The sequence below is a fragment of the Tatumella sp. JGM91 genome, from assembly GCF_018257575.1.
In the GTDB taxonomy this organism is placed as follows: Bacteria; Pseudomonadota; Gammaproteobacteria; order Enterobacterales; family Enterobacteriaceae; genus Tatumella; species Tatumella punctata.
The window spans coordinates 1-57,671 of sequence record NZ_JAERJP010000011.1; the positions used below are offsets into that span (position 1 = coordinate 1).

The 57,671-nt window shown below is 50.7% G+C and carries 46 protein-coding genes, 1 tRNA gene and 7 pseudogenes (1 of these 54 running past the window's edge); 27 read left to right on the forward strand and 27 right to left on the reverse strand.

The features are described 5' to 3' along the window. Positions 1–143: 143 nt before the first annotated feature. The 12 genes from pabC to JK198_RS08795 all read left to right on the forward strand — a co-directional run bounded on the left by pabC (position 144) and on the right by JK198_RS08795 (position 10,345). On the forward strand, positions 144–953 hold the full coding sequence (gene pabC, locus JK198_RS08740; RefSeq protein ID WP_212710619.1) for an aminodeoxychorismate lyase: 810 nt from the start codon (positions 144–146) through the stop codon (positions 951–953). Between the two features lie 2 nt (positions 954–955). Then, positions 956–2,020, forward strand: a complete 1,065-nt coding sequence (gene mltG, locus JK198_RS08745) for an endolytic transglycosylase MltG (RefSeq protein ID WP_212710620.1) — start codon at positions 956–958, stop codon at positions 2,018–2,020. Then, positions 2,010–2,642, forward strand: coding sequence for a dTMP kinase (tmk, locus tag JK198_RS08750; RefSeq protein WP_212708735.1), 633 nt, complete (start codon positions 2,010–2,012; stop codon positions 2,640–2,642). Before mltG ends, tmk begins: the two co-directional genes overlap by 11 nt. Continuing rightward, positions 2,642–3,622 carry a DNA polymerase III subunit delta' gene (holB, locus tag JK198_RS08755; protein ID WP_212708736.1) on the forward strand — a complete coding sequence of 327 codons (981 nt, stop codon included), beginning with the start codon at positions 2,642–2,644 and terminating at the stop codon, positions 3,620–3,622. Before tmk ends, holB begins: the two co-directional genes overlap by 1 nt. 29 nt (positions 3,623–3,651) lie before the next feature. After that, a complete protein-coding gene (locus JK198_RS08760) occupies positions 3,652–4,449 on the forward strand; it encodes a metal-dependent hydrolase (RefSeq protein ID WP_212708737.1) in 798 nt (265 codons plus the stop codon). A gap of 292 nt (positions 4,450–4,741) precedes the next feature. Next, a complete protein-coding gene (gene hinT, locus JK198_RS08765; RefSeq protein ID WP_212708738.1) occupies positions 4,742–5,092 on the forward strand; it encodes a purine nucleoside phosphoramidase in 351 nt (116 codons plus the stop codon). A gap of 17 nt (positions 5,093–5,109) precedes the next feature. Next, a complete protein-coding gene (locus JK198_RS08770) occupies positions 5,110–5,478 on the forward strand; it encodes a DUF1425 domain-containing protein (RefSeq protein ID WP_212708739.1) in 369 nt (122 codons plus the stop codon). A 10-nt stretch (positions 5,479–5,488) separates the two neighbouring features. Next, on the forward strand, positions 5,489–6,100 hold the full coding sequence (gene lpoB / locus JK198_RS08775; RefSeq protein WP_212710621.1) for a penicillin-binding protein activator LpoB: 612 nt from the start codon (positions 5,489–5,491) through the stop codon (positions 6,098–6,100). Beyond that, positions 6,081–6,902, forward strand: coding sequence for a thiamine kinase (thiK, locus tag JK198_RS08780; RefSeq protein WP_349290190.1), 822 nt, complete (start codon positions 6,081–6,083; stop codon positions 6,900–6,902). Before lpoB ends, thiK begins: the two co-directional genes overlap by 20 nt. 43 nt (positions 6,903–6,945) lie before the next feature. Then, a complete protein-coding gene (nagZ, locus tag JK198_RS08785; protein WP_212708741.1) occupies positions 6,946–7,989 on the forward strand; it encodes a beta-N-acetylhexosaminidase in 1,044 nt (347 codons plus the stop codon). A gap of 286 nt (positions 7,990–8,275) precedes the next feature. After that, the gene (locus tag JK198_RS08790) at positions 8,276–9,580 is read left to right on the forward strand and encodes an NAD(P)/FAD-dependent oxidoreductase (RefSeq protein ID WP_212708742.1); all 1,305 of its coding nucleotides are present in this window, start codon (positions 8,276–8,278) and stop codon (positions 9,578–9,580) included. A gap of 222 nt (positions 9,581–9,802) precedes the next feature. After that, positions 9,803–10,345, forward strand: coding sequence for a glycine zipper 2TM domain-containing protein (locus JK198_RS08795; RefSeq protein WP_212708743.1), 543 nt, complete (start codon positions 9,803–9,805; stop codon positions 10,343–10,345). A gap of 41 nt (positions 10,346–10,386) precedes the next feature. On the opposite strand, the gene mfd is transcribed toward JK198_RS08795, so the two are convergent. Continuing rightward, positions 10,387–13,830, reverse strand: coding sequence for a transcription-repair coupling factor (gene mfd, locus JK198_RS08800; protein ID WP_212710622.1), 3,444 nt, complete (start codon positions 13,828–13,830; stop codon positions 10,387–10,389). Between the two features lie 298 nt (positions 13,831–14,128). Between mfd and lolC the strand changes: the two genes are divergently transcribed. From lolC to cobB, 4 genes are all read left to right on the forward strand, one after another. Further along, on the forward strand, positions 14,129–15,328 hold the full coding sequence (lolC, locus tag JK198_RS08805; protein ID WP_212710623.1) for a lipoprotein-releasing ABC transporter permease subunit LolC: 1,200 nt from the start codon (positions 14,129–14,131) through the stop codon (positions 15,326–15,328). Then, positions 15,321–16,025: a lipoprotein-releasing ABC transporter ATP-binding protein LolD gene (gene lolD, locus JK198_RS08810; protein WP_212708746.1), complete on the forward strand. Its 705-nt coding sequence runs from the start codon at positions 15,321–15,323 to the stop codon at positions 16,023–16,025. Before lolC ends, lolD begins: the two co-directional genes overlap by 8 nt. Further along, positions 16,025–17,269 (forward strand): lipoprotein-releasing ABC transporter permease subunit LolE, encoded by a 1,245-nt coding sequence (gene lolE, locus JK198_RS08815; protein WP_212708747.1) that lies wholly within the window; start codon positions 16,025–16,027, stop codon positions 17,267–17,269. The genes lolD and lolE overlap by 1 nt, the downstream gene beginning before the upstream one ends. A 374-nt stretch (positions 17,270–17,643) precedes the next feature. Beyond that, the gene (gene cobB / locus JK198_RS08820; RefSeq protein ID WP_212708748.1) at positions 17,644–18,480 is read left to right on the forward strand and encodes a Sir2 family NAD+-dependent deacetylase; all 837 of its coding nucleotides are present in this window, start codon (positions 17,644–17,646) and stop codon (positions 18,478–18,480) included. Between the two features lie 32 nt (positions 18,481–18,512). On the opposite strand, the gene potD is transcribed toward cobB, so the two are convergent. From potD to potA, 5 genes are all read right to left on the reverse strand, one after another. Then, complete coding sequence (gene potD, locus JK198_RS08825) at positions 18,513–19,556, reverse strand: spermidine/putrescine ABC transporter substrate-binding protein PotD (protein WP_212708749.1); 1,044 nt, start codon at positions 19,554–19,556, stop codon at positions 18,513–18,515. An 18-nt stretch (positions 19,557–19,574) separates the two neighbouring features. Beyond that, the gene (gene potC / locus JK198_RS08830) at positions 19,575–20,345 is read right to left on the reverse strand and encodes a spermidine/putrescine ABC transporter permease PotC (RefSeq protein ID WP_212708750.1); all 771 of its coding nucleotides are present in this window, start codon (positions 20,343–20,345) and stop codon (positions 19,575–19,577) included. A 222-nt stretch (positions 20,346–20,567) separates the two neighbouring features. Continuing rightward, a complete protein-coding gene (locus tag JK198_RS08835; RefSeq protein WP_212710624.1) occupies positions 20,568–21,242 on the reverse strand; it encodes a class I SAM-dependent methyltransferase in 675 nt (224 codons plus the stop codon). Positions 21,243–21,355: 113 nt separating this feature from the next. Then, positions 21,356–22,222: a spermidine/putrescine ABC transporter permease PotB gene (gene potB / locus JK198_RS08840; protein WP_212710625.1), complete on the reverse strand. Its 867-nt coding sequence runs from the start codon at positions 22,220–22,222 to the stop codon at positions 21,356–21,358. Then, complete coding sequence (gene potA, locus JK198_RS08845) at positions 22,206–23,321, reverse strand: spermidine/putrescine ABC transporter ATP-binding protein PotA (RefSeq protein ID WP_212710626.1); 1,116 nt, start codon at positions 23,319–23,321, stop codon at positions 22,206–22,208. The genes potB and potA overlap by 17 nt, the downstream gene beginning before the upstream one ends. Before the next feature lie 289 nt (positions 23,322–23,610). Between potA and pepT the strand changes: the two genes are divergently transcribed. After that, the gene (gene pepT, locus JK198_RS08850; RefSeq protein ID WP_212708754.1) at positions 23,611–24,849 is read left to right on the forward strand and encodes a peptidase T; all 1,239 of its coding nucleotides are present in this window, start codon (positions 23,611–23,613) and stop codon (positions 24,847–24,849) included. 77 nt (positions 24,850–24,926) lie between these two features. On the opposite strand, the gene JK198_RS08855 is transcribed toward pepT, so the two are convergent. From JK198_RS08855 to rluE, 8 genes are all read right to left on the reverse strand, one after another. After that, the gene (locus JK198_RS08855; protein WP_212710627.1) at positions 24,927–26,054 is read right to left on the reverse strand and encodes a cupin domain-containing protein; all 1,128 of its coding nucleotides are present in this window, start codon (positions 26,052–26,054) and stop codon (positions 24,927–24,929) included. A 70-nt stretch (positions 26,055–26,124) separates the two neighbouring features. Further along, the gene (phoQ, locus tag JK198_RS08860; RefSeq protein WP_283092719.1) at positions 26,125–27,585 is read right to left on the reverse strand and encodes a two-component system sensor histidine kinase PhoQ; all 1,461 of its coding nucleotides are present in this window, start codon (positions 27,583–27,585) and stop codon (positions 26,125–26,127) included. Continuing rightward, the gene (gene phoP, locus JK198_RS08865) at positions 27,572–28,243 is read right to left on the reverse strand and encodes a two-component system response regulator PhoP (protein ID WP_212708756.1); all 672 of its coding nucleotides are present in this window, start codon (positions 28,241–28,243) and stop codon (positions 27,572–27,574) included. The genes phoQ and phoP overlap by 14 nt, the downstream gene beginning before the upstream one ends. Before the next feature lie 106 nt (positions 28,244–28,349). After that, positions 28,350–29,720: an adenylosuccinate lyase gene (gene purB / locus JK198_RS08870; protein ID WP_212708757.1), complete on the reverse strand. Its 1,371-nt coding sequence runs from the start codon at positions 29,718–29,720 to the stop codon at positions 28,350–28,352. A gap of 46 nt (positions 29,721–29,766) precedes the next feature. After that, a complete protein-coding gene (gene hflD, locus JK198_RS08875; RefSeq protein ID WP_212708758.1) occupies positions 29,767–30,408 on the reverse strand; it encodes a high frequency lysogenization protein HflD in 642 nt (213 codons plus the stop codon). Between the two features lie 13 nt (positions 30,409–30,421). Next, positions 30,422–31,537: a tRNA 2-thiouridine(34) synthase MnmA gene (gene mnmA, locus JK198_RS08880; protein ID WP_212708759.1), complete on the reverse strand. Its 1,116-nt coding sequence runs from the start codon at positions 31,535–31,537 to the stop codon at positions 30,422–30,424. A 63-nt stretch (positions 31,538–31,600) separates the two neighbouring features. After that, on the reverse strand, positions 31,601–32,059 hold the full coding sequence (locus JK198_RS08885) for an NUDIX domain-containing protein (RefSeq protein WP_212708760.1): 459 nt from the start codon (positions 32,057–32,059) through the stop codon (positions 31,601–31,603). A gap of 33 nt (positions 32,060–32,092) precedes the next feature. Then, a complete protein-coding gene (gene rluE / locus JK198_RS08890) occupies positions 32,093–32,701 on the reverse strand; it encodes a 23S rRNA pseudouridine(2457) synthase RluE (RefSeq protein WP_212708761.1) in 609 nt (202 codons plus the stop codon). 332 nt (positions 32,702–33,033) lie between these two features. Here rluE and icd point away from each other — a divergent pair, with 332 nt between their 5' ends. Both icd and JK198_RS08900 read left to right on the forward strand, forming a co-directional pair. Then, entirely contained in the window at positions 33,034–34,284 is a 1,251-nt protein-coding gene (icd, locus tag JK198_RS08895) for an NADP-dependent isocitrate dehydrogenase (protein WP_212708762.1), read from the forward strand. A gap of 310 nt (positions 34,285–34,594) precedes the next feature. Next, a pseudogene (locus tag JK198_RS08900) lies at positions 34,595–34,734 on the forward strand (transposase); the annotation flags it as partial. Positions 34,735–34,787: 53 nt separating this feature from the next. Here JK198_RS08900 and tssD read toward each other — a convergent pair. The 3 genes and pseudogenes from tssD to JK198_RS08915 all read right to left on the reverse strand — a co-directional run. Further along, positions 34,788–35,283 (reverse strand): annotated as a pseudogene (gene tssD, locus JK198_RS08905) (type VI secretion system tube protein TssD). A gap of 239 nt (positions 35,284–35,522) precedes the next feature. Continuing rightward, positions 35,523–36,215: a hypothetical protein gene (locus JK198_RS08910; RefSeq protein ID WP_212710628.1), complete on the reverse strand. Its 693-nt coding sequence runs from the start codon at positions 36,213–36,215 to the stop codon at positions 35,523–35,525. 149 nt (positions 36,216–36,364) lie between these two features. Continuing rightward, positions 36,365–36,712 (reverse strand): annotated as a pseudogene (locus tag JK198_RS08915) (SAM-dependent DNA methyltransferase); the annotation flags it as partial. A 134-nt stretch (positions 36,713–36,846) separates the two neighbouring features. Here JK198_RS08915 and JK198_RS16815 point away from each other — a divergent pair. The 7 genes and pseudogenes from JK198_RS16815 to tnpA all read left to right on the forward strand — a co-directional run. After that, positions 36,847–37,085: pseudogene (locus JK198_RS16815) on the forward strand (IS3 family transposase); the annotation flags it as partial. Between the two features lie 427 nt (positions 37,086–37,512). After that, positions 37,513–38,511, forward strand: coding sequence for a hypothetical protein (locus JK198_RS08920; RefSeq protein ID WP_212710629.1), 999 nt, complete (start codon positions 37,513–37,515; stop codon positions 38,509–38,511). 128 nt (positions 38,512–38,639) lie between these two features. Continuing rightward, positions 38,640–40,040 (forward strand): hypothetical protein, encoded by a 1,401-nt coding sequence (locus tag JK198_RS08925; protein WP_212710630.1) that lies wholly within the window; start codon positions 38,640–38,642, stop codon positions 40,038–40,040. After that, complete coding sequence (locus tag JK198_RS08930) at positions 40,033–40,806, forward strand: chromosome partition protein MukE (protein WP_212710631.1); 774 nt, start codon at positions 40,033–40,035, stop codon at positions 40,804–40,806. Before JK198_RS08925 ends, JK198_RS08930 begins: the two co-directional genes overlap by 8 nt. Beyond that, positions 40,803–45,386 carry a chromosome partition protein MukB gene (gene mukB, locus JK198_RS08935; RefSeq protein ID WP_212710632.1) on the forward strand — a complete coding sequence of 1,528 codons (4,584 nt, stop codon included), beginning with the start codon at positions 40,803–40,805 and terminating at the stop codon, positions 45,384–45,386. The genes JK198_RS08930 and mukB overlap by 4 nt, the downstream gene beginning before the upstream one ends. Then, positions 45,386–46,381: a Wadjet anti-phage system protein JetD domain-containing protein gene (locus JK198_RS08940; RefSeq protein WP_212710633.1), complete on the forward strand. Its 996-nt coding sequence runs from the start codon at positions 45,386–45,388 to the stop codon at positions 46,379–46,381. Before mukB ends, JK198_RS08940 begins: the two co-directional genes overlap by 1 nt. A 105-nt stretch (positions 46,382–46,486) precedes the next feature. Next, positions 46,487–46,792: pseudogene (gene tnpA / locus JK198_RS08945) on the forward strand (IS200/IS605 family transposase); the annotation flags it as partial. A 124-nt stretch (positions 46,793–46,916) separates the two neighbouring features. Here the strand turns inward: tnpA and JK198_RS08950 are convergent. The 6 genes and pseudogenes from JK198_RS08950 to JK198_RS08975 form a co-directional block, all read right to left on the reverse strand. Continuing rightward, positions 46,917–47,567 (reverse strand): hypothetical protein, encoded by a 651-nt coding sequence (locus JK198_RS08950; protein WP_349290191.1) that lies wholly within the window; start codon positions 47,565–47,567, stop codon positions 46,917–46,919. Between the two features lie 97 nt (positions 47,568–47,664). Then, the gene (locus tag JK198_RS08955) at positions 47,665–49,545 is read right to left on the reverse strand and encodes a lipase family protein (RefSeq protein WP_249213287.1); all 1,881 of its coding nucleotides are present in this window, start codon (positions 49,543–49,545) and stop codon (positions 47,665–47,667) included. Between the two features lie 298 nt (positions 49,546–49,843). Continuing rightward, positions 49,844–50,428, reverse strand: coding sequence for a recombinase family protein (locus tag JK198_RS08960; protein ID WP_212710635.1), 585 nt, complete (start codon positions 50,426–50,428; stop codon positions 49,844–49,846). A gap of 117 nt (positions 50,429–50,545) precedes the next feature. Continuing rightward, a pseudogene (locus JK198_RS08965) lies at positions 50,546–53,502 on the reverse strand (Tn3 family transposase). 93 nt (positions 53,503–53,595) lie between these two features. Next, positions 53,596–54,369, reverse strand: a pseudogene (locus tag JK198_RS08970) (integrase arm-type DNA-binding domain-containing protein); the annotation flags it as partial. A gap of 161 nt (positions 54,370–54,530) precedes the next feature. Further along, positions 54,531–54,606: transfer RNA gene (locus JK198_RS08975), tRNA-Asn, on the reverse strand. Positions 54,607–54,612: 6 nt separating this feature from the next. Here JK198_RS08975 and JK198_RS08980 point away from each other — a divergent pair. Beyond that, entirely contained in the window at positions 54,613–54,756 is a 144-nt protein-coding gene (locus JK198_RS08980) for a hypothetical protein (protein WP_212709312.1), read from the forward strand. Between the two features lie 64 nt (positions 54,757–54,820). On the opposite strand, the gene JK198_RS08985 is transcribed toward JK198_RS08980, so the two are convergent. The 4 genes in view from JK198_RS08985 to JK198_RS09000 are tightly spaced (at most 10 nt apart) and all read right to left on the reverse strand, a layout consistent with a single transcriptional unit that may run on beyond the window. Beyond that, positions 54,821–55,627 (reverse strand): metal ABC transporter permease, encoded by an 807-nt coding sequence (locus JK198_RS08985; RefSeq protein ID WP_212710636.1) that lies wholly within the window; start codon positions 55,625–55,627, stop codon positions 54,821–54,823. After that, entirely contained in the window at positions 55,620–56,507 is an 888-nt protein-coding gene (locus tag JK198_RS08990) for a metal ABC transporter permease (protein WP_212710637.1), read from the reverse strand. Before JK198_RS08990 ends, JK198_RS08985 begins: the two co-directional genes overlap by 8 nt. Positions 56,508–56,517: 10 nt before the next feature. Further along, entirely contained in the window at positions 56,518–57,348 is an 831-nt protein-coding gene (locus tag JK198_RS08995; RefSeq protein WP_212709309.1) for a metal ABC transporter ATP-binding protein, read from the reverse strand. Between the two features lies 1 nt (position 57,349). Next, positions 57,350–57,671 carry the 3' portion of a zinc ABC transporter substrate-binding protein gene (locus tag JK198_RS09000; protein WP_249213288.1) on the reverse strand. 671 nt of this gene lie beyond the right edge of the window, so the window shows 322 of its 993 coding nt (coding positions 672–993); its start codon lies beyond the right edge, outside the window — the gene reads right to left on this strand; the stop codon is at positions 57,350–57,352.

Here is a 57,671-nt window from a genome sequence, read left to right on the forward strand (position 1 = left end):
TTTGGCGAATACAAAACTAACCACTTTTACCGCCGTTTTCTATTAATTCACGCTAAGGTGCGATGAACCTTTTTTTTACCCGTGTGGGACCAGGTAATCTGTTCAGTCATCCCCCGGCGGCCGCTAAGCATAAGGAGAGGAAGATGATGCTGATTAATGGTACGCAATCTGACAGCGTACCGGCAAATGACCGCGGGCTACAGTTCGGTGACGGCTGTTTTACTACGGCACTGATCAGCCATGGTCAGGTGCTGCGCCTCGGGGATCACCTGCAAAGACTGCGTGAAGCCTGTGAACGGCTGGCTATTCCCTGCACAGACTGGCAGCAAATGGCACAGGAAATGTCGGTGCTGGCGCGGGATAAAAAACGCGCTGTGCTGAAAGTTGTTATCAGCCGGGGGTCGGGCGGGCGGGGGTATTCTGCTGCCGGCTGTCAGCAGCCACGACGTATTATTTCTGTGACTGATTACCCGCTGCATTATGACGACTGGCGTATTAATGGCATTACGCTGGCGACTTCGCCGTTACGTTTAGGACTTAATCCGGCACTGGCTGGTATTAAACATCTTAACCGTCTGGAGCAGGTAATGATCCGCCAGTTTATTGACCGTGCCGGTGTCGATGAAGCACTGGTGCTGGATTATCAGGGAAGGATTGTTGAATGCTGTACGGCCAATATTTTCTGGCGCTGTGGCGAAGAATTATTTACCCCGCGGGTGGACGCTGCCGGTGTGGACGGTACAATGCGGCGTTATCTTATTCGTATTCTGGCAGAGCAGGGATATGCTTGTCAGACGGTAGCCGAAGATGCCAGCATATTGCAGGCTGCTGACGAAATATTTATCTGTAATTCGTTAATGCCGGTGGTTCCGGTTATCAGGATTGATGACCGTACTTATCATGCCGGGGCACTGACGCGCAGACTTTCAGACATCTGTAACACACCAGGTTAAGCATGCAGAAAAAAATAAAATTTATACTGTCTTTAGCGGTTATCAGCGCTGCTGTCATTGGCGGAGGGCTCTGGAAGACCCGGCAACTGGCAGAATCACCGCTGCTGATTTCACAGCAAACGATTTATACCCTGCCTGCGGGTACCGGACGGCTGGGGCTGGAACAGCAGTTACAGCAACAACATATTATGCGTGACAGCGTCTGGTTTAGCTGGTTACTGAAAGCCGAACCGCAGCTGGCCAGCTTTAAAGCCGGTACCTACCGGCTGGAACCGGGAATGACGGTCCGCGGATTACTCGAGCTACTGGCCAGCGGTAAGGAAGCACAATTTCCGGTTCGTTTTATTGATGGTCAGCGGCTGAGTGAATGGCTGAACGTGCTGCGCAATGCCCCTTACCTGCGCCATGAACTGACTGATGACCAGCTTTCCAGCGTGGCTGCAGCCCTGAAATTGCCGGAGAAAGATCCTGAAGGCTGGTTTTATCCGGATACTTACCTGTATACCGCCCATATGAGCGATGTTTCTTTACTGACCCGTGCTCATCAGCGGATGGTAAAACTGGTTGATCAGGTATGGGAAGGCCGTGCGACGGATCTGCCTTACAAGGACAAGAATCAGCTGCTGACGATGGCTTCAATTATCGAAAAAGAGACAGCATTAAGCGATGAGCGGGAAAAAATCGCGTCTGTGTTCGTTAACCGCCTGCGGCTGGGAATGAAATTACAGACTGACCCGACGGTGATTTATGGTATGGGTGATCTTTATCGCGGAACACTGACTCGCAAGGATCTTGAAACCCCCACGGCTTATAATACATATGTGATCCCGGCACTGCCGCCGGGGCCGATTGCTATCCCCGGTAAAGCATCATTACTGGCTGCCGCGCATCCGGTTACCAGTAACTATTTGTATTTTGTAGCCAATGGCAGTGGCGGGCATACCTTCAGTAGTACGCTGGCTGCCCATAACCGTGCAGTACAGGCGTGGCGCACCCTGCAAGATAAAGCGCCAGACAGCCGTCAGGCCAGGGAAGTACAGGAAAAGAAAACGACCAATGAAAAGTAAATTTATTGTTATTGAAGGGCTGGAAGGAGCGGGGAAAACCACCGCCCGTGAACGACTGCTGGAGGTCCTGCAACAACAGGGGATTACTGATGTCGTATTTACCCGAGAGCCGGGCGGTACGCCGCTGGCTGAAAAACTGCGGACCCTGATAAAACAGGGCGTCAGTGGTGAGCAGGTCACGGACAAAGCCGAATTACTGATGCTGTACGCCGCCAGAGTTCAGTTAGTCGACACAGTGATCAAACCGGCACTCAGCCGCGGGGCATGGGTGATAGGCGACCGGCATGATCTCTCTTCACGCGCTTATCAGGGGGGCGGGCGCGGCTTTGATGACCAGCTGATGAATACGTTACGTCAGGCGGTACTGGGTGATTTTAAACCTGATCTTACCCTGTATCTTGATGTTGCGCCGGAGACGGGTCTGGCCCGTGCCCGCAGTCGTGGCGAGCTTGATCGTATTGAACAGGAGTCACTGGATTTTTTCCATCGTACCCGTGCCCGTTATCTGCAAATTGCCGCTGAAGATTCGACAATCCTGACGATTGATGCCAACGGCACACCACAACAGGTCAGTGCGGCGCTGACGGAAACTCTCGGTCGCTGGCTGGCGGAAAACCGCTGATGGAATGGTATCCGTGGCTGAACAGCACTTATAAAAATATCATCAGTCAGCACCAGGCTGGCCGCGGACATCATGCGCTGCTGATTCAGGCCTTGCCGGGAATGGGTGACAGCGCGCTGGTATGGGGCGTTTCTCGCTGGCTGATGTGCAGCCAGCCGGCAGGTGTAAAAAGCTGTGGCCAGTGCCACGGCTGTCAGTTAATGACTGCTCATAATCACCCTGACTGGTATTCGTTAACTGCCGAGAAAGGTAAGTCTTCCCTGGGGGTGGACGCTATCCGCCAGGTGACGGATAAGCTTTATCATTTTGCTCAGCAGGGAGGCGCAAAGGTTATTTATATTCCGTATGCCGAACAACTGACCGAAGCCGCAGCCAATGCCCTGTTGAAAACACTGGAAGAGCCGCCGGCGGATTGCTGGTTTTTCCTGTGTTCCCGGCAGCCTTCAGCATTACCGGCCACGCTGCGCAGCCGATGTATGACCCTGACGCTACCGGTGCCCGCTGAACAGCACAGTCTGCAATGGCTGGCTGCGCAAACTTCACAACCGCAGGATAATTTGCTGACAGCCTTACGGTTGGCGGGGGGTGCCCCTGCGGCGGCTCTGGAGATGTTTACCGGAAATCAGTGGGAGCAACGCAGTAAATTGTGCCAGGGGCTGGGGACTTCACTGCCGGATAACTGCCTGGCATTACTGCCGCTGCTAAACCATGAGGACGTGGCGTTACGGATCCACTGGCTGATGGCACTGTTGCTGGACAGTGTGAAATATCACCAACAGAACCTGCGCTGGATAACCAATATTGATCAACAGCCACTGGTCGCCAGGCTGGCAGAAATAATCAGCTTACCGGCCTTACATCAAAGCCTTTCACGGTGGATGCAGTGCCGTCACCATCTCCTGGAAACCCCCGCCGTAAATCATGAATTGTTAGTCACCGAAGCTTTGCTCGACTGGGAACAGATGTTCCGGGCGGGCTGACTGAGTTTTGAATAAGCAGAGAGTAAATTATGTTTTTAGTCGATTCCCATTGTCACCTTGATTGTCTGGATTATGAAAATGAGCACCGTAATCTGGACGATGTTATCAATAAAGCCGCCGGGCGTGATGTCCGGTTTATGCTGGCCGTGGCAACGACTCTGCAGGGTTTTAGCGGGCTAAAAGCACTGGTCAGTGATCGCCCGGAGATAGCGCTGTCATGCGGCGTACATCCGTTAAATATGGAACAGCCTTATGAACAGGCAACGTTGCTGGAACTGGCATCTGACCCGCGTGTTGTGGCACTCGGGGAAACCGGACTGGACTATTTTTACCAGAAAGAAGCTGCACAGCAGCAGCAACAGCAGCAGTCTTTCCGGCAGCATATCCGCGTTGGCCGGCAGTTAAATAAACCGGTTATCGTTCATACCCGTGATGCGCGGGAAGATACCCTGGCGCTGTTACGTGAAGAAAAAGTCGAAGAGTGTGGCGGTGTGCTGCATTGCTTCACGGAAGACAAAGAAACTGCAGCCAGATTACTGGATATGGGCTTCTTTATTTCATTTTCCGGGATTGTGACTTTCCGCAATGCGGAACAGTTACGTGAAGCTGCGCGTTATGTGCCACTGGACCGGATTCTGGTTGAGACGGATTCGCCTTACCTTGCCCCTGTACCGCACCGCGGCAAACAAAATCAGCCGGCATTTACCCGCGATGTCGCCGATTTTATTGCGGAACTGAAAGGGGTCGATATTGAAACCCTGGCACAACAGACCACCGCTAACTTCTGTCAACTATTTCATATTCCGATGGAACAACTGGGTGCCTGATGTTTAAGCGCGGCCGGAAACCGCAGGGATGCTGTGTGCGGAAATAATCCGGCGGTTCAGGGGGGGAAATCGTCGCCCGCACAGGCCGGGCCGAAGATAACATCCCCCGTGACCCGGGATAAAGCACCAGAAAAGCCCGGGCCGGCAGTCAGGTCATCACATTTTGATGGCCTTCTGCTGAATGAATAATGTAAAGTCACACAATTACTTATCCCGGATTCTGTGGCACCTTATGGTTAAGCCGCGAACCCGCAGTCTGATACGGCACCAAAAACAATCAGGAATTTAGCGTATGGCCGAAGAAACTATTTTCAGTAAAATCATCCGTCGGGAAATCCCTGCAGATATCGTCTACCAGGACGAACTGGTCACAGCATTTCGTGATATTTCGCCACAGGCACCTGCCCATATTCTGATTATCCCTAACCAGTTAATCCCCACGGTTAACGACCTGAGTGCCGAACATGAACCGGCACTGGGCAGGATGATGACAGTGGCAGCGAAGATTGCCAAGCAGGAAGGTATTGATGAAGACGGTTATCGTTTAATCATTAACTGCAACCGGCATGGCGGGCAGGAAGTTTATCATATCCATATGCATCTGGTCGGTGGCCGTGCGCTGGGGCCGATGTTATCCCGGTAATGTTGCGGAGAGCTCAGATGCGCCTTGCTGTATTGTCTATTCCTTTGTTGTTGTTACTGTCCGCCTGTAGCAGCAGCCAGCCACAGATCAGTATTTCACAGCCTCTGGTCATGGAATCCGATGTGTTGTCTGCCGGTATTACTACCGACGGACCGGTGGTCAGAAGTGACAGTGGTCAGCAAAAAGCCACCGTTATTTTGTATAATGATCGTGACGTCCCGGTAACGCTGCACTATCGTTATTTTTGGTATGATGACAAAGGACTGGAAATTCTGCCGGAACAGACAGCTGAAACCGTGGTTGTGCCTGCACACCAGAGCCGTGAGGCAGTGTCCTGGTCAGGAAATCTGAGTGCAAGTCAGGTACGTGTGTCCCTTTATCTCTGAGGATGTTCAAGTGATTCGCAGCATAAAATTCAGTATTCCGTTGTTTTTTGCGTTTGTTTTATCGGGTTGTATGGTTAATCAGTCACAGAAACCGGCTCCGGTGGAACAGGCTCCGCAACCGGCACAACCTGCGCCGATCGGAGCTCCTCAGCAGACAACGCCGCCGCCGATGAGCCAGCCTCAGCCGGTCCCTGAACCACCGAAACTCAAAACGATTGACTGGCAGGGCAGTATTCCGCCGCTGGTAAATAAAATGATGAATACTCCCGGAATCACCCCGGGCAGTGTTTTACTGGTGGACCGCCTGAAAAACAATACCAACGGCGCTATTCAGAGCGCTAATGCCGACCTTGCTATTCATAATGCATTGCAGAGCAACAGCAAGTTTACCCTGATTACAGCCGAACAACTCAGCCAGGCCAAACAGGCACTGGGGCTGTCCCCGCAAGACAGCCTTAATTCACGGGGTAAAGCGATAGGCCTGGCGCGTAATCTGAATGCACAGTATGTGTTGTACAGTACTGCCCGCGGAGATGCCAAAGCACCACAGTTACAAATGCAACTGATGCTGGTGCAGACCGGCGAAATCGTCTGGACCGGCAGTGCCAGCGTCACTGACTGATCCCTCGCTGTTACAGCTTGTCCGACAATACCAACCGGCAGAATTTTCTGCCGGTTGTTTTTTTCCGTTGCCCGGGCTGAGTGGCCATTCAGTAAAGGTGATTCTGCCTTCGGCAACGCTGGTGGCTCGTCAGCAGCCGTTACAGCCGCTGCCTTTCGTCAATCGCCGGCGTGAATACCGGATCCTTAAAAAACTGTCAGCCTCGGGGCTGGTGGCGGCCCCGCTGGGGGGGAATTCCCGCTGGTTATTATCAGCCTGGCAGCCGGGGGAAGTGTTCAGCCCGCAGCAGTTTTCGCAGCAATACCGGCAAATCTGCCGGACGCTGTTACATCTGCACCGGCAGCCACTGACCGGCTACCCGGTATCGGTATCGGTATTACTGGAGCAGTACTGGCAGCTGTGCCGGCAGCGGACCCACCACTGGCTGAAACACTGGCAGCGTTTACAGTTGCGGGGTGAGCCGGCACCATTACGGCTGGCACCGCTGCATATGGATATCCATGCGGGTAACCTGCTTTCGGACCGTGAAGGCTGCCATTTTATTGACTGGGAATATGCTGCAGATGGCGATATAGCCATTGATCTGGCAATTATTTGTCTGAATGATCCACAATATGAAATGCGCTGGATAACCGCCTATGCACAGGCTGCGGCTGTGGATCGGCAGCTGCTGCAACGTCAGGTACAGCGCTGGAAACCATGGCTGAAGTTACTGATGGCCTGCTGGTATCAGTTGCGTGCAGAACAAACGGCCAGCCCGCAGATGAACACACTTGCCCGTCAGAGCTGGCAAGATTTATAACTTTCTAACCCCTGCTGTCGAGCAGGGATACAGGGACTGCACTATGACAACATCTCTCCCCGGCCCGCTGATGCTGGATGTGGAAGGCTATGAGCTGGACAGCGAAGAACGCGAATTACTGCACCACCCTCTGACCGGTGGTGTGATCCTGTTCAGCCGTAACTATCATGATCCTTCACAACTGGCGGAACTGGTACGCCAGATTCGGGCTGCATCTCATACGCGGCTGGTGGTGGCAGTGGATCAGGAAGGGGGCAGGGTACAGCGCTTCAGGGACGGATTTACTGAACTGCCGGCGATGCAGTCATTTGCGGCACTGGCTGACAGCCTGCAGCAAGCCGGAGAATGGGCCAGAGAAGCTGGCTGGCAGATGGCTGCTGAAATGACCGCACTGGATATTGATATCAGTTTTGCCCCGGTACTGGATATCGGACATATCAGTGCAGCTATCGGTGATCGTTCTTTTCATGATAATCCGGGAATTGCCCTGCCGGTTGCCGCGCAGTTTATTGCCGGCATGCATGAAGCAGGGATGAAAACCACCGGCAAGCACTTCCCGGGACACGGTGCGGTTCAGGCTGATTCCCATAAAGAAACACCGATAGATTTACGTGATGCTGAAACCTTACGCGAACAGGATATGGCGATTTTCAGTCAGCTGATCCGCGAACAACAGCTGGATGCGGTAATGCCTGCCCATGTGGTCTATCCGGCACTGGATCCGTTACCCGCCAGCGGCTCTCCCTACTGGCTGAAAACTGTTTTACGTCAGGAACTGGGGTTCGGCGGGGTTATTTTTTCAGATGACCTGTCGATGGAAGGTGCAGCGATCATGGGCAGCTATACTGAACGTGCACAGCAGTCGTTATCTGCCGGGTGCGATGTCATTCTGGCATGTAACAACCGTGCAGGGGTGATCAGTATTCTGGATAATCTTCCGTTGTCGCAGGCAGAACGCCTGACCCGGCTGTATCATCATGGGCAGAAGGGATATTCCCGCCTGCAACAACATCGCCGCTGGAAAGACAATCAGCGTCAGTTACCGCAATTACAACAGTCCTGGCTGGAGAAAAAACGGGCAGGTTAATCACGCTCCCCTCTGCCAGAGCGTTCCGGCAGAGGGGCAGTAAATATTTAAATATCTTATTGGTTATAGTTTTTATACCACTCCACTGCTTATGGGTATTATGCCCGTATTGTTGATCGGAAATTTTCCCCGCCTGCTGCCAGTTTGATCCGGATCATTTTAATAGGAACAGATTACCCTGACGTGTTATTCTCAAATCAGTGACTCTTTATCGAGTATAACCCTATGTTAGCAAAGGTTATATTAACCTTTTGTTAACTATCAGCTCATAAATCAGGGGGTTTGGTTGACTACTTCTGTGCAAAAAATAATCATAGTGGGTGGCGGTGCTGGCGGTCTGGAACTGGCAACTCAACTGGGCAACAAACTTGGCAAACATAAGAAAGCTGAGATTACACTGGTGGATCGTAATCAGACTCACTTATGGAAGCCATTACTGCATGAAATTGCTGCCGGTTCGATGGATGAAGGTATTGATGCACTGAGTTATCTGGCTCATGCCCGCAATCACCATTTCCGGTTCCAGCTGGGGACCCTGACGGATATCGATCGTGATACCAAAACCCTGCGGCTGGCCGAAATCCGCGATGAACAGGGTAATCTGTTAGTCCCGGAACGCAGCCTTGGCTATGATACCCTGGTGATGGCGCTGGGCAGTTCTTCTAACGATTTCGGGACGCCTGGCGTAAAAGATAACTGTATTTTCCTCGATAATCCCCATCAGGCGCGGCGTTTCCATAACGAAATGCTCAATCTGTTCCTCAAATATACTTCCGGCCAGCAGCCACAGCAGAAAGTGAATATCGCGATTGTCGGTGGTGGCGCAACCGGGGTCGAATTGTCGGCAGAGCTGTATAATGCCGTAAAAGAATTGCACAGTTATGGCTACGAATCACTGAATAATGATGCCCTGAATGTGACACTGGTGGAAGCCGGGGAACGTATCCTGCCGGCGTTACCGGCCCGTATTTCAGCGGCTGCCGAGCTGGAGCTGACCAAACTGGGTGTCAGGGTTCTGACCCGCACCATGGTGACCAGTGCTGATCCTGAAGGGTTACACACTAAATCCGGTGAACTGATCAATGCCGACCTGATGGTATGGGCTGCAGGTATCAAAGCCCCGGACTTTATCAAAGATATTGGCGGGCTGGAAACCAACCGGATTAACCAGCTGGTGGTAACCCCTGAACTGCAGACCACCCGCGATCAGGATATTTATGCGATCGGTGACTGTGCATCCTGCGCGTTACCGGAAGGCGGTTTTGTGCCTCCGCGCGCCCAGTCAGCCCATCAGATGGCTTCCTGTGTACTGCACAATATTCTGGCCCGCCGTAAAGGTAAAGCACAGCAAGCTTATATCTATAAAGATCACGGTTCTCTGGTTTCTCTGTCACGTTTTTCCACGGTCGGCAGCCTGATGGGGAACCTGATGCGTGGCTCGATGATGGTGGAAGGGCGGATTGCGCGGATGGTGTATATTTCACTGTATCGTATGCACCAGATTGCCCTGCATGGCTATTTCAAAACCTTACTGATGATGCTGTCCGGCAGTATTAATCGTGTTATCAGACCAAAACTGAAACTGCACTGAGTTTTTGTCCCCATCCCCGGCGATGATCCTGCCGGGGATTTCTAAGAAGCTTCTCAAAATACCCTTCAGGATCATGTTCAGTGTTTTTTTTCCATTTGTCTGATAGTCCCTGAAACCGGCTTTTGCGACACTGCCGCCACCAAACGAGGCACGCATGCCATCAGTCAGTCACTGGCAGGCAATGGCTGGTGCGTGGTTATCAGATCAATCAGGAGGAAACCTGTGAATAAATCATTAGTAGCAGGCGTAGGTATAGGGATTGTTGCGGCACTGGGTATTGCGTCAGTGGCAGGGGTGAATGTATTGCACCGCGGGCCGGAATACGCGCAAGTACTTTCTGCTACGCCGATCCGTGAAGTGACTAAAAATCCGCGTCAGGAGTGTCATGATGTCAGTGTGGTCCATCGCCGTGCGGTTCAGGATGAAAACCGGCTGACAGGTTCATTACTCGGCGCTGTCGCCGGTGGTGTGCTGGGGCATCAGTTTGGTGGCGGACGCGGGCGCAGCGTGGCTACGGTCGCCGGGGCGCTGGCGGGGGGCTATGCCGGCAACCAGGCACAGGAAGGGTTACAGAACCGTGATACTTACACCACCACTCATCAGCAGTGTAAAACGGTGTATGACAAACAGGAAAAAACGCTCGGTTATGATGTTACCTATAAAATAGGCGATCAACAGGGGAAAATCCGGATGGATAAAGCCCCCGGCGAACGTATTCCGCTGGATAATAATGGTCAGCTGGTTATCGGTACTGCCGGCAGCTGATATTCAGCAGACCTCCCCCGCATCTGCGAGGGAGGTCTGGTTCAGACCCGGTGCTCCTGCATCTGTTGCAGCAGCCGGGTGACCCATTCAATACGCTGTTTCCTTTCTGCCAAATCCACACTGAAGCGCAGTTTTACCGGGCCTTCCAGCTTCCAGTGCTGAGGATCACTCTGTAATAAGCCGATCAGCCACAGGGGATCGACGTGATTCTTTTCGGCAAACTCAATATAGCCGCCTTTCTCACTGGCTTCGATTTTCCGGATACCGATACTGCCGGCCTGCAGACGCAGCAGGGCGATATCCAGTAAATTTCGGGCCGGATCCGGCAACAGTCCGAAACGGTCGATTAACTCCACCCTGAGTTCCTCGATTTCGCTTTCGCTGGCAGCACTGGCGATCCTTTTATAGAAAGAGAGGCGCGTATTGACGTCCGGCATATAATCATCCGGCAGCAATGACGGCATACGTAATTCGACCTCCGTTTGCTGGCTGGTTAAATCTTCCAGAGAAGGTTCACGGCCTGCTTTTAATGCTTCGACGGCATTTTCCAGCAGTTCCATATACAGGGTAAAACCAAGGGTCTCCATCTGACCGCTCTGACCTTCACCCAGCAGCTCCCCGGCACCGCGAATTTCCAGATCATGGGTTGCCAGTGCAAATCCGGCTCCCAGATCTTCCAGAGAAGCGATGGCCTCCAGCCGCTTAGCGGCGTCGGTCGTCATGGCTTTCGGGTGCGGGGTCAGTAACCAGGCATAGGCCTGATGATGGGAGCGTCCGACACGTCCGCGTAACTGATGCAACTGTGCCAGACCAAAATGGTCAGCGCGTTCAATAATAATAGTATTGGCACTTGGGATGTCGATTCCGGTTTCAATGATGGTGGTACAGACCAGCACATTAAAACGCTGATGATGGAAATCATTCATCACCCGTTCCAGTTCCCGCTCGCGCATTTGTCCGTGGCCTATGCCGATTCTGGCCTCAGGGACCAGGGTTGCCAGACGTTCTGCGGCTTTGCTGATATTCTCGACGTCGTTATAGAGATAATAGACCTGTCCGCCCCGCAGAGTTTCCCTGAGAATGGCCTCACGAACCACCAGCTCATCATATTCGCGGACAAAGGTTTTCACCGCCAGCCGCCGGGCGGGCGGGGTGGCAATAATGGACAAATCACGCATGCCGCTCATCGCCATATTCAGCGTTCGCGGGATCGGGGTAGCGGTTAATGTCAGAATATCAACATCGGCCCGCATTGATTTGATCCGTTCTTTATGCCGTACCCCGAAGCGGTGTTCTTCATCAACGATCAGCAGCCCCAGGTCATGCCATTGCAGGTCACTCATCAGTAACTTATGGGTACCGATCAGAATATCCACTTTGCCCTCTGCGGCGTCGCGCAGGACCTGATTTTGCTCTTTGGTGGTACGGAACCGGGACAGCATTTCAATACGAACAGGCCAGTCGGCAAAGCGGTCACGGAAATTATCGAAATGCTGTTGTGCCAGCAGAGTGGTCGGCACTAGCACGGCGACTTGTTTGTGGTTTTCTACCGCCAGAAAAGCCGCACGCATTGCCACTTCAGTTTTACCGAAGCCGACATCACCACACACCAGACGATCCATGGCTAACGGCTGGCACATATCACTCAGCACAGCATTAATTGCCTGTGCCTGGTCCGGGGTCGTATCGTAGGGGAAACTCTCACAAAACTTCTGATACATATCACGGTTATGCTGAAAGGCGTAACCGTGTTTTGCCGCCCGCTGGGCATAGATATCCAGCAACTCTGCGGCGACATCACGTACTTTTTCTGCGGCTTTTTGTCGTGCCCGGTTCCAGCTGTCGCTGCCCAGACGGTGCAGCGGCGCATTTTCTTCGGCTCCGCCGGCATAACGGCTGATCAGGTGCAGAGAAGACACCGGGACATACAGGCTGGCGTCACCGGCGTAGGTGAGCATCAGATATTCGGCTTTGACACCGCCGGTTTCCAGGGTGGTCAGCCCGGCATACCGGCCAACACCGTGTTCCAGGTGCACTACCGGCTGGCCCGGGTGCAGTTCGGCAAGGTTGCGGATCAGTACGTCCGGGTTGATCGTTTTACGGTTATCCTGACGTCGACGGGCCACCCGTTCGCCGAGTAAGTCCGTTTCACAAATCAGTGCCAGCCCGCGGGCATGGTCGATAAAACCGTGTTCGGCAGGGCCGGTCATCAGAAAGTAGCCACTCTCCCCGGCCTGACTGAGTTTGGTGATTTCTGCCGGACGGATTTTAATTTTACTCAGCTGTTCCTGCAGTCGTTCGCGACGGCCCTGGCTTTCCACGGAGAAGACAATCGCCCCCTCGAATGTTTCGCAAAACTTGCGCAATGCCTCCAGCGGATTTTTCGCCTGTGACTGCAGCCGGATATCCGGTAACGGGCGGTAACTGAGATTAGTATTCGCCGCTTTTTCGGGTAATTCCGTGGCAGATAAACGGATCAGCGGCCAGTTTTTCAGTGCAGACATCAGGGGGTCCGGTGCCAGCCACAGGCTGTCCGGAGGCAGCAGGGGCCGCAAAGGGTCGACCCGCCGGTTTTGATAGCGTTGCTGTGTATCCTGCCAGAAACGATCACCGGCAGTTTTGATATCACAGCTGCTCAGCAGCAGGGTATTGACCGGAAGATAGTCGAACAGTGGCTGTAGCGGCGTCGAAAAAAACAGTGGCTGCCAGTATTCAATACCCGTCGGTAACGACCCTTTACTGACCTGCTGGTAGATATGGCCGGGGTCACGTAACACATCAAAATGTTCACGCCACTGGCTGCGGAACAGTTCAATCGACTGTTTATCGGTGGGGAATTCATGGGCCGGCAACAGACTGATGGCCGCGACAGCATCCAGTGTCCGCTGGCTGTCAACATCAAACAAACGCAGGCTGTCAATTTCGTCATCAAAAAAGTCTATCCGGTAAGGCTGCTCACTGCCCATCGGGAACAGGTCAAGTAAGGCACCGCGGATAGCATATTCCCCGTGCTCCATCACCTGATCAACATGACGGTAGCCTGCCTGGTCAAGCTGTTCACGTAACAGGTCGCGGGATACTTTCTGACCACGTTTCATTAACAACGCGTGGCCTTGCAGAAACGGATGAGGGCAGACCCGTTGCATCAGTGTATTGACCGGCAGGATCAGTATCCCGCGCTCCATTGATGGCAAGTGGTACAGGGTTGATAACCTGGCCGAAATAATATCCTGATGAGGAGAGAAACTGTCATAGGGAAGGGTTTCCCAGTCAGGCAAATGACTGACAGGCAGGGCCGTAAACTGGCGGATTTCATCCTGTAAATGCAGAGCTGACTGCATATCACTGGTAATTAAAAGTAACGGACCTGAATGGCGTTCTGCAATCTCTGCGCATCCGGCAGCCATCGCGGCACCTGTCAGCTGGCCCAGTTGGCGGTGGTCGCCGGCATTGACTGGCAGGGAGTAATTTGTCTTATCTGACATGGGGGATGATCATTCTCTCCGAATTTTCCAGACGGCTATGATTTCACATAAATACTTATGGATCATCTGCCGTGACGAATTTTCCTTTTTATTAAAGGATTAAAGCAAATTATGTTCATGGCGGCCTTTTTTCAACCCGGCGCGGCGAAAAAACAGGCACTGCCGGCTGTTTTTTCGCCATTACCTGCTGTTATCAGATAACTTTACCCGTCAATCATCTGCGCAAAGGTTTCCTTCACCGGCTGGCTCCTTTATCATCCGGTTACTGAATTTCAGGCAACCGTCCGGGACCGATTTCATGTACCAACCCGTAGCTCTGTTTATTGGTCTGCGTTATATGCGTGGCCGTGCATCTGACCGTTTTGGTCGTTTTGTTTCCTGGCTCTCTGCGATTGGCATTACGCTGGGGGTACTGGCATTAGTGACTGTACTGTCGGTAATGAATGGTTTTGAGCGGCAACTGGAGGGAAATATTCTCGGGCTTATGCCTCAGGCGCTGGTGACCAGTGACAGCGGCAGTATTAACCCGCAACAAATACCGGCAGACAGCCTTGATCTGCAAGGGGTAGCACGGATAGCCCCTCTGACCACCGCGGATGTCGTGCTGCAAAGTGCCCGCAGTGTATCGGTGGCCGTTATGCTGGGAATTAATCCTGATGAAAAAGATCCGCTGTTGCCTTATCTGATTAACGGATCCGCCAGCAAGCTTCAGCCCGGCAGTTACCGCGTTATCCTGGGCGAACAACTGGCCAGCCAGCTGGGGGTGCATACGGGGGATACCCTGCGTCTGATGGTACCCTCCGTCAGCCAGTTTACCCCGGTTGGCCGTGTGCCGAGTGAACGTATTTTCACCGTGGCCGGAACCTATGCGGCAGACAGTGAAGTGGACAGTTATCAGATTCTGGTCAACCAGCAGGATGCATCCCGCGTGATGCATTATCCGCAGGGCAATATTACCGGCTGGCGTTTATGGCTGGATCACCCGCTGGATGTTGACAGCCTCAGCCAGCAAACCCTCGCCCCGGGGTTACAGTGGAAAGACTGGCGTGAACGCAAAGGCGACTTATTCCAGGCCGTCCGGATGGAAAAAAATATGATGGGTCTGTTGCTGAGCCTGATCGTTGCCGTTGCTGCATTTAATATCGTGACGTCTCTCGGGCTGCTGATTATGGAAAAACAGGGCGAAGTCGCGATTCTGCAAACCCTGGGACTGACCCGTGGTCAGATTATGGCCGTATTTATGGTTCAGGGAGCCAGTGCCGGTATGGCCGGTGCTTTACTGGGGACTTTGGGCGGTGTAGTACTGGCCAGCCAGCTGAACCATTTGTTGCCGGTGCTGGGTCTGTTTCTGGACGGGGCCGCATTGCCGGTAGATATTAATCCGCTGCAGGTGGTGTCAATTGCGGTTATCGCAATGATTGTTGCATTACTGGCGACCCTCTATCCTTCATGGCGCGCTGCCGCCGTTCAACCCGCCGAGGCATTACGTTATGAATAATCCGTTACTTCTGCAATGTGAGCAGCTATGCAAACGCTATCAGGAAGGCAGCGTACAGACCGATGTATTGAAAAATGTCTCTTTCACCCTGCAACCCGGCGAAATGACGGCAATTGTCGGCAGTTCCGGTTCAGGAAAGAGTACTCTGCTGCATTTACTGGGCGGTCTGGACTCGCCAACTTCCGGTGATGTGCTGTTTAAAGGGCAGTCACTGAATCAGATGTCATCGGCGGCGAAAGCTGAACTGCGTAACCGTGAACTGGGTTTTATTTACCAGTTTCACCATCTGTTACCGGACTTCTCCGCCCTGGAGAATGTGGCGATGCCGTTGCTGATTGGCAAAAGAAATAGCCGTGAAGCGTTACAACAGGCCGGCGAAATGCTTGATGCTGTTGGTCTGAAGGCCAGAGCGGCCCACCGTCCTGCTGAATTATCCGGTGGTGAACGTCAGCGGGTCGCTATTGCACGGGCACTGGTTAACCGGCCCAGTCTGGTGATGGCCGATGAACCGACAGGAAATCTGGATGCACGGAATGCTGATGCGATTTTTAAACTGCTGGGAGAGCTGAATCAGATGCAGGGCACGGCGTTTCTGGTGGTCACCCACGACCTGGCACTGGCAAAACGTCTGAACCGGCAGATGGAAATGCGTGACGGACAGTTAACGGCGGAAGTGACACTGACAGGAGCGTTGTGATGATGGGTCCGTTATCCCTGCAGCTGGCGTTGCGTTTTAGCCGCGGGCGTCGTCGTGGTGGTATGGTGTCGCTGATTTCGGTGATTTCGACGGTGGGTATTGCGCTCGGGGTCGCGGTACTGATCATCGGACTGAGTGCGATGAACGGTTTTGAGCGTCAGCTGAATGAGCGGATCCTCAGTGTTGTCCCCCACGGGGAGATTGAACCGGTTAACCAGCCGTTCAGCCAGTGGCAACAGCTGATCACTCCGATAGAAAAAGTCCCCGGAGTAGCCGCCGCCGCACCTTATATCAATTTCACCGGGCTGGTGGAAAGTGCCAGCAAACTGCAGGCACTGACAGTTAAAGGGGTCGACCCGCAGCAGGAGCCCCGTCTGAGTGCACTGCCACACTTTGTACAGGATAATGCCTGGGCTGAGTTTGGTGCCGGAAAACAACAGATTATCCTCGGCGGCGGCATTGCTAAAAGCCTGTCGGTGAAAAAGGGCGACTGGATAACCATCATGATCCCGAACAATGATGGTCAGAACCGGCTGCTGCAACCGCGGCGTATTCGTCTGCAGGTTGAGGGAATCCTGCAACTCAGCGGTATGCTTGATCATAGTCTGGCGCTGGTACCGCTGGCCGATGCACAGCAGTATCTGGGTATGGGAAGCAGTGTGACAGGGATTGCGCTGAAAATGACAGACCCGTTCCGCGCCGTAAAAGTTGTCAGGGCGGCCGGGGAAGTGACCCACAGTTATGTCTATATTCGTAACTGGATCAGTACTTATGGCTATATGTATCACGATATTCAGATGATCCGTGCCATTATGTATCTGGCGATGATCCTGGTGATAGGTGTAGCCTGCTTCAATATTGTTTCAACCCTGGTGATGGCGGTGAAAGACAAGAGCAGTGATATTGCAGTGCTGCGAACCCTCGGTGCGGACGATAAACTGATCCGCACTGTTTTTGTCTGGTATGGCCTGCTGGCGGGTATGGCGGGCAGTATTCTCGGCGTGATTGCGGGGGTGCTGGGGGCTCTTAATCTGACCGCGATTATCCGCAGCATCGAAAAAATGACCGGTCATCATTTTCTGTCGGGAGATATCTATTTTATTGATTTTCTGCCGTCAGAACTGCACTGGCTGGATGTCTGGTCGGTACTGGCTACCGCAATAGTACTCACTCTGCTTGCCAGCTGGTACCCTGCCCGTCGAGCCAGCCGGATAGACCCTGCCCGGGTGCTGAGCGGACAGTAATCTGCTGACACCGGCCGGTCGGAGCTTTCCGGCCTGCCGGTTAATTTCTGCCCCAGACCGGGCGATTGATGTCCTTCTGTTTCATCCGCGATAGCCGTCATTTTCCCTGCGGGGTTATGCTTTCTGCTGCACAGGGCAGAGTTGCCGGCTGCGGATCGCGTCGCTAAAAATCATGCTATGTAAAGCTCTGTCATGGATGGGTGGTTCAGAGTCATAAAGAAAACTGTTATCCTTTCCCCGGTAAGTGAGTAGTGCCGGGCACAGGCAGATCCCGCCCGGCCGGAGTTTTGCCGGCTCATGCTGCGTCTGGTATATGAAATTACCGGCCAGACTGACGCCGTAAATTATCAGTAAAGAGTACCAGAGGGATTTTTATGCGCACACCGCGGCGTCGTGTCCGGATTGCCCGTTACAGGAAACATAAACGCAAACTGCATCAGCGTCACCGGCAGTCTATCTTTGAATGTGATCGGGAGCAGCAGAACATGGCGAAGAACCGCTTGCCTAAAGTGGTTATCCTGACCGGGGCGGGAATTTCCGCCGAGTCAGGGATCCAGACTTTCCGTGCCAGCGACGGTCTGTGGGAAAATCATAAGGTTGAAGATGTGGCGACACCCGAAGGGTTCCGTCGCGCGCCCCGCCAGGTTCAGGAATTTTATAATCAGCGAAGGCAACAATTACATGCCCCGGAAATCGCCCCGAATAATGCCCATCTGGCCCTTGCCAGACTGGAAGCTGTGCTCGGGGATAATCTGCTGCTGGTGACTCAGAACATTGATAATCTGCATGAACGAGCAGGCAGCCAGCGTATTATACATATGCATGGTGAACTGTTGAAAGTACGCTGCCAGGAGAGCGGCCAGGTGGTTACCCGTACCGGTGATATCGGCGCTGACGAACGCTGTACCTGTTGCCAGTTTCCTTCACCCCTGCGTCCGCATATTGTCTGGTTCGGTGAAATGCCTCTCGACATGGAAAGAATTTACCAGGCGATTGCCGAAGCGAATATCTTTATAGCAATAGGCACTTCCGGGCATGTGTATCCGGCGGCCGGTTTTGTCCATGAAGCGACATTACAGGGGGCGCATACGGTTGAACTCAACCTTGAGCCAAGCCAGGTAAATAACGAATTTGCGGAGTGTCATTACGGACCGGCGACCAGACTGGTTCCGGAGTATATCAATGAATTACTGAGTCATCTGCATCAGTAAACAACCCCGGCGGTGGCCGGGGTTATGGTCCGTTACTGACCGGCTTTCAGTTTCTGAAACAGGGTTTCATAAAGCCGGCTGGTATCACCGACATCATCCTGCCATTCTCCCTGTTGCAGTACACTGGCTGGCGGGTACAGGGAGGGGTCATTGGCCACTGCAGCAGGCAACAACTTACGGGCGGCGAGGTTCGGGGTCGGGTAACCGATAGTCGTTGCCACTTTAGCTGCAATATCCGGACGCAGCAGGAAATTAATCAGTTTCATTGCCGCGGCTTTATGTCTGGCATTGACAGGGATAGATAAATTATCCATCCAGAAAATACCGCCTTCTTTTGGCCAGATAACCTGCAACGGGGTACCTGCCTGGCGTGCGACATAGGCAGAACCATTCCATACCATGCCGAGATTAACCTCGCCTTCCATAAACGGGTTACCGGGATTGTCTGAATTAAATGCCAGTACATTGGGCATCAGCTGTCGCAGTTGCTGATAGGCGGCTTCAATCTGCTGCGGGTCACGGCTATTTCCTGAGTATCCCAGCTTACGCAGTGCAATCTGGAACACTTCACGGGCATCATCAGTCAGTAAAAGACTTTGCCGGTACTGAGGCTTCCATAAATCGGCCCATGAAGTCACAGTGGCAGGGTTGATAGCATCAGAATTTACACCGATCGCTGTGGCTCCCCAGATATAGGGAATCGAATACTCGTTCTGCGGGTCGAAAGGTTTATTCAGCAGCGCCGGGTCGAGGTTAACAAAGTTTGACAGCTGCGAGTGGTCTATCTTTGCCAGCATCCCTTCTTTACGCATTTTGGCGACATAATAGGAAGAGGGGACAATCAGATCATAAGCGCCGTCTTTCCAGGTTTTTAGCTTGGCGTACATACTTTCGTTAGAATCGTAGGTCGAATAGATGACTTTAATCCCGGTTTCTTTGGTGAATTGCTCCAGCAAACCCTCCGGCACATATTCGGTCCAGTTATAGAAGTACAGTGTGTTGCTGTCATCGGCGCTGGCGGCTGACAGGCTGAATACTGCGGTGACAGCGGCCAGTAAAAAGGCTGACTTTTTCATATTATTCCCGAAACTGTATTAGTGTTTTTTTCTTGTCAGCCACTGGCTGCAGGCAACCAGAAGAAATGACATTCCAAGCAACAGAGTTGCCAGCGCATTCACTTCCGGAGAGATACCGACTTTAACCATCGAATATATTTTGAGTGGCAGAATTTCGAAGGCAGGGCCGGTGACAAAGGATGAAACCACCACATCGTCCATCGACAGGGTAAAGCTCAGCAGCCAGCCTGCGGCAATCGCCGGAAGAGCGATAGGAAAGATGATGCGCCTTAAGATTGTCAGCTCACTGGCACCCAAATCTTTCGCCGCTTCAAGCATACGAATATCAAAGCCCTGTAACCGTGAAAATACCGTAATCACCACAAACGGCAGACAGAAGGTAATATGTGAGATCAGCAGAGTCCAGAAACCGAGGGAAATTCCCAGCAGCATAAATAAGATCAGCAGAGAAATCGCCATCACAATATCCGGCGACATCATCACTATAAACAGCATACCGTTAACCAGTGGTTTGCCGCGAAACCGGTACTGGTAAAGAGCAACGGCGGTCAGACTGCCGAGCAGTGTGGCACAGGTGGCGGAAATGCCCCCCAGTAATAGTGAGTGCTGTGCTGCCTGCAACAGACTGTCGTTATTCAGCAGAGTCTGATACCAGAGGGTTGTCCATCCCTGCCAGTGAATACCAAACCTGGACTGATTAAAGGAATTGATGACTAAAATGGCAATCGGGATATAAAACCAGGCATAGATCACCGACATAAAGCCGTTACGAAGCCAGCGCATCAGCATATTGCACTCCCGTAACCGGCGTTATCAGCGTGAAAATGGCGGAGGGAAAGCCCCGTTATCAGATATGTTTTAACCACTCGTGTATTGCCTCACCTGCCTTGATACAGTGCGTATATTCATCTGTGTATTTAATAAGGCCGCGAATTCTACACGATTTCAGCGTAAAGCACGATCAGTACCGGCAGATACGCCTGCAAATAAACTTTGCAGGACGTATAGGGGTCAGTGATCGGTTATCCGGGGAACAGGATAGGGAAAACGGGCGGTAAACATAATCACGGCACCTGTTTCTGTCAGAGTGACGTCACGGAACAGTTGTCTGAGCTGACCTTCAAGGACACTGGCAGAATCCTGGTAATTAGTGAAAATACCTTTACGGTTCATTATGTTCATCAGTAACCGGCCAAACAGATTATGTCGCTGGCGTTCACCGCTAATGGTGGTGCCGAACAGAATACCGTCAGCGCTGAGCGCGCGGGTGACATTTTTCAGGGCAGTAAATTTATCGTCAGCTGAGCCGTTAAGACAATGCAGCACGTAGTACAGTGCCACCGAATTAAATTTGTGCTGCAGCTTTTCCGGTAAGGGCAGGAATATATCATGTTGTACTGTCGCCGTGACACGGGCAGGGCCAATACGGCGTTCAGCCTGTTTCAGACATTCAGGGTTGAGGTCCAGCAGAGTCAGCTGACTGATGTTCATACAATGACGCGGGTAATAACCGGTGCCGGTACCGATATCGAGATGTCTGGAAGAAAGATGACGACGGTAAAACGGTAATTGTATTTCCGGGGTGGAGCAACGCCAGGCAAAGCGATTGGCGACCGACATTACCCACCAGTTATATAAGCGCAGTGATACGCTGTTATAGACTCGAATTCCGGGCTGGCTATCCATGTTAATCACTCCCTGTGATCCGGTAATAAGATAAATACTGATTTAAATTATATGAAAGGAAAAACAGGCCAGGGTTATCTCCTGACAGCCGTGGCCTGTCAACTTTAGCAGTATTAATCACCAACCCCAATCATTTTCTTGTTTATAATCCGCGCAGAACGCCGGTAAAACAGCAGCATAAGTCCCATCAGTACCGTCATAATCACACTGGTCGCTGCGCCGAATGGCCAGTCACGCAGTGACAGGAACTGGGTTTTAATAATATTACCGATCAGTAAGTTTTTTGCCCCGCCCATCAGGTCTGAAACATAGAACATCCCCATTGCCGGAATAAAAACCAGCAGACAGCCGGCAATAATTCCCGGCAGGGTCAGGGGCAGAATAATCCGCCAGAATCTTTGCCATTTGCCGGCACCCAGATCACGTGCGGCTTCGAGGCAGGGTTTATCCAGTTTCTCCAGACTGGAATACACCGGCATAACCATAAAAGGCAGTAAAATATACACCAGACCGAGGATCACCGCTTCCGGGGTATACATAATACGCAACGGCTTATCGGTGATACCCGACCAGAGCAGCGCATTGTTTAACCAGCCACGGGTACTGAGGAATATCTTCAGGCCATAAATCCTGATAAGTGAATTGGTCCAGAACGGTACAATCAACAGAAATAACATCACCGGCCGCCAGCGCTGTGGCAGAAGAGTCAGACACCAGGCAAACGGATAGCCGAGCAACAGACTGCACAGGGTTGCAATAAACGCCATATTCAGCGAATGCAGTAACACGTCCAGATATAACGGGTCTGCCAGCCGGCGATAGTTATCCAGTGTCAGTACCGCGCTGATAAAATGATTATCATCACGGGTCAGGAAACTGGCGGCGATGATCATCAGGTTAGGGGCCAGCACAAACAGTACCAGCCAGCCGCTGATCAGACCGACCACCAGCGTCTGAAAGGGATTACGCATCAGCTTCATAGGGTAATACTACCTCCCGCTGTGCTATCCAGCGGACAGATACTTTCTGGTTCAGTGCAAAGTCCGTCGTCGGGTCATTACTGTTAAAAAACTCGCTGACAGTGACCGGCTGACCATTCTCCAGTATAACCACCGACTCCAGGGTACTGCCTTTGTAATTCAGCTCACGGATAACCCCCGGCATGACGTCTGCACTGTCATTATTGCCCGGAGTACTGAGCTGCAGGTCTTCCGGACGCAGCAATACATGGACCTGATCGCCTGCTGAAACCGGAAACGGACAGTCCACAGAATAGGGATGTCCGGCGATAGTGACGGTGGTTTTACCGTCAGCCTGTACCGACTGTACATGGCCGTTAAAGATATTAATTTCGCCAATAAACTGTGCCACAAACAGGCTGGCCGGTGCTTCATAGATTTCCCGCGGAGTCCCGTCCTGCGCTATATGACCGTCTTTCAACACCACAATTCTGTCAGACATGGTCAGTGCTTCTTCCTGATCGTGAGTGACAAAAATAAACGTGATGCCCAGTTTACGCTGCAGCGCTTTCAGCTCATTCTGCATTTGTTTACGTAATTTATAGTCAAGGGCAGACAGGGGTTCATCCAGTAGCAGCACGGCAGGCCGGTTGATCACTGCCCGTGCTATGGCGACACGTTGCTGCTGACCTCCTGATAACTGTGCCGGACGACGGGCAGAAAAATCCTGCAACTGCACCATTGCCAGCGCTTCTTCTGTGCGCCGTTTAATTTCAGCGGCGGGTGTTTTTTGCATCCGCAGACCGAAGGCGACGTTATCAAACACGCTCATATGGGGGAATAATGCATAGCTCTGAAACACGGTATTGACCGGGCGTTGTTCGGCTGGCAGAGCAGTAATATTCCGGCCATCGAGGATAATATCGCCGCGGTCTGTCGTTTCGAGACCGGCAATCAGCCGCAGGATGGTCGTTTTTCCGCAGCCTGAAGGTCCCAGCAGGGTAATAAATTCGCCATGACCGAGGGTCAGGTCAAAGCCGGAAATCACCGGCTTCCCGTCAAAAGCTTTACTGATGCCAGAAAGCGTAACCAGCGCCTGTTGCGCGCATGTTTGCGTCATTTTAGTCACTCAGTTAATAAAAAGGGAGGGAAGGTCAGCCGCTGATGCAGGCCAGCCAGTTTACTAAGCGCGGGATGATACCTGAATTATCCCTGATTACCAGAGAAACAGCCGGATCAAAAGCGCTGTCAGCGGAACAACGATTTTTTGCCTGCAGCTATACCGCGCGGCAGAAAATACAGTATCGATTAATTAATTAAATAATATAAACGAATGCTTTATGACTTCGGACAAAATAATGCGCCTTTGATGCGTCAATAATACCAGACGCATGATTGAGGAGCCTGAGATGGAAATGTTACTGGATAGATTTTTAACGTATGTTCAGGTGGATACACAATCCAGGGTGCAATGCCGTAATGCCCGGGTCCCGAGCAGTGAAGGGCAATGGCAACTGGCAAAAATACTGGCGGAAGAGCTGGAAGCGCTGGGGTGTGTTGATATTAGCTTAAGTAATAATTGCTGTCTGATGGCGACGTTACCCGCGACCGTCAGTGAGCCGCTGCCGGTTATCGGTTTTGTTGCGCACCTGGATACTGCACCGGACTATAGCGGTAAAAACGTGCGCCCCCAGCTGGTAGAAAATTACCGTGGCGGGGATATTGCCCTCGGAATAGGTGATGAAATCCTTTCCCCGGTGCTGATTCCGGTACTGCATCAGTTACACGGGCATACACTGATTACCACAGAAGGTAAAACCTTACTGGGCGCAGATGATAAGGCCGGCATTGCTGAAATTATGACCGCCCTGGCAAGATTAAAACAACAGCAACGGCCACACGGTACAATCCGTGTAGCCTTTACGCCGGATGAAGAAACAGGGACGGGTTCTGCTTTGTTTGATATTGAAGCCTTTGGTGCTGACTGGGCTTATACCGTCGACGGCGGCGGCTGTGGTGAATTTGAGTATGAAAATTTTAATGCCGGGAGCGCTGTCGTAAAAATTACCGGTAACAGTGCCCATACGGGGGAGGCGAAAGGGAAACTGGTCAATGCCCTGGAGCTGGCATGGGAATTTCACCGCCAGCTGCCGGCAGATGAAAAACCGGAGAATACAGAAGGCTATCAGGGCTTCTATCATCTTGAGTCACTGAAGGGTAATGCTGCGCGCGCGGAACTGCATTATATGATCCGTGACTTTAACTGGCAGGATTTTCAGTGTCGTCAGCAACAGTTGCAGGCACTGGCAGAGCAAATCAACCAGCAATATGCAGGTAAAGCCATGCTGATGGTTTCTTTCTGCGACAGTTATCGCAATATGCGAGAAAAAATAGAAGCACAGCCACAGGTTATCAGCCTGGCATTACAGGCCATGAAACAGTGCGGTATTGAGCCGAAAATCAAGCCGGTACGCGGAGGAACCGACGGTGCCGTTCTTTCCTGGCGTGGTTTGCCTTGCCCCAATCTGTTTACCGGTGGGTTCAATTTTCATGGAAAACATGAGTTTGCTTCACTGAATATTATGGATCAGAGTGTTCAGGTGATTATGAAAATAGCGGAGCTGGCTGCCAGTGGCGGGGAAAGGTAACGTCCGCAGAATTGCCCCGCCACGGGACAACTCTGCGATTATTACTGTAACTGTAACTGTAACTGTAACTGTAACTGTTACTGCTCGTCGCTGAAATACCAGTAACCACTGTTGATTAGCCCGGCCAGCTGGCTAAGGAAAGCCGGATCCTCCAGTGCATCGGCAAAATCGCTGGCGATAAGCAATGTTTTATTTGCCAGCGCGTGCAGGGCCTGCGGGTGGGCGCAGTGCAGACTTTCACCGTTAATAAACACCCCGTCTCCCGACATCAGCACCCGCAGTCCGCCAAGGCGGCTAAGCGTATCCCCTTGCTGCAGGGCATCCAGAATTTCATCCGGCTGGTAAGGGGGTTCCGGCGGCGCTACATCCAGTTCATGACGTGACTGAGAAATAAACTCACCGAACCATTGATTAAATTGCTGCGGTTCACGGATCAGCGCCAGCATCATGTCGCGGACAGCTTCCGTTTCTGCGGGCAAGATATCCGCCGGGTTTTCACGCATCTGTAGCTGCGGGTCACTGTAACGATGGGTACCTATATCATTAGCCAGTGCATAGTCAGCAAAACTGCTCAGCAGTTCTTTACCCGAAGGAGCGCGAAAACCCACCGAATAGTTCAGGGCGTTTTCCAGCGAATAACCGTCATGGGGGAAGCCGGGCGGAATATAAATAATATCGCCCGGCGCAAGCACCTCATCAATAATGGCGTCGAAGGGTTCCACCTGTAACAGATCAGGATGCGGGCAATGTTGTTTGATATGCACATTATTACCCACCCGCCAGCGACGACGGCCACTGCCCTGGATAATAAAGACATCGTATTGATCGAGATGCGGACCGACACCACCGCCGGGGACCGAAAACGAGACCATCAAATCGTCCATCCGCCAGTCCGGCAAAGCGCGGAAAGGCTGCATCAGTGCGGCTGACGGGGAGTGCCAATGATCAACGGCCTGCACCAGTAAAGACCAGTGTGTTTCACCGAGGTGATCGAAACTTTCAAAAGGTCCGTGGCTGACGTGCCATTTATCGTTATTCTGGCTGACCAGCCGGCTGTCGGTCTCATTTTCCATCGCCAGACCGGCAAGTTCATCGGGAGTAATAGGATCGACAAAATCCGTGAATCCCTGTTTAATGACTACCGGCTTTTTCTGCCAGTAAGTTGCCAGAAATTCCGGCCAGTTGATGGAAAGTTGATAATCCATAGAAACCTTCAGTTGTACGGGGAGTATTGCCTGAGTATACCAGTCCGGCACCGCACCAGCCTGACAAAATTTACATCTGCTGCTGGCGAAATATTACCTGCATTCTGGTGCCACCCAGTGGCCCTGAATAAGCAATAATGTCTCCCTGGTACAATTCGACAATTTCGCGTGCCACCGCCAGGCCGATCCCCTGACCGGGCCTTAATGTATCCGCCCGCTGTCCGCGGAGAAAAATCAGGTCACGTTTACTCACCGGGATGCCGGGACCATCATCATCAATAAAAATATGTAATTCACTTTCTGTCTGCCGGGCAGTGACTTCAATAAACTCAAGACAGTATTTACAGGCATTATCCAGAATATTACCCATCACTTCCATAAAATCGTTCTGATCGCCACAGAAGGTAATTTCCGGCGAAATATCCAGTGACAGATCAATACCTTTCCGCTGATAGACCTTATTTAATGCCGAACAGAGGCTGTCTGACAGAGCGGATACTGAATGTAAATCACGCTGCAACGGATTATGGTCGGCCTGTAAACTGGCGCGGTGCAGATAATAACCAATCTGTTGTGAAATACGGCTGATCTGCTCCAGCATGACCGGCTCGGCCTGTTCCACGGTTAACGGATTTCCGCCACGCAGGGAGCGCAGGGTACTCTGCAATACAGCCAGTGGTGTTTTCAGGCTATGGGTTAAATCAGACAAGGTGGTGTGATAACGCATACCGCGCTGCCGCTCATTATTCAGCAACAGGTTCAGGTTACGTACCAGACTGCGCAGTTCACGGGGCGGAGTGGGATCCAGACTGTCCCGCTGGCTGGTTTCGAGCTGCTGGACCTGAGCCGCCAGATGACCGATAGGTTTCAGGCTCCAGCGTGCGGCCAGCCACAACAGAGGGATCACCAGTAACAGATTAGCGGCCAGTACATAACTGAACCACAGCCAGACCACATCAGAATGCTGTAACTCCTGGGGGATAGAGTCTACCACCACAATTGTCAGGGCCGGCAAACTGGGGGTGGCATCATAACGGTTAACCGCGACTGAATGGGTGAAAGTATCATCACTGTCCAGCTGGCTCATTTTTCGCCGCGCTTCACGGTCATCCCCGATAGCTTCAAGGCTGGTATGATTATTGGTATCTATTTCGTAAAAGTCGCTTTTCAGCAGCCAGCTGGGATGGATCTCGGAACGTATTTCCGGGACATCGCGCAGTTGCCATAACAGGCGCCCATGTTCATCATAAATAAACACCAGCGTCGGAAAGTTAAGTTTTATCCGTTCGGGTTCGGCAATCGTCAGTTTATTATCCTGCCACTGGGCAAGGGTGAAAAACAGATTACTTTCACCACGCATCACCCGGTAAGTATTATTATCAAAGCCGATAACATAACCAATAACGGCCACCACCCCGTAAGACAGGGATAAGAATAATACCAGTACCGACGCAGCCAGCAAAAAACGCACCCGTAATGATAGCGGACCCCGCGGGGAGAAAAACCGCCACAGGCGTTTAGTTGTGCTCAAAGCGATATCCCTGACTGCGTACGGTGGTGATCACATCACCGTCATGCAGCTGCAGTATTTTCTTCCTCAGACGGCCCATCAGGACATCAATGGTATGGCTTTCACGCAGTTCTGCATCCGGGTACAATTGCAGCATCAGTGATTCTTTGCTGACCACTTTTCCGGCATTACGGATCAGGGTTTCGACAATGGTATATTCGAACACTGTCAGTTTCACCGCCTGCTGGTGGATGGTTAATTCCTTGCGGGACAAGTCGACCTGAAAAGGCCCGGACTCTATGACCTGTGAGGCATGCCCGCTGTTACGGCGCATCAGGGCCTGTAGTCTGGCAGCCACTTCTTCAATATGAAAAGGTTTAGTGACATAGTCATCGGCACCGGCTTCCAGTGCTTCCACTTTTGCCTGCCAGCCTTCGCGGGCGGTCAGCACCAGAATCGGTTGCTTTACGGCGCGGGCACGCCAGCGGCGGATCAGTGTCATACCATCTTCGCCTGGCAGACCGAGATCAATCAGAGCAACATCCGGTTCATGTTCTGACAGAAAATAATCGGCTTCTTTGGCATCTTCGGCGGCATCTACCTGATGGCCCATATCACGTAACTGGACAGCCAGGTGATGACGTAACAAAGCATTATCTTCAATAACCAGCACACGCATAATTGCAACCTCAGAAATCAGCAGGAGGGACTATCAGGTGATTATACGTGATTTGAGGTAAACAGGGGATTAACGCAGGCCGGAAGATCCGGCCTGCGCTGGCAGGTTATTTCAGTTCATCAACCATAGTGACTGCACGGCCGAGATAATTAGCCGGGGTCATTGCTTTCAGGCGGGTCTTTTCTTCTTCCGGCAAGGGCAGGTTATCAATAAAGGTTTTCATTCCTTCCGCATCGACGCGTTTACCGCGGGTCAGCTCCTTCAGTTTTTCATACGGCTTTTCGATACCGTAACGACGCATAACGGTCTGCACCGGCTCAGCCAGAACTTCCCAGTTGTGATCCAGTTCATCCAGCAGACGTTCGCGGTTCACTTCCAGCTTAGAGATACCTTTCAGGGTAGACTGGTAGGCAATGACGGCATAGCCGATACCGACACCCAGGTTACGCAATACGGTGGAGTCGGTCAGATCACGCTGCCAGCGGGATACCGGCAGTTTGGCTGCCAGATGCTGTAACACGGCGTTAGCCAGTCCCAGGTTACCCTCTGAATTTTCGAAATCAATCGGGTTGACTTTATGGGGCATCGTGGAAGACCCAATCTCACCGGCGATGGTTTTCTGTTTGAAGTGATTCAGGGCAATATAACCCCAGATATCACGGTCAAAGTCGATCAGGATAGTGTTAAACCGGGCAATGCAGTCAAACAGTTCGGCAATATAATCGTGCGGTTCAATCTGCGTGGTGTACGGGTTCCAGCGGATCCCCAGTGAAGTAACAAACTCTTCGCTGATACGGTGCCAGTCGGCTTCCGGATAAGCGGCAATGTGAGCGTTATAGTTACCCACCGCGCCGTTAATTTTACCCAGGATTTCAACCTGTTCTAACTGACGGACCTGGCGTGCCATACGGTAAGCTACGTTTGCCATCTCTTTACCCAGGGTTGACGGCGTGGCCGGTTGTCCATGGGTACGGGACAACAGTGGCAGATCACGGTATTCCGTTGCCAGGGTCTGCAGTGCTTCGGTCAGCTGTTTCCAGTAAGGCAGAATAACCTCACGGCGGGCCGTCTCCAGCATTAATGCATGGGACAGGTTATTAATATCTTCAGAGGTACAGGCAAAGTGGATAAACTCAGAAACCGCCTGCAAAGCAGGAACAGTGGCCACTTTTTCTTTCAGGAAATACTCTACTGCTTTCACATCATGGTTAGTGGTACGTTCGATTGTTTTGATCCGCGCGGCATCTTGCTGGTTAAAACCGGCGACAATCTGGTCAAGGAAAGCGTTTGCGTCGGCATCAAATGCAGGAACTTCCCTGATTTCTGCGGTTGATGCCAGTTTCTGTAACCAGCGGACTTCAACCTGAACACGAAATTTCAGTAAACCAAATTCACTGAAAATCGCGCGCAGCGGGCTGACTTTTTCCCCATAGCGTCCATCAACAGGGGAAACGGCGGTCAGTGCGGATAATTCCATCAGTGCAACTCCTGAATCATTGTAAAAGCAGTCATGCTGTCGCCAGTTAAAATCCGGGCGACAAACGGGATAAAATTGATTTCGCTTCCCCGATAATCCGGGTGCGGCTAAACATTAAATGCAGGCGGCTGCCGCCAACCTGTTGCCACAGCACTGCGGCACGGATACCTGTCAGTAATGCGGCGCGGACTTTACTCTGTACCAGCGAATTTTGCAGTATTGCCGGATCACCGGTGACCTGAATACGCGGCCCTATCGGACTGATAACATCCACATAAATTGATGCAATAGCGGCAATCACTGTATCGGATTCCAGTGCGTAGTGCTGCAGCTGGCGATCGAGCTGAGAAATTCGCTGTGTCAGCTGCTGCAATGCCTGGCGGTTTTTATGCAGTTTACGCTCCAGCATCAGCAGGCTCAGGGTATAGCGGGTAAGCTCAGCGCTGGCCCCCTGACGTGACGGACTGTGGAGTACGGCAATCAGAGTTTCCAGGCCAAAGCGCAGGGCAGACTCATCGCCGCCATACACCGCCAGAGTATCCGGCGGGTTCAGATCGATCAGGCTGCGCAGGGACACACTGAATGTGTCGGCAGGACAGTTGCCCTGGTGTGCAAGTTGCCGGGCCAGATGTGCTGCCTGACAGACACCGGCCAGCGCCAGGGTAATTTCGCGGATATTTTTCGCCACAGGCTCCCCGTGATTATTCAGTGACCGGCAGAGGCAGGCGTTGTTCTATCACACCGCCGCCCAGACAGACATCGCCCAGATAAAATACAGCCGATTGTCCCGGAGTTACAGCAGCCACGGGCTCGTCAAAGCGAACTTCAATACGCTCGTCAGACAGGGGAATCACTTCACAGGGAATATCCGTCTGGCGATAACGGGTTTTTACTGTGCAACGGAAGGGGGCTGTTACCGGCTGGCGATCAACCCAGTCCAGTTGCTGTGCAACCAGCCCGACAGACATCAGCCGGGGATGTTCGGCGCCCTGGGCGACGATCAGCCGGTTTCCGGTCAGATCTTTATCAACCACATACCATGGGTCATCATTACTGTCTTTCAGGCCACCGATACCGAGGCCTTTACGCTGACCCAGAGTGTGATACATCAGCCCCTGGTGCTGGCCTAAGACCTGTCCGTCAGTGCTTTCGATCGGCCCCGGCCGCGCCGGTAAATAACGTCCGAGGAAATCACGGAATTTACGCTCGCCAATAAAACAGATCCCGGTAGAGTCTTTTTTACGGGCAGTGATCAGATCCAGCTGCTCTGCAATGCGGCGTACTTCCGGCTTCTCCAGCTCACCGACCGGGAACAGACTCTGGGCTATTTGCTGGTGGCTCAGGGCATACAAAAAGTAGCTCTGATCTTTATTGGTATCCAGACCGCGCAGTAACTGGCTTTTACCGTTGACATCCTGACGGCGGACATAGTGCCCTGTGGCTATCAGGTCTGCCCCCAGGTCTTCGGCGGCGAATTCCAGGAAGGCTTTAAATTTGATCTCTTTATTACAGAGAATATCCGGGTTAGGGGTACGACCGGCTTTATATTCGCCGAGGAAATGTTCGAACACATTGTCCCAGTATTCTGCCGCAAAATTGATTTTATGCAGGGGGATGCCGAGTTTGTCACATACGGCTTGTGCATCAGCCAGATCTTCTGCGGCGGTGCAGTATTCTTCACCGTCGTCTTCTTCCCAGTTCTTCATAAACAGACCTTCGACCTGATATCCTTGCTGTAACAGCAACCAGGCAGAAACGGAAGAATCAACCCCGCCGGACATACCGACGATTACTTTTTTTTGACTATTGTCAGACATGACCTACTCACACAAGACGTATTTATAAAAAACCGGCGGCATACTTTACCATGACACGGGGTATTACGCACCCCTGGCAGCAGGCCAATTGAAGGCACTCACCAGACTCAGGGGGTAACGTGCCGGCTGTTGCCACAGACGGACGCTTTCGGCGACCAGCGGGGAACGCAGATTATCCGCGTGCAGAATCGCTTCAGGCGTCAGCCAGTGGCAGCAATCAATATCACTGTCCTGCGGGCTGGTTTGCGCACAAAAGGTGAGGTCCAGCCCGAACAGGAAACGGATAAAAGGCGTATTATCCGTAGCGATCCATTGCTGTACCCCGAGAAAATATTGCGGGCTGGCCTGCAAGCCCGTCTCTTCATATAACTCACGGCTGGCGGCGTCGGCTAAGGTTTCTGCGGCTTCCAGGTGGCCAGCCGGCTGGTTCAGTACTGGCCGGCCATTCACCTGTTCTTCAACCACCAGTAATTTTCCCGCCGCATGGACAATACAGGCGACAGTGATATGCGGAGTAAACATAACATCCCCTCTGCTCAGTAGAAAACAACAGCACTATGCCGCTGATACAGGAGCTTCGCGCCATTCACCACAGGCCAAATCCCCCAGCGTATAACTGCCAATCGCATAGCGTATCAGCCGCAACGTTGGAAAGCCGATAGCCGCGGTCATCCGCCGGACCTGACGGTTGCGGCCTTCATACACAATAATTTTCAGCCAGCAGGTCGGTATTGATTTACGTTCGCGGATGGGTGGCTGACGTGGCCATAACCATTCCGGCTCTGAAACCTGTTCAACTACCGCCGGCAAGGCAGGGCCATCTTTCAGGACGATCCCGTTGCGCAGTTTCTGCAAATCCTCATCTGCCGGCTGCCCCTCTACCTGCACAAAATAGGTTTTCGCGGTGCGTTTGCCGGGCTGTGTTAGTCTGGCCTGCAACTTGCCATCATTGGTCAGCAGCAACAGTCCTTCGCTGTCACGGTCAAGCCGCCCGGCAGCATAGACACCACTCAGCGGAATAAACTCTTTCAGGGTTCGCCGTCCGCCATCATCAGTAAACTGTGGCAGAACATCGAAAGGCTTATTAAACAGGATCACCCGGCGGGGTTGATTGTCTGCCACAGGGCGGGCAGGGCGTCGCTGATTTCTGGGTTTCTTAAACATAATGTCTTTTTTTGGTCAGTATCGTCACAGTATAACTGCTGCGGGCTGTTTTGGCTGTAATAGAAACTACGCCACAGGCGGTGCTGAAGGATAACTGACTATTTTACGTGCAGTTATTACCCGATGCCAACAAACTGAAGCTGTGCCACAAATCTTATCCTGTAAAAATAAAATGCTTATCACCGGCAATATTTTGCGGTAATACTCTTAGTCACAGTTTTGCCAGCGCCGGCTATTCGGGTTCATTTTTTTATGCTATTGCCCGGCGATTCGGGTAGTATTGCGCGGCATCTTACAAATCATTAACATAAAATCGCTCGAAGGAGAGGTTGATGGAAAGCAAAGTTGTTGTTCCGACAGAAGGTCAGAAAATTACTGTTAGTCAGGGAAAACTCGTTGTACCAGATAACCCGGTGATCCCTTATATCGAGGGGGATGGGATTGGTGTTGATGTCTCTCCTGTGATGCTGAAAGTGGTCGATGCTGCGGTTAACAAGGCCTACCATGGCAAACGTAAAATTTCCTGGATGGAGATTTATACGGGTGAAAAATCAACTGAACTCTACGGCCCGGATGTCTGGCTGCCGCAGGAAACTCTTGACCTGATCAAAGAATACCGTGTTGCTATTAAAGGCCCATTAACCACCCCGGTTGGCGGCGGCATCCGTTCTCTGAACGTTGCCCTGCGTCAGCAGCTCGATTTATACATCTGCCTGCGTCCTGTCCGCTACTATACCGGTACTCCGAGCCCGCTGAAACGCCCGGAAGATACAGACATGGTCATCTTCCGTGAGAACTCCGAAGATATTTATGCCGGTATCGAATGGAAAGCCGGCAGTGCGGAAGCCGATAAAGTGATTAAATTCCTGCGGGATGAAATGGGTGTTAAAAAAATCCGTTTCCCTGAACACTGTGGTATCGGCGTAAAACCGTGTTCGGAAGAAGGAACCAAACGTCTGGTGCGTGCGGCAGTGGAATATACTATCGCTAACGATCGCGATAGTCTGACACTGGTCCACAAAGGCAACATTATGAAATTTACCGAAGGCGCTTTCAAAGACTGGGGTTACCAGTTAGTGAAAGACGAATTCGGCGGGGAACTGCTGGACGGTGGTCCATGGATGAAGTTCAAAAACCCAAAAAATGGTAAAGACATTATTGTTAAAGATGTCATTGCCGATGCTTTCCTGCAGCAAATCCTGCTGCGTCCGGCAGAATACGACGTTATTGCCTGTATGAACCTGAACGGGGACTACATTTCTGATGCCCTGGCAGCCCAGGTGGGTGGTATTGGTATCGCCCCTGGCGCCAACATCGGTGACGAATGTGCACTGTTTGAAGCGACCCACGGCACCGCACCAAAATATGCCGGTCAGGACAAAGTGAACCCGGGTTCCGTTATCCTGTCCGCCGAAATGATGCTGCGTCATATGGGCTGGACCGAAGCAGCTGATTTAATCATTAAAGGTATGGAAGGCGCTATCGCCGCTAAAACCGTCACCTACGATTTCGAACGTCTGATGGACGGCGCTAAACTGCTGAAATCTTCAGAGTTTGGTGATGCGATTATCAGCCATATGTAATCACGGATAACCGCGGATACATTATAACGGGTTCTGAAAAGAACCCGTTTTTTTATGCCCGAAAACCTTTCCCCAAAAACCCTCGGCATGTGGTCTGTATTTCATCAACATTTTTTACTTTTTGACCCCAAAATACTGTCATTTTGGGTGGGGGAGTTTGCCTAAGGATTCAGTGAGTAACTCTCTGGTAATCCCCCCGTAAAACCGGTGTATTTATAAACAGAATTTTCTACTCACCTGAATTCAGGGGGATTTCTATGATCCGAAAGGCGGCTAAGCTCACCGGTCACGCTTTACAGACAGCCAGATCATGCCATTGTTAAGCAGGCTGAAGAGGGTACCCCGGTTCCGGAACTGTGCCGGGAACATGGCATCAGCAGTGCCAGTTTTTATAACTGGTGTTCGAAGTTTGGCGGGATGGATGCTGCCCTCATGTCCCGTCTGAAAGAGCCGGAAGCTCTACTTTACACCGGTACTGAACAAAGGGAAGAGATCAATTGTCATCAGGCACAGCAACGATCGTTCCATGAATCACGATAGATAATATTACCCTCCGTATACTTCCAGGCTATCGTCTCATAACGCAATTGTCTCATAACGCAATTCAAGTATTTCAAGATGAGTGCTGCTCGTGCCATTAGGGGCAAGATAAGGGGAAATAGTCGTGATTTTGACGTTGTCCAGAATGATATTGAAATATTCCGACTCAATGCCCGATTCAAGTATTCGGTACATCCTGATTATGGCTTTTTTCAGCGTGCGACCTTCACATACGGCGCGATACAGAGCAGGTGTCGTCTGGTCAAATTCTTTCACTATCGTGATCGGGCTATGAACGCGCGTTCCGGTAAGCTTTCCCCGGATGGGATCTACTGGAATGGTTACACCATGCGAAAATGATTTTAACTCAATTGAGCCCGGACGCAGTGGCATTAGACAACTGCCAACAATCGGCGATCCGTTTTCATCTTCAAGCCATAAATGAGCGGGAGCAGACATATAATTTCCTTATCAGTGATGATTTAAATAGCTGCGATATTCGCGCTGTCACCATTTACAGTAACGTGTAAAAATAACAATCATAACTATGGCGAATACGCCTATAGGCCAGACAGGGCTGTCAGGAAAAAAATATCCCTGAAGCAGTGCGAAAATAATCGTGAGGATCACAGGCCCGTACAGTGATGATAAAAACCTGAGTTGCCACAGTAGGAATTTCTTTAGTGATTGAATCATGGTTATCTGACCATCCGGGTGATGATGTTTGCTATACCGGAATCAGACGACCATTGTGCTTCAAGTGCGCCCGCGCGCTCGAAGACTGGTTCAATCAGGAAATACATCATTTCCAGTTGTTGCATGTAAAGTGCAGAGTAATAGGCTGGGTACTGGACGAGCAGACGGCGGGCACTATCCGCCGCTTTCTGAACCAAGCCATATGTAGCCACTATTCCTGCAGCCGTACCTGCTGTTCGTCCCGTAAGGGCACTGAGTTGCATACTTAGATTCAGTCCAATACGGACGCTGGTAGCGACCGCTAAAGCGTACCCTGCACCTGTAAGGGTGCTGGCAGCTATATGGACATTCACGGCCATAAGCGCTTTTTTAATATGTTCTAATTGTTCACTGGTTTTGTATTTAAATATTTTTTCAAAGTAGATCCGAAGCATTTCATAGACAACGTCACCATGCTGGATAATACGAATAACAGCATTCCTGAAGCGCAGGTCTTCCGTCTTTTGCTGCTGGCAAACATCGTTATATTCATCGGTAAAACAGGACGTGTAATACAGCAGGCGGGTCGCCCCCTTCCCTAATGTATCAACCTGGTTTCTGATCTGTTCGCCGACAGCAGAAACAGCATGATCGAGCTTCAGTGCAAGAATCTTGCTGGCCTGTAGGTAACTGATGACTTCATTGTTGTTGTACATAACCGCTCCTTGCTAATTTTCATTAAATCCATTTGTTCGCTTTTTGTCCGATGGAAGGAGTTTATAACTATACAGACTGAGGCATATTGTCAACGCTACGATGATACAGAATATAAAAAACGCTCCCGGGCGGGAGCGCTATGGTGTAATTATGCGACCTTGTTTCGCAGTGAATACAGACGAAGCGACCAGTTACCGGGATAGTGGCCCGGCGTCAGCAGTCCCCACCGCTGTTCGTCACTCAATACGTTGCCAATGACGCTCTCTCCGGCCACGCCGCAGAGCGACAGCTGGATATAGGCCATGTCAGCGGCCAGTGGATCAATATCCGTCGCGGAAAACCACAGATAGCGGTGTGAGGCGTAATCTGCCTGATTAAGAACGTCGGCAAAAGCCAGTACCATGCAACCGGCACCACAGGCAGGCTCGCTGAGAGTGAGGAAAGGTTTTTCATCAAACATTGCCCTCACATCTCCCGGCTACAGTTGCGCCATCATTCTGTCCACATCCGGTAATCCCCCCCGAAAAACCGGGGTGTTTATAAACAAAATTTTTTACTCACCTGAATTCAGGGGGATGTCTATGACCCGAAGGGCAGCGAAGCTCACCGGTTACGTTTACAGACAGCGAGATCATTGCCATTGTTAAGCAGGCTGAAGAGGGTACCCCGGTTCCGGAACTGTGCCGGGATGGATGCTGCTCTCATGTCCCGTCAGAAAGAGCCGGAAAACGCCGCCTGAAAAAGAGGTATGCCGAAGAACGGCTGAAATCTGAAATCATTCAGGAAGCCATGGCAAAAAAGTGGTAAGGCCATCGCATCGAAAGCAGATGGCACAAGAAGCGGTCCGGCTTCGGCAAATCAGTATTCGTTTTGTCTGCCATTATCGATCTAACCTGCCCGCGGATTTGACCAGCAATTTTTTCCCGCTGCGGAGGAAAAATTGAAAATGCACCGGGAAGATTTTTTTACTCTAACTTATTGAATTATAATCACATAATAATTTTCAGAGCTGTATAGAAAGCAAAAATCCCGCTTAATTTCCCTTAAGCGGGATTCTTTAATATGGCTTCTCTGACTGGGATCGCCTTTGCCAGTAACTGGCTAATAAGTAGCTAAATCAGAATGACTTTTCTGTCAAGACCACCAGAATGATCACCGATTTTTTCTGGTTTTCCCTTCTGCATGTAAGTTGAGTACTATAGTTTGTACACCATCTCATCTATACTTTCCTTCAAACCAGATAAGCTGTGCGGTAGATAAGCCAAGGATTGCTATATAACATCAGGAGCAAGATAAATGTTAGAAGGCCAACTAATTTTCTGCTCGGACTCCATATTACGCTTTCGCTCTGATTATGATGAAACAACAGCACTTCCGTTGCTATCAATCCAAAAAACTATTTCTGATACCGATCTCTTTTTTCTTCTCAGGTTTTTCCGTCATACAGTGATGATTGAAGAAGGAACAACGCTGGCGAATATTTTTTTTGCCATTGAGCCTTGGAAGGAACTGATAACCGCTTATTTAGATCGGGACGTTGGGGCCTATATTGACGAAGTAAGAAAACCATCCAAACCCACTACATGGGATCTTGAGTGGATTGGCATTGATCGCCAAATCTCTGTCTACCGAGCATACCAGAGTCAGGATATGGGAGACGGTGAGGATTTTACAACCTGGCTCAATCGTGAGCGGACCCCAATTGACGAATTTGATATAGAAAGTAGCTGCGATGCTTCCGGTTTTATCAAAGGTGATAAAGAACGTTGGAGCCTTAGTGAAAATGTTCACGAAATTAAAAATCTGCCAGTGATCCTCTACAATAAGCAAACGCTGATGACCTTGCAGAAGGATGAGTTACTAAGGGAAAGTGCCTCTGGGGTAAATAGTACCGATCGTAGTCGTTTTTTTTATGGGGATACCTCTTTTTCCTTCTATGAAGTGATGGAAGCGATTTTTATTAGCGGTTTGTTCTTCCATTCTCCTCTAGCGGCTGAAGGTAGTTATAAAGAGTTAAAAAATAATCTTTCTGGACCGGAAAACGAGGTATCGAAGGGGACTGAACCTAATCTCGCTGACAGTGGAGAAGATAAACAGCTAAAAATAGAAGTTGCCGATGGAGCCTTTGATTCCCTGATTACCCATATGGACTCTGAAACTGAGAACTGGCAGCTTATCAAGAAACAATGTCAAAAAGATGGCTTTTTGCCAGTCAGGATTGGGGTTATTACACCGGCAAAGCCGCCGGAGTTGTGCTTGTGTGGAGTGATTTGTCGGGATAGTAGTGGAGTTTAAGTTATTATCGATTTCTATAATGATCTTGAGGCGGAGGTTGAATTTATGTCACTGTTCTCAGCGAGAAAAAAGGTAATCTGATATAATAGCGTAGATACTGAACGAGAAAAGCCGAGGTGAGCTTTATCATGGACAATGTCGCACCTACACCGCAGCAGTTTACTAGCCCACTAAGCTGCATACTGTTAAAAATCAGTAAATACCAGCCGAATTTGCACCTTACCCCTAATGAGTTTAGCTATCTGGCAGCGATGGCTATGTGGGGTATGGAGGAGTCAGGTGTCGAATCGAATAATGAGCATCACTTTGTACAATCCGGCTACGATGAAACGACATGTCACAGCATCATCCGTTATATTGATGAAAGAATAAATGAAGATCCTAATACCACCGATGTTCGGGTTAATAACTTTCTGAAACGAGCGCTGGAACAGGGATTGTTGTCACTGGCCGGGATGTCTGTAGCAGATGTGGGTGGAACATATCGCCTGACTCAGTTGGCATATGATTTGTTAAAACCTTTCCAACAATCTGATGAATTAGAGGATAAAGAAACATTAAGTCAACGTTATCTGAGAATTGATCAGGAACTGTCCAGTTTAAATGCTGCCAGCGACGGAGAAAAAATTACTGATAGTGAATGGTTGGTAAAGGTAGACATTTTTTTACCGAGCCTGAAGGATCTCCTGACGGGGGTTTTTAAAAATCAGGAATTCCTTATTTCTAAATTTCATTCAATGCGCTCCGAGATACAAACTGAAATTGGTATTTCTCTGGAAACGGAAATTCAGCAACTTCTGGAAATAATACGCACGCTGGCTGGTCAGATCAACGATTTAAGAATGTTGGTAATGAACCGTGCCGATTCAGTATTAATACAGCTGGAAATTTTGCAAAATACAGTCGTACAAAAAGGCGGGGCTCAGCGATTAAAAAATACATTATCCTCTTTGTTTGGTTCACTAATGGATGTTCGGGAATTCGCTAATCATTCCTTAAGGGATTTATCCGGATTCTTTAGCAGCGTACTGGATCGTATACGCATCCGTATTGCGTTAGATCCTAATGCTAATCTGGGATATTTAATCGATCGTACTATTGAGTTATTTGGCCGGTCATCATGGTCGTTAGCATTACCTTCGACCGTTAAGCTAATGCAATTACGTGAATGGGACACACCGCCACCTCCGGCGGATAATGCGTTGTTCCTTGATGATAATGATGATGAAGAATTGGTACGGGAGATGCCTGCGTTTCAGTTAGAGAGTTTCGCAAGGGAGTTTGTTGAAAAGGCATTACGTGATAATAAACCGGTGAGTAACGTCTCTGTTATCAGAAATATTTTAAGTAAATTCCCATTTAATGAAACAGATCGCTTTCGCTTGGCACAGTGCACAATAAAAGAACTGATGACACAGAGTGATAATATTCAGGATGATATCTCCCCGGAATGGGTTTTAATGGATGAGTCAGCAAATTACGAAATCGAAGAGCAATGGCTAACTTCACAAGGTGATCTCAATGACTGAGCTTAAAGCTACACAGGGTGATCAATTTAATACATTTCTGGATGTAATGAAATCACCTCTGTTCCCAGTTGCAGATTATAAATTACGCAGAGGGGTTAATATATTACCTGTAGATTATATGCTGTATTCATTTGTTCATCAGGCATTTAATCCGCTTTGCGAATATTACGACTGTTTGTCTTTATCTTTATGCTTTTCCAATGAATCTGTTTATTACTTATTGCCCCGGCGCCGTGGAAAAATACCCTTAGAGCGATTTAATGAGTTACAGATGGTCACGGGCCTGACTATGGTTGCAATGGAACTCGAAAAACAACTTAGCCAAAAAGAGTGGTTCACCACGAACCAACTACTTGAGCGAATGAGTAATCAGTTATCCGAAACCAGAATGCTGGAGTTATTTCGCCGTCGTCCTGGCCAACAGACCCAATACGATTTGTCTAAAATCCAGGATGAAATCAGAAAGTCGCTTATAGTATTCGATCGCTATGCTTTCATTCAACTCTCTAAGGATCGGCAATCCTTCCAGACAACACCCGCGATCTATCGTTTTATTGAACCGTTGCGAGGATTACAGCACGAGTCAGAAATTCCACAACGCCTGGAAGAACTGATCGAGGAAGGTTATCTGGTCAATATTGATGAGGCAGCGCGGGATAGTGTAGATGAAGATTTGGCAGAGAGAGATCGTTTCTCTGCCGAAGAAGAAATGAATACCACGGGCGATTTATTTGCTTCCGGGACTCATGAAGGGGGCCCATTGTGAACCACTATCCTCTGATACGTAGCCTTAGTATTGTCAACATTAATGGCATTATGGCCCGAACGTTAAATCTGGTGAATCCTCACGCACTGAGTACATCGCGACAGTATGGCGGTACCATTTCATTGTTGGGCAATAATGGTGCGGGAAAAACGTCTTTGTTGGGCGCGTTTATGCTCAGCCAAATCCCTGATATTCGCTATATTAGTTTAGGGACTAAGGATGATTTCAAAGTTTCAACATCAATAAAAGACAGCGAAATGTTTCCACGCTTAGGGCAGCCCAGTATTGTTGCTCTGGAGATTGAGGCCCGCGGGACAGGCCACCGGCATCTGTACGTCGTCAGGGCTGAAAAAAAGACAGGAACAACATTAGAAACCCAGCTATTTTGTTTGAAACTTCCCGATAGCGTTAACCCTCTGGATTGTTTACTTGATCGTAAAGAACAAGTGGCTCACCCGGTCACCACCGATCAGCTACGCGATAAAGCAGCACTATTAGGATGCGCTATTCAGACATTTAAAGACCCAAATGCCTACATGCTGGCACTGTTTCAGCATGGCATTTTACCCCGAGCCTGTCAGTCACCTGATGATAAATACCGTCTGGCCCAGATCCTTCATTCGGCAATGGCCGGGCGTCTGGATAAATCGATAGAAAAACATCTCAGCGCCTATTTAATGGCCCATACTCGCGGGAATATACATTCCGTTGTGAATATGGTGCATGAGTCGATGATTAAAGTCAGGCTCACGCAGCAAGATCTGCAAAATTATCAAAAGGATTATCAGTTTTTTAATTCATTACTGACGCTGAGTTTATCATTTTCAGCCAATACGTGGTCAGTTATTGAGAAAACACTGGCGATGAATGATGAAGAGCGTACGACTATTCAGAGAGAAAAATATCGGATTGAACGTGAGCTGGAAAAAATTGAAGAAACCCTGAGTACCCTAAGGCGCAAGGAAGACGCCATAAAATCGGAACAATCAATAGCGCAACAGCAGATGAGTGATATTGAGCCACGGCGGTTATGTGCTCGTGATGGCAGGATTTACTTTGATCATGAGCAAAAAGCAATTGGTGAACTGAATAAACTTGAACCGCAGTTAGAGAGTGCGAAAGAAGCAAGCAAACTCCAGCAAGGTATTGTTGATGAGCTGGAAAGAAAAAAAAGTGAGAACGAAGAGAGCCAGCTACGCACAGCCAAACAGTTATCTAATGTTGTGTCGCGTTATAGCATTGCCCAGAAAATGGCATTGCAATATAACCACGCCAAACAGCTCTATGATGAGATTAACCAATGGAATATGGTTTTTACACTGTCTGGATTAAGCGCATTCATTGAACAACTCGTGAAGCAGGAAAAAGAGGCGGAAAAGACCCTCAACCATGTGGAGCGCCAATTACGATCTCATCAGGATATCCTGGATGCTTATACTTTTTCCGCAAACAGCGCGCGAAAATTGGGGGATGATATTTCTCCTCCAGACGCCCAGAACTGGTTTAGAGAAAAAGGTGCTCAACTGGAAAAATGGCATATCGAAGATGCTCAATTAGGGGGGCGACAACAGCATCAAAAGGTACTACAGAGCGCTCATCAAAAACAGCGACACCTTCAGCAGCGGCTTCGTGATGCTGGCATTATATCCTTGCCATTGAACGATGAAGATTTTGTGCAGCAACTGACGATGCAACAAGAGCAAGAATTGTACTTAAGTGAACAAAAGGAACAATTAGCACAACGTCAGATCGAAGTGAAAGAACAAATTAATCAGCTTGACATCGATATTGCACGCTATGAGCAACAGAGTCAGCAGTGGCATCAATATCAGCCATCGGTTAGTTATTTACGCACTATTTATCCTGATGATGATTTGACGCCACAACGCTGCGAACAACTTATTCTTGATCATGCGTTACACGTTAAATCACTTCGGCAGATAGTCGGTGGCTACGAAACTGAAATCAAACAATGCCGTGGACGTCGTGACAAACTGAGCGGAAGAGAAGCCGGGAGTCTTGAATATTTACGGACTCTTGCCGCTGACGTATCAGGAATATCGGTGGCTGAATTGTACGCAGATATTGAAGTACAGGATGCCGGGTATTTCGAGGCGGCATTAGGACCGTTAATGTTCGCCATACTTGTCAATGGCGATGTCGATGATGCCGTCAGACAATTACTTACACAATACGATGAGCAATGGCCGCTTCCCGATATTTTGTTGATCAGTGTAACCCAGCCTATAGACGTTTTACGCAACGGGTCGTTCGAGTCGGAATCATTTTTTAAAGATATCACCGACGAATATAACACAGCGGAGAGTATCCTCCCGCCCTGGTGTGTTATAGATGAACCGCGATACCGCCGTATCAGCCAGATACGCTCAGAGCCCGTATTAGGTGATAAAGCCCGTGAGGCGCTTATCCTTCAATTGGACCAACAGATTCAACGGGCAGAAAAAAAGATCGAGACGCTGGAACGTGAGATTGAAGACGCTGAACGTAACAACGAACATCTTAAGGCCGTTAGCGCGGCCCCCTCATTTATTTGGAATGATGAACCGCCACTGGAAGATACTCGCCGGCAGCGAAGCCATCGTCATACCGCTCTGACAGATATTGAAGAAAAACACAGAAGCGTGTCCGGTCAGTGGAAAAAAAGCCGGAGTCTCTTACTGGCGCTACAGGAATGTGAACCAGACAGAAAAATACTGTTTCGCGATTTTCCTCAGGAGTTGGCCGGGATTGCTGATCAGATAAAACGGGCTGAAGCTGCCGGGCGTGATATTAAACGCTATCAGCCGTTAATTAATCAGATAGAAAAAGAGTACCCATTACTACGGGAAGAATACCCGGAGAATATCGCGCAAGTACGCCAGCAGGTTGAGCAGAGCGAGAAAACCTGGCAAACCTCTGCAATGCGCGCTCGACGGGTGAAAGCGTTAGACAGTGTGCGTGCTCACCTTAATCCGGAATATGTTAATGCTCAGAAAATACTGGAAGATGGAGCACAAGCGCAAATCGTCTTATCAGACGATCAAAAACGACTGGAACAGGACGGCGAACGGATTAAACAAGAACTTACAAATGCAAAAAGTGAGTTAGCTGAAAAAGATAAATTTTATTCAGATATGGTATCTGCGATCACTCACTACCGCCAGAATCGTGATGATGCTAAAAATGATCTGGATAATTTACCATTTCCCTACACACTTGGTCTGGAAACAAACCTTGCCTCACAGCTAACACATTTACAGAGCCAACTTGAAAAACTGAATAACAATTTAAGAGAGTGCAATACAAAAACGGCTGAGATGCATCAGCAACGCTCAAAAGAAGAATTAAACCTGACAAATCAAAATAACAAACTCACTGCCCTGGCTGAAAAAATTGAACAGATAACTCAGCAGCGCAACGGAATTATAAGCGCATTAAAAGCTGATGGTTCTTATGCTGAGCTGGAAACTGAAATGCGCGAGATGCTGATAAATGGCAAAGTACTCTCACCAGGAGAGCCCTTGCTGGTCGATCAACCACGACTGACTCAACTGACCCGGCTAACTATTGAATATTCTATTTCTTCAGCCGACCCCTTCATGCAGCAATTGACGCTCTGCGGTCAGGAGACATCTGACATTGCTGAAGTCTGTGTCACGCTTTATAGCCGCGCAGTGGCGCTGTTTCGCCGACGAGCTCGTCAGGATATCCAGCGCACCACGCAACCCCGGGAAATGCTGCTGGCATTGTCTCAGGCAGCGAAAGATGCACAGCGGATGCTTGCTGAAACCGAAGCTGCATTCCAGATGCGCAGAGATGAGCTGGCCGACGCGCTATCGCGCCGGATCAACGATGAAAAAAGGGCGATAAGCCGGTTAAGTGCTGAACTTACCGGGATTGGTTTTGGGCAGGTTGCCAGTGTGCGTCTGGAAGCCAGGACGGTTAAACATTTTCAGGATACTCTGGACGCGCTGAAATCAGGCGGTTATGGCATGGACGATCTCTTTTCCACGGCAGGAACCGTTACCGAAGCGCTGGCAGGTCTGTATAAAAAAATCAATCAACATGAAATTGAGGGTTCACATTTGCTGGATCACCGTAACTACCTGGATGTAAAAACACTAATCCAGCGTCGTGGTGCAGAGCAATTTGAACTACTGAACGCTTCCAGCCTGTCAACCGGGGAACGAATCGGCTCCGGGCTGGCAGTGCTGATTGCTGTGCTCAGGCACTGGGGACGCAGCTCTCATGGCAATAAAGAGCCTTTCACTTTGCCACTGGTGATGGACGAGGTTTCCCGTCTGGATGCCGCCTCTCAGGCGACAGTCCACGAACTGGCGGTAAGAACTGGGTGCCAGATGTTGGTTGCGGCCCCGGAAACGTTAGGTAAAATTACCGGAACTGGCTACCAGTTGGTGCGCATAGTCAGGACAGAGAACACGGGGGCCAGCGGGCAAAGTGTTACGCGCCATCAGGTGAAAATTACCGGTGTCCGCGACGCCCAGCAGCTGCCATTTGACGTTGATAGCTATCTGGCTACAGCAGAGAATGCTGAAAGTGACGAGGTGAAAGTAATTTAATGCATCAGGAACTGTTTCAGTTAGGTTTCCCGGTCAGTGAACTTGGCGATATTCTTCAGCAACTGAAAGAACGGAAAATGATGTCCGAAAATGCTAAGGAAAAGTCGCTGCGAAATTATCTGGCTGAACTGGGTATTATTATCCCTTCCACGCGCAACCGCTGGCGGCTGGTGGAAAGTGAACGCCTGGAAATTCTGCTCGCGCAGGTGCAGCAACAGATTCAGCAACAGATCGTTGGCAGGAAAGAGCATCGTCCGGCTATCCCCCGGCGCCTGCAAAGGATCCATCATAAATCAGCGTCGGCATGGCGAGGTAATAGTAAGGCAGGTCTGAGCCAGCCCTTAGTCAAAGGGCAGACCGTTACCTATGATGATGTCCTGCGACTTCGTAGTCAGGGGACGGAACTGCGGCTAACGTTTACCTGTAATAACGGGGAAAACGTTTTATTTGCAGATGATGAGAGTCGATGGCGTTCGGAGTGTTGTTTTCCAGAACGAATGCTACTTGATTTACTCTCTTTGGACATGACATCGGCGCAACTGATCATGACCGTTGAGAATTTAGGCGCGTATGTTGATATGCCGCTTGTTGATGGTTTAATACTGATTTTGGCTCCCGGTATGAATTATCAACCTGCCTGCCGATGGATTTCTCAATACGGACAGGATATCCCCTGGGTACATTTTCCCGATCTTGATCCGAATGGTCTGACGATTGCCCGACAACTATCCCACTCATTAGCCCGCCCCTGCCGGATCTGGTTACCGGACTATTGGCCGTCAGCACACCAGATTAATGACATGATAGGGGCCAGAAAATATGCCTGGGAGACCGCTCCGGATTGCCCTCAACTCAGGCAATTAAGGCAGGAACAGCGCTGGATAGAACAAGAGGTGCTGGTGGTGGACTATCGTTTTAATGCAGCGATGCAGAGGTTAGTCCGAAACTCTGATGATGAAATAGTTCTCATTACATCAACGGAAACCTCAAATTAACAGGATGCGTGGCAAATAAATTTAACTTGTGATTTTTATAAGGAAGAATTTGATGATTGATATATTCCCTGGTAAGCCCCCCCAACTATGCTGACACTGAGGGATATCCTTGAAGCGGAATGTTGTGCAGATCACATCCATATGCTTCTTGAGATCCCGCCAAAAATGAGCGTATCGGGCTTCATGGGGTATCTGAAGGGTAAAAGCAGTCTGATGCTTTATGAGCAGTTCGGCGATTTGAAATTTAAATACCGAAACAGAGAGTTTTGGTGCCGTGGGTATTATGTTGACACGGTAGGAAAAAATACGACAAAGATAAAGGAATACATAAGGCATCAACTGTCTCAGGACAAGCTGGGAGAACAATTGTCGATGCCGTATCCGGGTAGCCCGTTTACGGGCAGTAAGTAACGGTTCATGATGCAAATGTCAGATCGTATGCGCCTGTTAGGGCGCTGCTGGTAACAGAGCCTTATAGGCGCATCTGAAAAACCTCCGGCTATGCCGGAGGATTTTTATTCAGTACATATATCTCCTATTTCATTGACAGTAACCTGTCATAATCCGGGGCGATGCGAGGAATTTCTGAACGACTACCATCGGGGTACATTGCCATCCAATTACCAGGTTTATCAGGTGGTTCCAACGTCACAACTTTATCAAGGTGAACTATCGGTTCAATGAGGATATTTTGAGTATCATGAAGTCGGAAACGTCTACGCCAATTTTCAAGTCTGGTATCCCCTCCGAAAAACTTCAGGCTAATATCGTTATCAGAAAAATGGGTCTCCATCGGGAAAAAATCCGTCTTTAAATCAAGGTCTCCACTGGCCTCTTTCGCCCTTCCTGTTCCGTATCCGTCACTGAGCCCGTAATCATCAAAATCAAAGATATAGCTGGTTTCAATAACCTTTTTCCCCTTCACCAGAGGGTTGCTGTCAGAAATCTTAAAGCTGACACGCAGAGAATTAAGCTGCCACTGGCATGGACCGCCGCCGTCAATGGCGATATTCTGCTGCCAGAGATCGCCGCTACCCTGCGGGCTGAACGCCTGCTTAAAACCGTTAAACCCCCGAATTTCATAGGCTTCATTACTCGAATTATAGTCTTTGCTCTTACACCGTTCCGAACGGTAAAGCATCTGCATCGGCAGCAGCGTAATCCCCTCAGGTACCCTGACGGCCACCGTCACCCGCCGCGCATTATCCGGCGGTAACAGCGTTTGATCCGTATGCCCATCGCACCCTGATAACAACACGACAGCAGGCAAAAATACGGCGATTTTAGATAGAGAATTCAACTTCTTCCTCCGTTACCGCCGTAAAGCGGATCAGAGCATTCTTCCCCGTTTCCTCTGTCTGTGTCCGGTGCAGCGTAACCGGCAGCATATTCTGAAGGGCAATGAACTGCCGGTTACGCTCAACCTCATCCGGATTGCTGTAGGGTTCGCTTTTCTCAACTTCCTCCCGGAATTTTTCCCGCATCGCTTTCCTGCTCATCTCCCGCGCCGGATCGGCCAGCTCCAGCACCTGATTATGGATATAGGACAGGTAGCGGTGCGCCATCGAATGGCTGCGCGGATCGGTGCCGAGGCCGTCCAGCGTGGGGTTGGTGTTCTTGGGAAAGGTCTTTGCCAGACTGGCCGGGCTCAGGCACTGGATAAACGCCGCCTGATGCTCGCCGGTTGCTTTCAGACACTCATCGTTCAGGGAGGGCACCAGAAAGAGCTTAACGGCCACAAAATGCCGGGTATATACCTCACCATCAACCAGACTCTTCCTGTTCGGGCTGGTGAGCTTCATCGAACACTGCTGCGCCCGGAAAAAGACGACGGTGTTGCCGTGATGCCAGTACGGGTCTTTTTTCAGCCGTATCCCCGTTTTTAACTCCATGTCTTTCTGCCAGAGAGAGACCGGCAGACCGGCAACCGACGTTGCCAGCCAGTTAAAGCCCAGCTTGTCGCCCAGCGGCCCCAGCGTCTGATAGAACAGATTGTCCATATCGGTTTCCAGCGGCACCTGTGGCACGGTGTCGTTATCATTGACGTGGCGGTAGTGAGTGATGCTGTCCAGAAACGGCATTGCCGCGCGGGTAAATGTGCGCGGCATCCCGTAGGTGTACAGTACCGGATGGTTATCTTTCATTTCGGCGGCATACAGCAGTGCCAGGGAACCCCCCAGACTGTGACCGCAAACAAATAAAGATTTCTGATTTTTTATCACAGCTTTTATTGAATCAAATTCGTCCTTAAATTTCCGTTTAGCCAGCTCATAGGCTTCCAGAAAACCGCCGTGAATATTACCCGCACCGGCAAGCTCGGGCAGGCACTTCTTCGGCCCGAATGAGGCATCCGTCAGGGCATTCAGAAGGCTGTCCGTTCCGCACCACGCAACCAGCACATGAGTACCGCACTCGGCCGTAAAAAAGCGGCTATCACCCTCCGATGGCTCACTGTCCTTTGTATTCAGATATACAGGTGCCAGATAACGATCGCGGAACGGCACGTCCACCGACAGCGTGTGAAAATAAGACGGAAACTCGACAAACTGCGGGATGCAGGACAGGTCCAGACATTTCTGCCGGAAGAAGTAATCGACTGTTTTATTCTCTTTTTCGGCTGAATAGGCAAGGTCGGCCATGATGCCGAGGTTAAGCCCGTTGGCGAGGTCATACTCTTTCGTATCGTGCAGATCCAGCACCCACGCCCGGAACGGGCAGATCTCGATAACGTGCCGCTTCTCCAGAGCCTCCCGCACTATCTCGGTGCCTTTCAGAGAGCGTCCGGGTGGAAAATGAAACTTCGGCGGATCCGGCTCAGTCCAGCCCTCGATCTCCGGCAGCCGGTCGCAAAGCTCCCCGATGGTCACATAGTGATGGATGTACCCGGCTGCCTCGGCCTTTTCCTGCACGTCTGAACGCCATTTGGGATCGCGGGTTTCCGGCCGGAACATATTGTTGCTCACCGGCTGGCTGTTCGGGTTGCGCCGCAGGCCCAGCGGGCGCTTTTTCATCTCGTCGGCCAGTGTCTGGGCGTCGGTCTTCACGTCAACAGCTATCCAGTACAGGTCGTCGAAGCGAACCAGTCCCTGGCTGTCGGTCACCCCGGCGGGCGGATTAGGCGGCGGCGTGGGGTTGTAGTCGTGGTTACCATATTTTTTCCACATAGCGACCTCCTTTGCAGAGGCCAGCGGGTGGTATTCCAGCTGCACATTCAGCCCGGTAACCGGATTGTTGTTCTCATCCACGAATTGAAGCTCAAGCCAGTATTTATGCGGCTCACCGCGACAGTAAACAACCTTACTTTTGGGCCTGATGCTGGTAATACAGGTGTTGTCGCCAATAATTTCCATGCTGATTCCCTGCACATTTTTATCTATAAATAACATTCCATCGTAACCAGGCGATATTTTATCGTCATTGTTCCGGGACAAAGAAACGACTGATTCTGTCAGACATGGTGGTTTACGCTGCTGGAATAGCCGCCTTTACCCTGAGAATAGTCTGTCGGGTCGTTCCAAATTCACGGGCCACTGCACTCACAGACATTCCCGTACTGAGCCGTTCCAGTACCGATTTTTTCTGTTCATCATTCAGGGCAGAGGGGCGTCCAAAGCGTTTCCCTGATGCTCTGGCCCGGGCGATACCCGAGTGTGTGCGCTCAAGCAGCAGATCGCGCTCAAATTCCGCTACGGCAGAAATCACCTGCATGGTCATTTTTCCGGCCGGGCTGGTGAGATCCACGCCACCCAGTGCCAGGCAGTGAACCCGAATATCTGACGCAGCCAGCTGTTCCACTGTTTTTCTGACATCCATAGCATTTCGTCCAAGACGATCCAGTTTGGTGACAATCAGCACGTCACCATTTTCCATTCTGTCGAGCAGACGGGTAAATCCCGGCCGCTCACTGGCAGCAACGGAGCCACTGATGTGCTCCTCAATAAGCCTTTGGGATTTGACGGCAAAACCGGCAGCTTCTATTTCCCTGCGCTGGTTTTCCGTGTTCTGCTCCAGTGTGGAAACGCGGCAGTAAGCAAAAACGCGTGACATAATGAAATTTCCGTCCGAAAAGGATGTACGGATTATAATGTGTGTCCGAAATAAATTTCACTTACTTTCGGACAGTATTGAGATCCAGTGTACGAAACCGAACGGTTCTGGACACTATCAGGCTGCCAGCGCCAGCCGTTGATCCATGTTCAGTTCGATACGACCATATGGATTAACATGGTGGTATATCAATGGCGTCAGACCACGCCAGTCTTCTTCTGTCATTCGATGCTGCCAGACTGGCTCAGCGAGCACATTCTGAATCAACAAGGTATTGATATAGACCAGGCTGATTTGCAATAGGTGCAAAGAGAGCATCGACAGTTCCTGATCCGCAGGCCGGTTGCTGGTAAATTCTCCGTGTTCACCATAAAAAATAAAATTATTGGCGCTGTTCCAGTTTTCCACGACGTTGAGACCCGCATTAATTTCGCAACGCAGCGACTCATTCTGCAAATAACGGCAGAGGAAGATAGTCTTAATCGCTTTGCCCAGCTCCGCGAGTGCCTTATAGGTTGGATGCTGAATGTTATTGCGGGTGAATCGTCGTAATATGGCCTCGGGTTCGGCTGTTCCGGTTTTAAGTGCCGCTGTATATTTAATTATCTCGTCATACTGTTGTGCAATAAGCTCCCAGTCGATCCCCCGGGTTAAAACCGGCGTCAGATGCGGGTACAACAAGGCATCTTCCTTTTCACACACATACAGTTTCTGTCGGGCGATCGCTTTCAGGCGCGGCAATAAATCGAACCCCAGCACATCACTGAACGCAAAGGCCACCTCACTTTGCCCGTGGCTGTCCACATACTGGTGGTTTATTTCCATATCGGTACAGTGACGCAGAACTCCTTCCATCATCGCGGCCACCTCCGATGAGGAACAGCGGCGCAATTGTGAATAAATACACGTGGAGTGCGTATCGACATGCCAGTAAATCATCACACCGCGCCCGCCATAGCGGGCATGCCATTCTGTCATCAGATTCTGATCATACGCACCAAACTTTCGGGAGTCCGCAGCACAGGATGTCGTCGCATTTCCCCAGATAGCGGGCTGACGAATACGGAAAATACCGTTCACAATATGTGAAATCGCTGAGCGTAAAGCATCTTTCTGAATAAACCGCCGTTTAACGTAGCGCAATTCATCATAGTTAACGCGGGGTTGCTGGCTGGCGATACGCTTCAGGCCTACATTGGTACCGAGGCCAAACAGACATAATAACAGGCGGCGTTGTAATACCTCAGGCTCAAGAACTTCCCGACTGGCAGATGTGCGAAATAACGACGAGAAATGTTCCCGTAAATCCACCTCCTTGAGTATGTATATCAACTCCAGATCGGCCCAACGCTGGCCAATCTCCTGCTTCAGCGCAGCGGTGTTGGGTAGCTCAGTTTGTTTATCCAGCGGCGTCAGGTGGATACGATTTTTCCCCTGTTCCCTGATGCGAAGTTTGGGATTATCTGGCAAGCCATTATTCAGGGTACCGAGCCACTGGCGCATCCTGCCTTTGATCTGATTAATAAAGGTTGTCGCATCAGTAGGTGCCTGCAACAGGGAATAATAATATGCGCGGTTAGTGGCAAAATCGGCAGGGAGATCTTCTGCCGGATCACGATAGCGATCAGCGCCTGTGACCCAGATTTCTTTGTTGCGCAGGCTTTTGCGTAAAGCCCGTAAAACACAAATTTCATAGTTGATACGATTAATGCGTTCTTCACCGGACTGGCTCTGTACGATGACAACATCCCGCCATTTTTTCTGAATAATACCGTCAACAGGCACATCACCCACCGCATAGAAATGCTGATTGCTGGTTCTGTTTTCCTTAATAATCTGGATAGCATCAATAACGGGCCGATACAGGGCGTTGCCGGACTGAAACTCAAGCCGATCCAGTACCGGCATCAACATCCGGCGATAGTGGCTACCGTAAGAAGAACGCATGGATTCCTGTACTTCCTGCTCAGTATTTACCCCCAGCGTTTTGAATTCATCGACCAGATTTTGCAGCATTTTCTGTGAGACAACGGGATAGACAACCTCCTTTATGACGCCGTCCGGCTGGTCAACAGTGGCCTCGGCCATGCGGAACAGCAAACGCGCCTTGCCCCTGACTTTTTTAAACGCCGCAAACTGCTTTTTATCGACCTTTTTTTCAGCCCGGGTGCCAAGGTTATGGATTAGCACCATCAACATCTCAATCAACGCATCGGTCAGCTGCTGGCGGCGACGCCAGCAAAACATAGCCACCATACTGTAACGGATCGCTGAAGGGTGGCGACGAAGCTCCCTGATCGATTCACTGGCACACCGTTGTTGAAACTGCACGATGAATTTAGGGGATATGCCCTGAAAAATATTCGGCTGTAGCGCAACACCATCAAGGCATTTTAGCTGGGCGATGACGGAAAGGACATTCTCCAGGCTGGGCTTTCCCGGGTCAGCTTTGAGGCCGCTGAATGTGACTTCGTTTACCCGGGCAGTGCCCGGTTCTTCGGCTGACAGTAGATGATTGATGGCAACCTTGCTGTCGAGTGAAAGTCGGGTAAATATGGTGTTTTGTTGCGTTGTTTCGAACTGGTGTACGGCTGAACGAATAATCCGCTCCAGGTGCTCGGCAGCCGGACGTTCAATCAGCTGTTCCTGACACCAGTCAGTAACAAGTTCGCTGCCGTGTACAGCCTGCGGATTTAACGGGAGAATAAACTCGGTTAACCAGGTGCTAAGTCGTGCAATGTCAGCTTTATTGGGGAGTCTGACACCCAGATAGCGACGAATATGTTGTCGGTGTCGCTGAGCCTGCCGTCCATGAAACGGATAGTTTTCAAGGGATACAGCAGCGCATCCGATCTGCTCAGCACAGCAATAGCATGTACGATACCTGAAGGGAAATCGTTTATTGATTCAGGGTAATGGCCCTGTACCTGTCGGAATTTTAGTTGAATGGCAAATCCCAAACGCCCCGTATCGGTCATTCCCGGTAACAGCGAAAGCTCGTCAGCAAGCAAACGCCACTCATCCCTGTCATCAAAAGTCTGATCCTGTGACATCATCCCAACTCCCTGAATCATCAATGAGGCAACCATTTCACAGGTGACTGATTTTTACTCAGATCCAGTTCAAAAAAGTCAGATGTCGCATTTTGCAGCTTCGCTCCCACTAGGCCAGATTTTGTTTCTGAAATCGATCTCAGACCAACGGGCGAAACGCAATTCGCTGGAACGGATGAACAGGTGCAGGGTGAGCGATACTGCCAAACGGGTTAATTCTCGCCCTTGCTTGTAGTTCTCAATGCGGGTCAACAGTTCTGGTAGTTTCTCTAGCGGAAGGGCAGGGTAGTGACGTTTAACGGGAGGAGCGATGATGCCATCCAGATTTGCCGCCGGGTTGTGCTCTATCAACTCCTGATGCACGGCATGACGCATGATGTTGCACATATGCTGTCGGGTTCGTGCCGCCACTTCCAGCAAACCTTTTTTCTCAATCCCTCTCAGCAGGTCGATGAAGTGGCGAGTTTTCAGTTCTGTGACTGGCTGGTGTCCAATGATCGGGAAAATATGGTTATTCATGCTGGCGAGCAGACGGGCGGCATGGTTCTCTGACCAGGTTCGGTTGCTTTTATGCCAGCTCAATGCCACGGTCTTGAAACTCTTCGCAGGAGAACGAGCTGCTTTTTCAGCGGCACGTTGCTGAGCTGGGTTGATATTTTGCGCCAGCAGTTTACGGAGTTCATCACGTTTCTGGCGTGCTTCTGACAGACTGATTAACGGATAAGCGCCCAACGCTATGCGGGTCTCTTTGCCAAAAAAATAGTATCTGAAGTACCAGAGGCGCGAACCAGTAGGTTTAACGTGAAGATACAGGCCGTGTGAATCGGATAGTTTTATGGGGGTAACAGGTGGTTTTAAGTTGCGGATTTTAGTGTCGTTAAGAGACATATGCGGGTCACTCCATTATCGAACCGGAAAGACCCCAAATCTGACCACCAAATTCTCCCGATGCAGAGGGTAAACTGAAAATGCATCGGGAAGACTTTTCATGCTAACCTATTGAATCTAAATCGTATAAGGATTCGCAAAGCGGCATGAAAACAATAATTTGGCTCCTCTGACTGGACTCGAACCAGTGACATACGGATTAACAGTCCGCCGTTCTACCGACTGAACTACAGAGGAATTGTCGTGAAGACGGGGCGAATATTAACGGCGGCTGGCAGGGTTGTCAAAGCCATTTTAGTGCTGCCGGCACTGAGTGCTGAATATTTCAGCGCCCGACTGGCGGGAATAGCGGATACGGGTAATGGGGAAGGTACTCAGCCACTGTAATCAGCGGCTGAGCTGAGTACCTAACCCGTACCTCAGCCGTGCGTGGCGGGAATACGGGTAAAATTTAGCTGTCCTTTGAGCACGCTGTTTCACGAAACCGAGAATACCCGCGTTCCATCAGACAGAACAGTGCCCCCAGCGTCCCGACAAAAAAACCCGGCGGCCAGTCAGTCAACCATGACAGGGCAATCGCGCTCCAAACTACAGTCAGGGAGATTACCACCGATAATAACAGGGCGCTGGCTGGCCGGCTGCATAATGAGCGGGCAATTGCTGGCGGGGCAATCATCAGGCTGAAGACCAGCAGGGAACCCACCACTGGTAATGCAATACTGGTGGTTAACGCCAGGATCGCAAGGAACCACAGCTCGGTATTACGCAATGGGATCCCTCTCACTGCCGCCAGCTCCGGTGAAAACGAACTGAGCAGCAGACGGCGGAAAAGTGTTGCGATCATCAGTACGGCAACCAGTGCGCTGATGGCCAGCGGTAACAGCTGTGAACGGCTGATACCCAGTAAATCACCAAACAGTAACGAGTATACGGATTGCACATAACGGCCGCTCAGGCTGAGCAACAGTGTGCCGATAGCCAGCAGAGTGACCAGACACAAAGCTGTAGCCACTTCCCGGTGATGATGGCGGCCGAAGGTATGAATACCTAATGCTCCCAGTACAGAAAATAACAAAACTCCGTAGAACGGATTAACCCCCAGTAAAACGGCGGCTGCGGCTCCCGGAAAAGCACTCATCGGCAGTGCATGGGCGGTAAATGAGGCACCACGCAGAATCACAAAAAAACCCACCAGCCCGCAGACTATTGCCACCAGACTGGCGGCTATCCAGCTGGTAAACATAAAACCGCTAAACATGACGCTTCTTCCTGAAAAGTTGGCGGAAAAAACCGATCCCCCGCGGGAACAGGCCGCTGACTGCCCAGCCGGTAAAAATAATACTGACGATAAAGAAGCTGACCGGCCAGCCCTGACTATTGGTCCAGTAGAAACTCTGATAAGCCATCCAGATACCGAGCCAGACCGATAATAGTCCACTGAGCGCTGCCAGACAGACAGCAGTCAGGGGCGATCGGCTAAAGCGCAGTGCGATAGCTGCCGGGCCGGTCAGTAATGCGGTAGACAGAATAGCGCCGACGGTCATTGACGACAGGGCGACGGCCAGAGCGAGAGCTGCCAGTTGCATTACCCCGACCAGCCGTACATTAATCCCGCGCATCCTCGCCAGGTCCGGGTCAATGGCACACAGTAATACCGGACGCCAGATTAAGATCAGCAGCAGCAGAGCACATCCGCCGCAAATGATAATCCACGGGACAATCGCGGCCGGCAGGGTCCAGACAGAACCGAACATGACCGATAAGGTTGCACCGGAAGAATTATGTTTTCTGACCGCAAAATAAAGGAACAGGGCCGAAAAACCCAGTCCGGCACTGAGTACTATGCCGGTTGACAGGCTACGCTCCCGGCTGTGACGTGCAGCACTGAGTTCAATACCAGCGGCTCCTGCCAGCGCCATAATAGTAAATCCGGCCAGGGCGTTTATTCCGAGCAGAAAAGCGGCGGCGCCTCCGGCACTGCTGATATCCGATAACGCATGCCCGGCAAAAGCATGACCACGGATTAACGCAAAGACGCCGGTGATACCGCATACCACTGCAGCACCGCCACCGACGATCAACGCTGTTTGCACCGGCTGGCTGCTGAAGAAACCGTGACAGAGAAAAACAGAAAACATACGCAGAGACCTAAGGAACAGAGGTGACATGGGGCAACTGATCATCGGCGGGAGCGGCCAGCGCGGTTGCGGGATCTGTCGCGACCACCAGCATCCGGCCATGCACACGGATGACATCAATATGATATCCGTATAAACGGCTAAGTACGCTGGTGCGGATCACCTCTCCGGCAGGTCCGCTGGCAGCCCGGCCATTTGCCAGATACACCACACGATCCATGACCGGGAGCAGGGGATTAATATCGTGAGCAGATAACAATACCGATACCTGCTGTTCACGGGCCAGACGTTTCAGCAAACTGATAATGTCCGCTGCTGCAGCCATATCCAGATTAGCCAGTGGCTCATCAAGCAGTAACAGGCGCGGACGACGGGCCAGGGCATGAGCGATTAACACCCGTTGCTGTTGTCCTCCCGACAAACGTCCGATCCGCTGGCTGGCGAAGCAGAGTGCATCTGTTGCTGCCAGCATCTCATCAATAATTTGCCGGTGACGACGGGGCCGCAGGCTGAAGCCGGGACGATGTCCGTCGAGGCCCAGAGCAACCACATCCCGTGCCGTCAGAGGGATATCAGGATCAAGGAAGTTTTTCTGCGGAACATAGCCCGCAGCGGCTAACCCCTGTTGAACCTGACCGCCATTTAACAGTATTCTGCCTTCACTCAAGGTCTGCAGGCCCAGTAATGTACGGAATAATGTTGTTTTTCCTGAGCCATTAGCCCCGATAAGCCCACAGAATTCGCCCTGACCAATATCGAAATTCACATCATGCAGTACCTGCCGGCCGGGGTAACTGACCCCCAGCCCGCGGACGCTCAGAACCTGAGACCTGTCAGACATATTACTGTTTTCCGGCCATCAGAGATTCGGTTGAGGCCTTATCAGTTAATGCTTTGCGTAATGCTTTTACTTCCGCCAGCATCCAGGACTGGTAGTGATAGCCGGGCTCAGGCATGGTTTCATAGACACCCACCACCGGCACATGATGTTCCCTCGCCAGGCTGAGGAAATGGCTGGTGACAGGATCGGTCACTTGCTGGTTATACACGAAAACCCGCACCTTATTACCTGACAACAGAGCATTCTGTTCGCTGACTAACTGAGGGGCCGGGTCGACATCATTCATAATGCCGTATTCAAGTGCTTTGGGCGTAAGGATCTTC

Bases quoted from the DNA above. Each gene is read 5' to 3' on its own strand.
- icd (WP_212708762.1), top strand. From the start codon at position 33,034: ATGGAAAGCAAAGTTGTTGTTCCGACAGAAGGTCAGAAAATTACTGTT.
- JK198_RS08995 (WP_212709309.1), bottom strand. From the start codon at position 57,348: ATGTCTGACAGGTCTCAGGTTCTGAGCGTCCGCGGGCTGGGGGTCAGT.
- JK198_RS08770 (WP_212708739.1), top strand. From the start codon at position 5,110: ATGCGCCTTGCTGTATTGTCTATTCCTTTGTTGTTGTTACTGTCCGCC.
- lolC (WP_212710623.1), top strand. From the start codon at position 14,129: ATGTACCAACCCGTAGCTCTGTTTATTGGTCTGCGTTATATGCGTGGC.
- nagZ (WP_212708741.1), top strand. From the start codon at position 6,946: ATGACAACATCTCTCCCCGGCCCGCTGATGCTGGATGTGGAAGGCTAT.
- JK198_RS08760 (WP_212708737.1), top strand. From the start codon at position 3,652: ATGTTTTTAGTCGATTCCCATTGTCACCTTGATTGTCTGGATTATGAA.
- JK198_RS08925 (WP_212710630.1), top strand. From the start codon at position 38,640: ATGGACAATGTCGCACCTACACCGCAGCAGTTTACTAGCCCACTAAGC.
- pepT (WP_212708754.1), top strand. From the start codon at position 23,611: ATGGAAATGTTACTGGATAGATTTTTAACGTATGTTCAGGTGGATACA.
- mnmA (WP_212708759.1), bottom strand. From the start codon at position 31,537: ATGTCTGACAATAGTCAAAAAAAAGTAATCGTCGGTATGTCCGGCGGG.
- JK198_RS08910 (WP_212710628.1), bottom strand. From the start codon at position 36,215: ATGTACAACAACAATGAAGTCATCAGTTACCTACAGGCCAGCAAGATT.
- JK198_RS08960 (WP_212710635.1), bottom strand. From the start codon at position 50,428: ATGTCACGCGTTTTTGCTTACTGCCGCGTTTCCACACTGGAGCAGAAC.
- hinT (WP_212708738.1), top strand. From the start codon at position 4,742: ATGGCCGAAGAAACTATTTTCAGTAAAATCATCCGTCGGGAAATCCCT.
- mfd (WP_212710622.1), bottom strand. From the start codon at position 13,830: ATGTCAGATAAGACAAATTACTCCCTGCCAGTCAATGCCGGCGACCAC.
- JK198_RS08920 (WP_212710629.1), top strand. From the start codon at position 37,513: ATGTTAGAAGGCCAACTAATTTTCTGCTCGGACTCCATATTACGCTTT.
- JK198_RS08985 (WP_212710636.1), bottom strand. From the start codon at position 55,627: ATGTTTAGCGGTTTTATGTTTACCAGCTGGATAGCCGCCAGTCTGGTG.
- holB (WP_212708736.1), top strand. From the start codon at position 2,642: ATGGAATGGTATCCGTGGCTGAACAGCACTTATAAAAATATCATCAGT.
- tmk (WP_212708735.1), top strand. From the start codon at position 2,010: ATGAAAAGTAAATTTATTGTTATTGAAGGGCTGGAAGGAGCGGGGAAA.
- potC (WP_212708750.1), bottom strand. From the start codon at position 20,345: ATGCTGATGCGCTGGCTTCGTAACGGCTTTATGTCGGTGATCTATGCC.
- mltG (WP_212710620.1), top strand. From the start codon at position 956: ATGCAGAAAAAAATAAAATTTATACTGTCTTTAGCGGTTATCAGCGCT.
- lolE (WP_212708747.1), top strand. From the start codon at position 16,025: ATGATGGGTCCGTTATCCCTGCAGCTGGCGTTGCGTTTTAGCCGCGGG.
- JK198_RS08835 (WP_212710624.1), bottom strand. From the start codon at position 21,242: ATGGATAGCCAGCCCGGAATTCGAGTCTATAACAGCGTATCACTGCGC.
- JK198_RS08930 (WP_212710631.1), top strand. From the start codon at position 40,033: ATGACTGAGCTTAAAGCTACACAGGGTGATCAATTTAATACATTTCTG.
- JK198_RS08885 (WP_212708760.1), bottom strand. From the start codon at position 32,059: ATGTTTACTCCGCATATCACTGTCGCCTGTATTGTCCATGCGGCGGGA.
- cobB (WP_212708748.1), top strand. From the start codon at position 17,644: ATGCGCACACCGCGGCGTCGTGTCCGGATTGCCCGTTACAGGAAACAT.
- potD (WP_212708749.1), bottom strand. From the start codon at position 19,556: ATGAAAAAGTCAGCCTTTTTACTGGCCGCTGTCACCGCAGTATTCAGC.
- lolD (WP_212708746.1), top strand. From the start codon at position 15,321: ATGAATAATCCGTTACTTCTGCAATGTGAGCAGCTATGCAAACGCTAT.
- JK198_RS08955 (WP_249213287.1), bottom strand. From the start codon at position 49,545: ATGTGGAAAAAATATGGTAACCACGACTACAACCCCACGCCGCCGCCT.
- purB (WP_212708757.1), bottom strand. From the start codon at position 29,720: ATGGAATTATCCGCACTGACCGCCGTTTCCCCTGTTGATGGACGCTAT.
- JK198_RS08990 (WP_212710637.1), bottom strand. From the start codon at position 56,507: ATGTTTTCTGTTTTTCTCTGTCACGGTTTCTTCAGCAGCCAGCCGGTG.
- potB (WP_212710625.1), bottom strand. From the start codon at position 22,222: ATGAAGCTGATGCGTAATCCCTTTCAGACGCTGGTGGTCGGTCTGATC.
- potA (WP_212710626.1), bottom strand. From the start codon at position 23,321: ATGACGCAAACATGCGCGCAACAGGCGCTGGTTACGCTTTCTGGCATC.
- JK198_RS08855 (WP_212710627.1), bottom strand. From the start codon at position 26,054: ATGGATTATCAACTTTCCATCAACTGGCCGGAATTTCTGGCAACTTAC.
- JK198_RS08940 (WP_212710633.1), top strand. From the start codon at position 45,386: ATGCATCAGGAACTGTTTCAGTTAGGTTTCCCGGTCAGTGAACTTGGC.
- rluE (WP_212708761.1), bottom strand. From the start codon at position 32,701: ATGTTTAAGAAACCCAGAAATCAGCGACGCCCTGCCCGCCCTGTGGCA.
- phoP (WP_212708756.1), bottom strand. From the start codon at position 28,243: ATGCGTGTGCTGGTTATTGAAGATAATGCTTTGTTACGTCATCACCTG.
- pabC (WP_212710619.1), top strand. From the start codon at position 144: ATGATGCTGATTAATGGTACGCAATCTGACAGCGTACCGGCAAATGAC.